The organism is Streptomyces sp. NPDC003248 (genome assembly GCF_055563235.1).
Genome location: NZ_JBVHDT010000002.1, coordinates 510,656 through 566,898, shown reverse-complemented (window position 1 = coordinate 566,898; position 56,243 = coordinate 510,656). Strand labels below are relative to the sequence as shown.

50 protein-coding genes, 1 tRNA gene and 2 pseudogenes (2 of these 53 running past the window's edge) are annotated in these 56,243 nt (G+C 72.1%); 15 read left to right on the top strand and 38 right to left on the bottom strand.

Annotation, left to right across the window (positions count from 1 at the left end; genetic code table 11):
- Positions 1-160, bottom strand: the start of a protein-coding gene (locus tag ACZ3KJ_RS07890) for a serine/threonine-protein kinase (protein WP_467525472.1). Its footprint begins 1,736 nt before the window's first position; only the first 160 of its 1,896 coding nucleotides appear in the window; it begins with the start codon at positions 158-160; its stop codon lies beyond the left edge, outside the window.
- A gap of 338 nt (positions 161-498) precedes the next feature.
- Here ACZ3KJ_RS07890 and ACZ3KJ_RS07885 point away from each other — a divergent pair, with 338 nt between their 5' ends.
- From ACZ3KJ_RS07885 to ACZ3KJ_RS07875, 3 genes are all read left to right on the top strand, one after another.
- Positions 499-1,854 carry an aminotransferase class III-fold pyridoxal phosphate-dependent enzyme gene (locus tag ACZ3KJ_RS07885; protein WP_467525470.1) on the top strand — a complete coding sequence of 452 codons (1,356 nt, stop codon included), beginning with the start codon at positions 499-501 and terminating at the stop codon, positions 1,852-1,854.
- Between the two features lie 250 nt (positions 1,855-2,104).
- Positions 2,105-2,812 (top strand): GntR family transcriptional regulator, encoded by a 708-nt coding sequence (locus ACZ3KJ_RS07880; RefSeq protein WP_467525468.1) that lies wholly within the window; start codon positions 2,105-2,107, stop codon positions 2,810-2,812.
- 214 nt (positions 2,813-3,026) lie between these two features.
- On the top strand, positions 3,027-3,677 hold the full coding sequence (locus tag ACZ3KJ_RS07875; RefSeq protein ID WP_467525466.1) for a hypothetical protein: 651 nt from the start codon (positions 3,027-3,029) through the stop codon (positions 3,675-3,677).
- A 13-nt stretch (positions 3,678-3,690) separates the two neighbouring features.
- Here the strand turns inward: ACZ3KJ_RS07875 and ACZ3KJ_RS07870 are convergent, their stop codons facing one another.
- Positions 3,691-4,413, bottom strand: coding sequence for a hypothetical protein (locus tag ACZ3KJ_RS07870; RefSeq protein ID WP_467525464.1), 723 nt, complete (start codon positions 4,411-4,413; stop codon positions 3,691-3,693).
- Positions 4,414-4,616: 203 nt separating this feature from the next.
- Positions 4,617-5,900: an adenylosuccinate synthase gene (locus tag ACZ3KJ_RS07865; protein WP_389519310.1), complete on the bottom strand. Its 1,284-nt coding sequence runs from the start codon at positions 5,898-5,900 to the stop codon at positions 4,617-4,619.
- 218 nt (positions 5,901-6,118) lie between these two features.
- Here ACZ3KJ_RS07865 and ACZ3KJ_RS07860 point away from each other — a divergent pair, with 218 nt between their 5' ends.
- A complete protein-coding gene (locus ACZ3KJ_RS07860; protein WP_467525462.1) occupies positions 6,119-6,985 on the top strand; it encodes a diacylglycerol kinase family protein in 867 nt (288 codons plus the stop codon).
- A 163-nt stretch (positions 6,986-7,148) separates the two neighbouring features.
- Here ACZ3KJ_RS07860 and ACZ3KJ_RS07855 read toward each other — a convergent pair whose 3' ends face one another.
- From ACZ3KJ_RS07855 to ACZ3KJ_RS07795, 13 genes are all read right to left on the bottom strand, one after another.
- The gene (locus ACZ3KJ_RS07855; protein ID WP_467525461.1) at positions 7,149-8,369 is read right to left on the bottom strand and encodes a cytochrome P450; all 1,221 of its coding nucleotides are present in this window, start codon (positions 8,367-8,369) and stop codon (positions 7,149-7,151) included.
- 192 nt (positions 8,370-8,561) lie between these two features.
- Entirely contained in the window at positions 8,562-9,455 is an 894-nt protein-coding gene (locus ACZ3KJ_RS07850) for an alpha/beta hydrolase (RefSeq protein WP_467525459.1), read from the bottom strand.
- Between the two features lie 761 nt (positions 9,456-10,216).
- Positions 10,217-11,434 (bottom strand): kynureninase, encoded by a 1,218-nt coding sequence (gene kynU / locus ACZ3KJ_RS07845; protein ID WP_467525458.1) that lies wholly within the window; start codon positions 11,432-11,434, stop codon positions 10,217-10,219.
- Complete coding sequence (locus ACZ3KJ_RS07840) at positions 11,427-12,266, bottom strand: tryptophan 2,3-dioxygenase family protein (RefSeq protein WP_467525456.1); 840 nt, start codon at positions 12,264-12,266, stop codon at positions 11,427-11,429. Before ACZ3KJ_RS07840 ends, kynU begins: the two co-directional genes overlap by 8 nt.
- A 184-nt stretch (positions 12,267-12,450) precedes the next feature.
- On the bottom strand, positions 12,451-12,864 hold the full coding sequence (locus tag ACZ3KJ_RS07835; protein WP_467525454.1) for a DUF3151 domain-containing protein: 414 nt from the start codon (positions 12,862-12,864) through the stop codon (positions 12,451-12,453).
- A 22-nt stretch (positions 12,865-12,886) separates the two neighbouring features.
- A complete protein-coding gene (locus ACZ3KJ_RS07830; protein ID WP_467525452.1) occupies positions 12,887-14,335 on the bottom strand; it encodes an MFS transporter in 1,449 nt (482 codons plus the stop codon).
- A gap of 67 nt (positions 14,336-14,402) precedes the next feature.
- Positions 14,403-15,434, bottom strand: coding sequence for a class II fructose-bisphosphate aldolase (gene fbaA / locus ACZ3KJ_RS07825; RefSeq protein WP_389519296.1), 1,032 nt, complete (start codon positions 15,432-15,434; stop codon positions 14,403-14,405).
- Between the two features lie 145 nt (positions 15,435-15,579).
- Positions 15,580-16,128 carry an orotate phosphoribosyltransferase gene (pyrE, locus tag ACZ3KJ_RS07820; protein WP_467525450.1) on the bottom strand — a complete coding sequence of 183 codons (549 nt, stop codon included), beginning with the start codon at positions 16,126-16,128 and terminating at the stop codon, positions 15,580-15,582.
- A 30-nt stretch (positions 16,129-16,158) separates the two neighbouring features.
- Positions 16,159-16,965 (bottom strand): aldose epimerase family protein, encoded by an 807-nt coding sequence (locus tag ACZ3KJ_RS07815; RefSeq protein WP_467525448.1) that lies wholly within the window; start codon positions 16,963-16,965, stop codon positions 16,159-16,161.
- A gap of 38 nt (positions 16,966-17,003) precedes the next feature.
- Entirely contained in the window at positions 17,004-17,954 is a 951-nt protein-coding gene (locus tag ACZ3KJ_RS07810; protein WP_467525447.1) for an SRPBCC domain-containing protein, read from the bottom strand.
- Between the two features lie 149 nt (positions 17,955-18,103).
- Entirely contained in the window at positions 18,104-19,693 is a 1,590-nt protein-coding gene (locus ACZ3KJ_RS07805; RefSeq protein ID WP_467525446.1) for a polyamine aminopropyltransferase, read from the bottom strand.
- 195 nt (positions 19,694-19,888) lie between these two features.
- Positions 19,889-20,446 carry a DUF2617 family protein gene (locus ACZ3KJ_RS07800; protein ID WP_467525444.1) on the bottom strand — a complete coding sequence of 186 codons (558 nt, stop codon included), beginning with the start codon at positions 20,444-20,446 and terminating at the stop codon, positions 19,889-19,891.
- Between the two features lie 374 nt (positions 20,447-20,820).
- On the bottom strand, positions 20,821-21,207 hold the full coding sequence (locus ACZ3KJ_RS07795; RefSeq protein WP_467525442.1) for a hypothetical protein: 387 nt from the start codon (positions 21,205-21,207) through the stop codon (positions 20,821-20,823).
- Between the two features lie 140 nt (positions 21,208-21,347).
- Here ACZ3KJ_RS07795 and ACZ3KJ_RS07790 point away from each other — a divergent pair, with 140 nt between their 5' ends.
- Positions 21,348-22,544 carry a pyridoxal phosphate-dependent aminotransferase gene (locus tag ACZ3KJ_RS07790; protein WP_467525440.1) on the top strand — a complete coding sequence of 399 codons (1,197 nt, stop codon included), beginning with the start codon at positions 21,348-21,350 and terminating at the stop codon, positions 22,542-22,544.
- 218 nt (positions 22,545-22,762) lie between these two features.
- On the top strand, positions 22,763-23,431 hold the full coding sequence (locus tag ACZ3KJ_RS07785) for a DUF4232 domain-containing protein (protein ID WP_467525439.1): 669 nt from the start codon (positions 22,763-22,765) through the stop codon (positions 23,429-23,431).
- 146 nt (positions 23,432-23,577) lie between these two features.
- Here ACZ3KJ_RS07785 and ACZ3KJ_RS07780 read toward each other — a convergent pair whose 3' ends face one another.
- Both ACZ3KJ_RS07780 and clpB read right to left on the bottom strand, forming a co-directional pair.
- A complete protein-coding gene (locus tag ACZ3KJ_RS07780) occupies positions 23,578-24,111 on the bottom strand; it encodes a type III secretion system chaperone family protein (RefSeq protein WP_467525437.1) in 534 nt (177 codons plus the stop codon).
- A 205-nt stretch (positions 24,112-24,316) separates the two neighbouring features.
- Positions 24,317-26,926 (bottom strand): ATP-dependent chaperone ClpB, encoded by a 2,610-nt coding sequence (gene clpB / locus ACZ3KJ_RS07775; RefSeq protein WP_467525436.1) that lies wholly within the window; start codon positions 26,924-26,926, stop codon positions 24,317-24,319.
- Between the two features lie 116 nt (positions 26,927-27,042).
- On the opposite strand from clpB, the gene ACZ3KJ_RS07770 reads away from it, so the two are divergent.
- Complete coding sequence (locus tag ACZ3KJ_RS07770) at positions 27,043-27,456, top strand: pyridoxamine 5'-phosphate oxidase family protein (RefSeq protein ID WP_467525434.1); 414 nt, start codon at positions 27,043-27,045, stop codon at positions 27,454-27,456.
- Positions 27,457-27,713: 257 nt separating this feature from the next.
- Here ACZ3KJ_RS07770 and ACZ3KJ_RS07765 read toward each other — a convergent pair whose 3' ends face one another.
- A complete protein-coding gene (locus ACZ3KJ_RS07765) occupies positions 27,714-28,052 on the bottom strand; it encodes a hypothetical protein (protein ID WP_467525432.1) in 339 nt (112 codons plus the stop codon).
- 5 nt (positions 28,053-28,057) lie between these two features.
- Positions 28,058-28,243 carry a hypothetical protein gene (locus ACZ3KJ_RS07760; protein ID WP_467525430.1) on the bottom strand — a complete coding sequence of 62 codons (186 nt, stop codon included), beginning with the start codon at positions 28,241-28,243 and terminating at the stop codon, positions 28,058-28,060.
- 104 nt (positions 28,244-28,347) lie between these two features.
- On the opposite strand from ACZ3KJ_RS07760, the gene ACZ3KJ_RS07755 reads away from it, so the two are divergent.
- Complete coding sequence (locus ACZ3KJ_RS07755) at positions 28,348-29,361, top strand: helix-turn-helix transcriptional regulator (RefSeq protein WP_467525428.1); 1,014 nt, start codon at positions 28,348-28,350, stop codon at positions 29,359-29,361.
- A 466-nt stretch (positions 29,362-29,827) separates the two neighbouring features.
- Positions 29,828-30,811 carry a helix-turn-helix transcriptional regulator gene (locus ACZ3KJ_RS07750; RefSeq protein WP_467525426.1) on the top strand — a complete coding sequence of 328 codons (984 nt, stop codon included), beginning with the start codon at positions 29,828-29,830 and terminating at the stop codon, positions 30,809-30,811.
- Here the strand turns inward: ACZ3KJ_RS07750 and ACZ3KJ_RS07745 are convergent.
- Together ACZ3KJ_RS07745 and ACZ3KJ_RS07740 are read right to left on the bottom strand one after the other, a co-directional pair.
- Positions 30,774-31,811 (bottom strand): helix-turn-helix transcriptional regulator, encoded by a 1,038-nt coding sequence (locus ACZ3KJ_RS07745; RefSeq protein ID WP_467525424.1) that lies wholly within the window; start codon positions 31,809-31,811, stop codon positions 30,774-30,776. The two genes, ACZ3KJ_RS07750 and ACZ3KJ_RS07745, sit on opposite strands and share 38 nt — an antisense overlap.
- 313 nt (positions 31,812-32,124) lie before the next feature.
- Positions 32,125-33,237 carry a sugar ABC transporter substrate-binding protein gene (locus tag ACZ3KJ_RS07740; protein ID WP_467525422.1) on the bottom strand — a complete coding sequence of 371 codons (1,113 nt, stop codon included), beginning with the start codon at positions 33,235-33,237 and terminating at the stop codon, positions 32,125-32,127.
- A gap of 314 nt (positions 33,238-33,551) precedes the next feature.
- Here ACZ3KJ_RS07740 and ACZ3KJ_RS07735 point away from each other — a divergent pair, with 314 nt between their 5' ends.
- Positions 33,552-35,279, top strand: a complete 1,728-nt coding sequence (locus tag ACZ3KJ_RS07735; RefSeq protein ID WP_467525420.1) for a fibronectin type III domain-containing protein — start codon at positions 33,552-33,554, stop codon at positions 35,277-35,279.
- Positions 35,280-35,470: 191 nt separating this feature from the next.
- Positions 35,471-37,189: a fibronectin type III domain-containing protein gene (locus tag ACZ3KJ_RS07730; protein WP_467525418.1), complete on the top strand. Its 1,719-nt coding sequence runs from the start codon at positions 35,471-35,473 to the stop codon at positions 37,187-37,189.
- Positions 37,190-37,265: 76 nt separating this feature from the next.
- Here ACZ3KJ_RS07730 and ACZ3KJ_RS07725 read toward each other — a convergent pair whose 3' ends face one another.
- The 5 genes from ACZ3KJ_RS07725 to ACZ3KJ_RS07705 form a co-directional block, all read right to left on the bottom strand.
- Positions 37,266-37,712 (bottom strand): heat shock protein transcriptional repressor HspR, encoded by a 447-nt coding sequence (locus ACZ3KJ_RS07725; RefSeq protein WP_401687653.1) that lies wholly within the window; start codon positions 37,710-37,712, stop codon positions 37,266-37,268.
- 5 nt (positions 37,713-37,717) lie between these two features.
- Positions 37,718-38,890, bottom strand: coding sequence for a molecular chaperone DnaJ (dnaJ, locus tag ACZ3KJ_RS07720; RefSeq protein WP_467525416.1), 1,173 nt, complete (start codon positions 38,888-38,890; stop codon positions 37,718-37,720).
- A gap of 33 nt (positions 38,891-38,923) precedes the next feature.
- A complete protein-coding gene (gene grpE / locus ACZ3KJ_RS07715; RefSeq protein WP_467525414.1) occupies positions 38,924-39,577 on the bottom strand; it encodes a nucleotide exchange factor GrpE in 654 nt (217 codons plus the stop codon).
- Positions 39,574-41,421, bottom strand: a complete 1,848-nt coding sequence (gene dnaK, locus ACZ3KJ_RS07710; RefSeq protein ID WP_467525412.1) for a molecular chaperone DnaK — start codon at positions 41,419-41,421, stop codon at positions 39,574-39,576. Before dnaK ends, grpE begins: the two co-directional genes overlap by 4 nt.
- A gap of 95 nt (positions 41,422-41,516) precedes the next feature.
- Positions 41,517-42,821 (bottom strand): MraY family glycosyltransferase, encoded by a 1,305-nt coding sequence (locus ACZ3KJ_RS07705; protein ID WP_467525410.1) that lies wholly within the window; start codon positions 42,819-42,821, stop codon positions 41,517-41,519.
- A 247-nt stretch (positions 42,822-43,068) separates the two neighbouring features.
- Between ACZ3KJ_RS07705 and ACZ3KJ_RS07700 the strand changes: the two genes are divergently transcribed.
- The gene (locus ACZ3KJ_RS07700) at positions 43,069-45,360 is read left to right on the top strand and encodes a heterodisulfide reductase-related iron-sulfur binding cluster (protein ID WP_467525408.1); all 2,292 of its coding nucleotides are present in this window, start codon (positions 43,069-43,071) and stop codon (positions 45,358-45,360) included.
- 187 nt (positions 45,361-45,547) lie between these two features.
- Entirely contained in the window at positions 45,548-46,600 is a 1,053-nt protein-coding gene (locus ACZ3KJ_RS07695) for a Yip1 family protein (protein WP_467525406.1), read from the top strand.
- A gap of 95 nt (positions 46,601-46,695) precedes the next feature.
- Here the strand turns inward: ACZ3KJ_RS07695 and ACZ3KJ_RS07690 are convergent, their stop codons facing one another.
- From ACZ3KJ_RS07690 to dcd, 5 genes are all read right to left on the bottom strand, one after another.
- Positions 46,696-47,580 (bottom strand): YhjD/YihY/BrkB family envelope integrity protein, encoded by an 885-nt coding sequence (locus ACZ3KJ_RS07690; RefSeq protein ID WP_467525405.1) that lies wholly within the window; start codon positions 47,578-47,580, stop codon positions 46,696-46,698.
- Between the two features lie 69 nt (positions 47,581-47,649).
- Positions 47,650-48,063, bottom strand: a complete 414-nt coding sequence (locus ACZ3KJ_RS07685) for a hypothetical protein (protein ID WP_467525403.1) — start codon at positions 48,061-48,063, stop codon at positions 47,650-47,652.
- 14 nt (positions 48,064-48,077) lie between these two features.
- Complete coding sequence (locus ACZ3KJ_RS07680) at positions 48,078-48,740, bottom strand: hypothetical protein (RefSeq protein WP_467525401.1); 663 nt, start codon at positions 48,738-48,740, stop codon at positions 48,078-48,080.
- A 411-nt stretch (positions 48,741-49,151) separates the two neighbouring features.
- Positions 49,152-49,661 carry a phosphoribosyltransferase gene (locus ACZ3KJ_RS07675; RefSeq protein ID WP_467525400.1) on the bottom strand — a complete coding sequence of 170 codons (510 nt, stop codon included), beginning with the start codon at positions 49,659-49,661 and terminating at the stop codon, positions 49,152-49,154.
- The gene (gene dcd, locus ACZ3KJ_RS07670) at positions 49,658-50,233 is read right to left on the bottom strand and encodes a dCTP deaminase (protein ID WP_043502688.1); all 576 of its coding nucleotides are present in this window, start codon (positions 50,231-50,233) and stop codon (positions 49,658-49,660) included. The genes ACZ3KJ_RS07675 and dcd overlap by 4 nt, the downstream gene beginning before the upstream one ends.
- 535 nt (positions 50,234-50,768) lie before the next feature.
- Here dcd and ACZ3KJ_RS07665 point away from each other — a divergent pair.
- Positions 50,769-50,842 (top strand) — tRNA-Gly (locus ACZ3KJ_RS07665).
- Between the two features lie 90 nt (positions 50,843-50,932).
- On the opposite strand, the pseudogene ACZ3KJ_RS07660 reads toward ACZ3KJ_RS07665, so the two are convergent.
- The 5 genes and pseudogenes from ACZ3KJ_RS07660 to ACZ3KJ_RS07640 form a co-directional block, all read right to left on the bottom strand.
- Positions 50,933-51,238, bottom strand: a pseudogene (locus ACZ3KJ_RS07660) (tyrosine-type recombinase/integrase); the annotation flags it as partial.
- A 75-nt stretch (positions 51,239-51,313) separates the two neighbouring features.
- Positions 51,314-51,871, bottom strand: a pseudogene (locus tag ACZ3KJ_RS07655) (transposase); the annotation flags it as partial.
- 10 nt (positions 51,872-51,881) lie between these two features.
- The gene (locus ACZ3KJ_RS07650; RefSeq protein ID WP_467525398.1) at positions 51,882-52,592 is read right to left on the bottom strand and encodes an SDR family oxidoreductase; all 711 of its coding nucleotides are present in this window, start codon (positions 52,590-52,592) and stop codon (positions 51,882-51,884) included.
- Between the two features lie 83 nt (positions 52,593-52,675).
- A complete protein-coding gene (locus ACZ3KJ_RS07645) occupies positions 52,676-53,443 on the bottom strand; it encodes an enoyl-CoA hydratase/isomerase family protein (RefSeq protein WP_467525396.1) in 768 nt (255 codons plus the stop codon).
- A 49-nt stretch (positions 53,444-53,492) separates the two neighbouring features.
- Complete coding sequence (locus ACZ3KJ_RS07640) at positions 53,493-54,323, bottom strand: maleylpyruvate isomerase N-terminal domain-containing protein (protein ID WP_467525394.1); 831 nt, start codon at positions 54,321-54,323, stop codon at positions 53,493-53,495.
- A 213-nt stretch (positions 54,324-54,536) separates the two neighbouring features.
- On the opposite strand from ACZ3KJ_RS07640, the gene ACZ3KJ_RS07635 reads away from it, so the two are divergent.
- Positions 54,537-55,436 (top strand): LysR family transcriptional regulator, encoded by a 900-nt coding sequence (locus tag ACZ3KJ_RS07635; RefSeq protein ID WP_467525392.1) that lies wholly within the window; start codon positions 54,537-54,539, stop codon positions 55,434-55,436.
- A 580-nt stretch (positions 55,437-56,016) separates the two neighbouring features.
- Here the strand turns inward: ACZ3KJ_RS07635 and ACZ3KJ_RS07630 are convergent.
- Positions 56,017-56,243: the 3' portion of a hypothetical protein gene (locus ACZ3KJ_RS07630; protein WP_467525390.1), read on the bottom strand. It continues 97 nt past the right edge of the window; only the last 227 of its 324 coding nucleotides appear in the window; the start codon falls outside the window, past its right edge; its stop codon occupies positions 56,017-56,019.

The window sequence follows — 56,243 nt, the reverse complement described above, 5'->3', positions numbered from 1 at the left end:
CCTCGCGGGCCGCCAGCTCCGGCCGGACCAGCTTCACGGCGACGGTCCGGCCGCGGTCCGAGCGCGCGAGGTAGACCCGCCCCATCCCGCCGGCCCCCAGCCGCGCGAGCAGCCGGTATCCGCCGATGTGCTGCGGATCCCCCGCCCCCAGCTTCTCCATGGCCGCTCCCCCTTCCCCCCGCACGTGTGATCGAGCCGAGAATAATCCGGCCTTTCGGGGAGTCGAGCGGCATGGTGTCTACGGTTCCATAACGGGGGCCGGTGGAAGGCGGCGGACGCCGCGCCGAGCGGGTCGGTCCTCGGTACCGGTCCTCGGTACCGGCAGGGTCGGTCCTCGGTACCGGTCCTCGGTACCGGCAGGGGCGGTCCTCGGTACCGGTCCTCGGTACCGGCAGGTCGGTCCTCGGTACCGGCCGTCGACAACCTGTCGCGGAAAGCGCCCGTCCGCAGACATGACGCCGATATCGCTTCCGCATCGCGGACATCTACGCTCACCGCATGACCCCTCAGACCGACCCCCGGGCCGGCGTCGCCGTGAAGGCCGCCGACCGCGCGCACGTCTTCCACTCCTGGTCCGCCCAGGAGCTCATCGACCCGCTCGCCGTGGCCGGCGCGGAGGGGTCGTACTTCTGGGACTACGACGGCAAGCGCTACCTCGACCTCACCAGCGGGCTCGTCTACACGAACATCGGCTACCAGCACCCGACGGTCGTCGCCGCGATCCAGGAGCAGGCCGCGCACCTGGCCACCTTCGCGCCCGCCTTCGCCGTCGAGGCCCGTTCCGAGGCCGCCCGGCTGATCGCCGGACGCACCCCCGGCGACCTGGACAAGATCTTCTTCACGAACGGCGGCGCCGACGCCGTCGAGCACGCCGTGCGCATGGCGCGGCTGCACACGGGCCGGGCGAAGGTGCTCTCGGCGTACCGCTCGTACCACGGCGGCACCCAGCAGGCCGTGAACATCACCGGCGACCCGCGCCGCTGGGCCTCCGACGGCGCCGCCGCCGGGGTCGTGCACTTCTGGGCGCCGTTCCTCTACCGCTCCCGCTTCTACGCGCAGACCGAGGACGAGGAGTGCGCCCGGGCGCTGGAGCACCTGGAGACGACCATCGCCTTCGAGGGGCCCGGGACGATCGCCGCGATCATCCTGGAGACCATCCCCGGAACCGCCGGGATCATGGTCCCGCCGCCCGGCTACCTGGCCGGCGTGCGGGAGCTCTGCGACCGGTACGGCATCGTCTTCATCCTGGACGAGGTCATGGCCGGCTTCGGCCGCACCGGTGAGTGGTTCGCCGCCGACCTGTTCGACGTCGTGCCCGACCTGCTGACCTTCGCCAAGGGCGTCAACAGCGGATACGTGCCGCTCGGCGGTGTCGCCATCTCGGGCGCCATCGCGGAGACCTTCGCCAGGCGGCCCTACCCGGGCGGTCTGACGTACTCCGGGCACCCGCTGGCCTGCGCGGCCGCCGTCGCGACGATCAACGTCATGGCGGAGGAGGGGATCGTCGAGCACGCGAAGCAACTGGGCGCCACCGTGGCCGGGCCGGGACTGCGCGAGCTCGCGCGGCGCCACCCGAGCGTCGGAGAAGTGCGGGGTGTCGGCATGTTCTGGGCCGTCGAGCTGGTGAAGAACCGCGAGACGCGCGAACCGCTGGTGCCGTACAACGCGACCGGTGAGGCGAACGCGCCGATGGCGGCCTTCGCCGCCGCGGCCAAGCAGGCCGGCGCGTGGCCGTTCGTCAACATGAACCGCACCCACTTCGTGCCGCCGTGCAACGCGAGCGAGTCCGAGGTGAAGGAGGGCCTGGCGGCGCTGGACGCGGCGCTGTCGGTGGCGGACGCGTACACGGAGTAGACCGCGGCCGGCGTGACCGGCGCCGGGCGGCACCCGAACACGGAGAGCGCCCGGCCCCGTCGAACGCGTAAGGTGGCGTGCTCGTAGATGAGTACGAGTGTGTGTGCGAGTACGACCGCCGGCCCGGCCGGCGGGACGACGGCCGGTCGGCCGCCGGTACGCGCATCCGCACCCGTGCGAGCGCGAGTGCCGGCGCGGTCCGCGCACGAGCACGCCACCGAACGTCCGCGACGAGGGAGACGCCCCGACCATGCCCGGCACCAGCGGCAGCGGCGCCGTGACCCGCAGCACCCTGCGGCAGCAGATCGCCGACGCGCTTCGCGACGAGGTGCTGGGGGGTCGGCTCCAGCCGGGCCAGGCGTTCACCGTGAAGGAGATCGCCGAGCAGTACGGCGTCTCCGCGACCCCGGTGCGCGAGGCCCTGGTCGACCTGTCGGCGCAGGGGCTGCTGGAGGCCGACCAGCACCGCGGTTTCCGCGTCCACGAGTACTCCGTCGAGGACTTCCGCGGCATGATCGAGGCGCGCAGCCTGATCACCGAGAGCATGTTCCTCGCCCTCGACCAGGACAGCCGGCGCCTCCGGGACGTGGAGGAGCCGCGGATCGCCGCCGCCGTCGCGGGCGTGCGCCGGCGCGGGGAGGAGGCCCAGCGGGCCGCCACCGCCGGTGACCTCACCGTCCTCATCGGCTACGACCTGCGGTTCTGGCGCGAGCTGAGCGCCCTGTTCGGCAACCCGTACCTCGCGGACTTCCTGCACCGGCTGCGGGTGCAGTCCTGGGTGTGCCTCGTGCAGCACCTGCGGCGGCTGACCGAGCTGCGCGGCCGCCTCTGGTCCGGCCACACCGAACTGGTCGACGCCCTGCACCGGCACGACACCGCCACCGCCCGCTCGATGCTCGAGGCCTACCACGCCCACTCGATCGCGCTGATCGAGCGGCCGGCGGCGGAAGCGGGATGAGCGCCCCTCCGGACGATCCTGGCCGTCCCGGTAGGTGAGCGGGCGGTGGGTGGGTAGGGGACCTGCACCCGGGAACGCACAAGGGGCGCCGTGGCGTGCCGCACCGACTACCCTTCGCAGACCGGGCAATGGCATGGCAGTGGCAATGGCACGGCAATGGCATGGCAGTGGCAATGGCAATGGCACGACGATCGCGCTAGGTGAGGAGCTCTCTTTGGCCTGTGACCTGTGGCTGGTACCGCTCGTCGACGTGTTGTGCCACACCCCCGACAACCCGTTCGCCGAGGAACTCGCGCAGTACAACAAGGTGCTCGCCGAGTCGGGACTCCCGCCCGTGCCGGTGTACCAGTACATGCCGGGCCTGTCCGGCGACGTCGCCCCCGTGGCCGGCTTCGACTACGACGCCCTGCACTTCCTGCGGCGCGCCTACCTGTTGCAGGTGTGCGGCCTCCCGGTCACCCCGGTCGACGAACTCGGCGGCGACTACGAGCAGCTCCTGGAGATGTTCGAGTCGACGGCCCAGCAGTCCCACCTGGTGTGGCACTACGACCACGCGGGCGCGTACGTCCCCGTCGACTTCCCGCATCCGCTCTCCAACGACGACCTCCTCGCCGGCGGCGGCCCGCTGGGCTCCTCGCAGGCCCTGCTGCGGGAGCTGGAGTACGTCGCCCCGTCGATCGGCATCGACCCGGCGAACCCCCCGGCGGCCCCCCAACCCCCCGCCGCCCCGACCGAGTTGGAGGAACCGGCCGGTCCCGCGCCGTACGACCCCAGCCCGTTCGCCCGCGAGCGGCACGTGTGGCTCGGGCTGCACGCCGCCGCGACGCGGAGCCTCGCGCAGGGGTCGATGATCGTGTTCAGCTGAGGCGCGGCGCCGTTCAGGACACGCCCGTCCGCCGGCTGCCCGCCTCCTCCGGCTCCTCCCACCCGTAGACCAGCTTCACGCCCCCCGCGACGAGCAGTACGGCGAGGCCGGGGACGAGCCACCAGGGAGTGCCGGACCACACGCCCAGGAGCCCGACGACGACACAGACGCTCGCGGTGATGATGAGCAGCCGCTTGCCGTAGGGCCGCCAGACGAACCGCTCGTGGCGGCCCGGCCGCAGCAGCCGCGCCGTGCCGAACACCAGCCCCAGGACGGCCAGGAGACCGGCGCCCGTGCCGAGGGCGGCCGCCATCTGGGGTTCGTCGCGCGGCTCGGCGGCGGTGCTCTGCCGGACGCCCCCCTTGCCGATCGTCATGACCGCGCCGCGCCAGACCGTGCCGATGACCCGGTCGCCCGGCCCGAGTTCCGCCAGCACGGGGCCCGGGTCGCCGAAGACCACGACGCCGTCCCAGAAGGGAGTGCCGGACAGGGCCGCCCGGAACTCGGGGTTCCTGCCCTCCTTCACTCTCGTGCCCTCGACGGTGAACGGGACCGTCCGCAGGCAGTCCTCGGAGCGCCGGGTCGCCGCGCGGTCGGGGCACGGCGCGGCCGCGGTGTACTCCCGGTAGAGATCCAGGTCGGTCGGCAGCCAGGTGGCGAACGCGAACCAGCAGGCCGCCGCCGAGACCAGGGACACCGCGATCAGCAGCGCCCCCTGGAACCGAGTCACGATCATCGTCCCGCCACCCCCGTCGCCACGGCTGCCGTTTCCGGCCGTCGCCCACAGGAGACGATCAACGGGGCGCAAGCGGTTTCACCCGGTGCCGGAACGGCCGGGGCCGGTCCGGGATGTCCCGGACCGGCCCCGGCCGGTGTGACGGTGTGCCGACCTGCCCACGTGTGTCGGCGTGCCGACGTGCCCGCGTGCCGGCGTGCGGTCTACAGGAACGAGTTGATCTCGATCGTCTCGTCCCGGCCCGGGCCCACGCCGATCGCGGAGATCGGGGCGCCGGACATCTCCTCCAGCGCCTTGACGTAGTTCTGGGCGTTCTTCGGCAGGTCGGAGAACGACTTCGCCTTGGTGATGTCCTCGGACCAGCCGGGGAGGGTCTCGTAGACCGGCTTCGCGTGGTGGAAGTCGGACTGGGAGTACGGGAGCTCCTCGACGCGCTTGCCGTCGATCTCGTACGCCACGCAGACCGGGATCTCCTCCCAGCCGGTGAGCACGTCCAGCTTGGTGAGGAAGAAGTCGGTGAGGCCGTTGACGCGGGTGGCGTAGCGGGCGATCACCGCGTCGAACCAGCCGCAGCGGCGGTCACGGCCGGTGGTGACACCGCGCTCGCCGCCGATGCGGCGCAGCGCCTCGCCGTCCGCGTCGAACAGCTCGGTCGGGAACGGGCCGGCGCCGACGCGGGTCGTGTACGCCTTGAGGATGCCGATGACGCGGCTGATCTTCGTCGGGCCGACGCCCGCGCCGGTGCAGGCGCCGCCGGCGGTCGGGTTGGAGGAGGTGACGAAGGGGTACGTGCCGTGGTCGATGTCGAGGAGGGTGCCCTGCCCGCCCTCGAAGAGGACGACCTTGTCGTCCTCCAGGGCCTGGTTGAGCACCAGGACCGTGTCGGCGACGTACGGCGCCAGCTTGTCGGCGTAGCCGAGCAGCTCCTCCACGACCTGGTCGACGGCGATCGCCCGGCGGTTGTAGAGCTTGGTGAGCAGCTGGTTCTTGACGTCGAGCGCCGCCTCGACCTTCTGCTGGAGGATCGACTCGTCGTACAGGTCCTGCACGCGGATGCCGACGCGGTTGATCTTGTCGGCGTAGGTCGGTCCGATGCCGCGGCCCGTGGTGCCGATCTTGCGCTTTCCGAGGAAGCGTTCCGTCACCTTGTCGACAGTGACGTTGTACGGCGTGATGATGTGCGCGTTGCCGCTGATCATGAGCTTCGACGTGTCGACGCCGCGCTCGTTCAGACCGCTCAGCTCGGAGAGCAGGACCGACGGGTCGACGACGACGCCGTTTCCGATGACGGGCGTACATCCGGGGGAGAGGATCCCGGAGGGGAGGAGGTGGAGTGCGTACTTCTGGTCGCCCACGACGACCGTGTGGCCGGCGTTGTTGCCGCCCTGGTAGCGCACTACGTAGTCCACCGAGCCACCGAGCAGGTCGGTGGCCTTCCCCTTGCCCTCGTCACCCCACTGAGCACCGAGCAGCACAAGTGCGGGCACGCGCGTACACCCCTTCCGGGTGGGGCATGTCCAGGGTCAGGGGCGTACGCGAAGGCGCTTACCACCGCGTGCACCGCGACCGTCGTTGGCCGCCGTGCGACCGTCACCGGTCGCACACCGTCGGACCCGGATGCCCCGGAATAGACGAAGCCCCTGGCGCAATAGCGCAAGGGGCTCTTGCACAAAGATGCTACCCGAGGAAGCGAGGCAGGACCGAGGTGGCGACTTTCGCGACGCCGGACCAGCTGCTGGTGATCATCGATCCGGTCGCCCGGACGACGGACGGAGAGTCCGTGAGAATCGCGAAAGACGTGCTCAGCGCGGGTGCGGCGGCGAAAGTGTGCCTTCCGGAGGGGCCGGAGGAATTTGCCCGCATGCTGGACCGCCGGGGCTCCCGCAGGCCGGTGGTCATCGGTGACGACCGCGCCCTGAGCCGGGCGGTGGCCCTGCTGCACCGCCGGCGGGAGCTCGCCGACTGCGTGCTGTCGGTGGTGCCGGTGGGCAGCTCCCTGGGCGTCGCGCACGCCCTGGGGGTGCCCACGGGGGCCGTGGCGGCGGCGCGGGCGGTCCTCGAAGGGGCCGAGCGGCGGCTGGACCTGCTGGTCGACGACAGCGACGGGGTGGTGCTGGGGGCGCTGCGGATCCCGCCGGTGCCGCTGGCCCCGCGGGACGCGCCGGACGGTGCGGCCGCCCCGGGCGGGGCGCACGCGCACCCCTGGCTGCGGACCTGCCAGCACCTGGTACGGACCCTGGTGCCGGCGCGGCCCGCCCGGACCGCGTCCGCCGCTCCCCCGCCCGGCCCGGCCCGGCTGCGGGTCGAGGTCGACGGCGTGACCCTGGTCGACCTGGACCAGCCGGTCGAGGAGGTCGCGGTGACCCCCGACGCCACCGGCGCGGCGACGGTCGAGGTGCGCCCGCTGTCCCTGGGCGCCGAGGCGTCGCCGCTGGAGGCCCGGGGGCGGACGGTGACCGTCTCGGGCGCGGACTTCCGCTACCGGGCGGACGCGTCGGTCGTGGGCCCGGTCCGCAGGAGGACGTGGACGGTGCGGGAGGGCGCGCTGGGGCTGGTGCTGCCGGGGCGGTGAGGGGGCGCGGCACGGCCGGAGCGCCGGGCGGTCCTTCACCCAGCCCGGTCCTGGCCCTGACGGGTCTGGCCGCGGGACTGGTGGCGGCCGGCGCCGCCGCGCTGCACCGACGGGACCTGACAACGTGAGGCGGCTCAGCCGAACCCCGACGGCGTGAGGCAGCTCAGCCGACCGTCACGCTCAGCCCCTCCAGCCCCCTGATCACGAAGTTCGGCTTGCGCGACGGCTCCGCCGCCGGGGTCAGCGCCGGGGCCCTCTCCAGGAGGGCCCGCATCGAGGCGGCCAGTTCGATGCGGGCCAGGGGGGCGCCGATGCAGTAGTGGATGCCCGCGCTGAAGGAGATGTGCGGGTTCTCCGCCCGGGTCAGGTCCAGGCGGTCCGGGTCGGCGAAGACCGACGGGTCGTGGTTGGCGGAGCCGAACAGCATCGCGATCTCCGCGCCCCGCGGGATCGTCGTGCCGTCGATCTCGATGTCGTCGAGGACCCAGCGTTCGAAGAGCTGGAGCGGGGTGTCGTAGCGCATCAGCTCCTCCACGGCGGAGGGCACCAGGGAGTGGTCCGCGCGCAGGGCCGCCAGCTGGTCCGGGTTGCGGAACAGCGCCCACCAGCCGTTGACCGTGGCGTTCACGGTCGCCTCGTGGCCGGCGTTCAGCAGGAGCACGGCCGTCGAGATCATCTCCTGCTCGGTGAGCCGGTCGCCCTCGTCGTGGGCGGCGATCAGGCCCGAGATCAGGTCCTCGCCGGGCTCCTTGCGGCGGGCCGCGATCAGCTCCCGCAGGTACGCGGAGAACTCGACCGAGGCCCGCACCGCCCGGCGGGCCGTCTCCTCCGACGGACCCAGCTCGTACATCCCGCAGATCTCCGCCGACCAGGGCCTCAGCGGGGCCCGCTCCGACGCCGGGATCCCCAGCATCTCGGCGATCACCGCCACCGGCAGCGGTTCGGCGACGTCCGTCAGCAGGTCCCCGCCGCCGGCCGCCACCAGCCCGTCCACCAGCTCACCGGCCAGCCGCTCCACGTACGGTTTCAGCCGCTCGACCGTGCGCGGGGTGAACGCCTTCGACACCAGGCGCCGGATGCGGGTGTGGTCCGGCGGCTCCAGGTCGAGCATCCCGTGGTCGTTGAGCGTGTGGAACGGCTCGTGCTCGGCCGGGGGCGCCGTCCGCCCGAAGTCCTCGTGCGTGAACCGGTGCTGGTAGGTCCGCCCCAGCCGCCGGTCGCGCAGCAGCGCCGAGACGTCCGCGTGGTGCGGCACCAGCCACTGGTCGGTGGGCTCGTACCGGATCACCCGGCCCCGCTCCCGCAGCTCGGCGTAGGCCGGGTACGGGTCGGCCACGAACGCCGGGTCCCAGGGATCGAAGCGAAGGTCGTCGACTGCTGCCATGGCCGGACGCTACCCGTCGGCGGCACCGCTGACCAGGGGGGCCAGGGGGCAGGGGGCAGGGGCCAGAGCGCGGGGGCCAGGGGCCAGAGAGCAAGGACCAGGGGGCAGGGGGTCAGGGGCGTCTCCCCCCGGCATCGTCACCAGCCGCGCCGCGTATGCGAACACCGCCCCCGCACACCGCCCCCGCACGCCTCACCACGCCAGCTGCGCGATCTCCTCCGCCACCACCGCGCACGCGTCCGCCACCGGGTCGATCAGCGGGAAGTGCCCGACGTCCTCCAGCAGCGTCACGCCCACCACCTCCCCCGCCCTCGCCGCCGCCTCCGCGTAGGACTCGGCGACCGCCTGCGGGACGACCAGGTCGGTGCGGCCCTGCACCAGGGTGGTGGCGATGCCGGTCGGCAGCAGCAGCGCGGGGTCGGCGTACGGCTGTCGCTCGGCGACGTGCTCGTCCCCGCCCAGGAACTGCCGGCACGCGCCCCCGCAGACGCCCAGCTTCCCGGCGACCTCGAAGTCCGCGATCGGGGCGAGCGCGACGACGCCGCGCAGCGGGGCGGGGCCGCCGGTGCGCCAGGGCGCGTCGGCGGGCAGCACGTGCCGGGCCGCGGCCCACAGGGCGAGGTGGCCGCCCGCGGAGTGGCCGGTGAGCACCGTGCGGCGCGGGTCGGCCTGCGGCAGGGCCCGGCGTACGAGGGCGGGGAGGGCGTCCAGCGCGGCGGCGACGTCGTCGAAGGTGTCGGGCCAGCGGCCCGCGACCGGCGCCTTCGCCCCCGGGGCCTCGCCCGCCGCGCCCCGCCGGTACTCCACGTTGGCCACGGCGAACCCCCGCCGTGCCAGGAAGCCGGCGAACGGCGTGATGTGCCGCCGGTCGTACGGCGCCCGCCACGCGCCGCCGTGCAGGACGACGACCAGCGGGGCGGTGCCGCCGGGGGCGCCCGCCCCGGCCGTGGCCCGCGGCGCGTAGAAGTCGATCACCTGGTCGGGGTGGTCGCCGTAGGCGGCGGTGGTGTCGGGGTCGACCGCCGGGTGCGAGAAGGCCGACTCCTCTTCGGCGGCGGCCCGGGCTGCGACGACGTCGTCCGGCATGCTCCAACCTCTCAGCAACGTAACGTAATTGGACGGGACGGATGTGGCGGACCAGGTGGGGATTCGGCCGTTGGCGGGGACGGTATCAGGCCGGTGACGTGCGCGGACACGGGGATGTCACGCTCGGTGAGGGATCACGGGTTCTGACGTTCCGTCACGCCGATCAGCGGGGCGCGAAGGAGGCCGACATGTCCGGCGAACCCGGCACGGCAGGCCCTGGAGGGCGCACGGCGGGGATCCGTACGGCGGTGCCGCGGGCGGCCGGGAACGTCCCGCGCGGAGAGACGCGGAGACGTGCGGAGGCGCGCGGAGACGTGCGGAGAGGCGTTCGGCCGTCTCCGGGCAGTCCCCGGGTGTACCGGCAGCGCGTACCGGCAGCGCGTACCGGCACCGGGGCCCGTGACGGGCCGGTCGCCGCCCTCCCCGCCGACCTGGCGGAGGACGGAGACAGGACGGCGACGGCGCCGCCGTGCGCGGGGCGGCGGGACCGGTGCCCGGCGCTCCACCGGCCCCCGCCGCGGGCCGGCCCGCGGGGGGCCGCCGGGGCGCCGCGGGGGGGGGCGGGGGGGGGGGGGCCCCCCCCGGGCCCCCCCCCCCCCCGGCCCCCCCCCCCCGGGGGGGGGGCCGGCCCCCCCCCCCCCCCCCCCCCCCCCCCCCCCCCCCCCCCCCCCCCCGGGGCCCCCCCCCCCCCCCGCGGCGGGGTGCGCCGGTGCGGGGCGTCCGCACCCGGTGACCGCCCGCCGCGCGGACCCCCGTCCGCGCTAGCCGGCCCTCACCACCGCCCCGAGCACCCGCGCCGCCCGCTCCACGTCCGCGAAGCCCACGTACAGCGGGGCGAAGCCGAAGCGGAGGACGTCCGGGTGGCGGAAGTCGCCGACGACACCCCGGTCGATCAGGCGCTTCATGACGTCGCCGGCGTCGTCGCAGCGCAGCGCCACCTGGCTGCCGCGTTCCTCGTGGGCGACCGGCGTCACGGACTCCACGCGCCCGGCGGGGAGGTAGGCCGCCACGCACTCCAGGAAGAAGTCCGTCAGCGCGAGGGACTTGGCGCGGACGGCCTCGATCGACACGTCCCGCCAGACGTCGAGCGCCGCCTCCAGCGCGAGCATCGACAGGATGTCGGGCGTCCCGACCCGCCCGCGCGCGGCGCCCGGGGCGGGCTCGTACCCGGAGTGCATGCCGAAGGGCTCCGCGTGGGAGGTCCAGCCCGGCAGCGGGGAGTCGAAGCGGTCCTGGAGACCGCGCCGGACGTAGAGGTACGCCGGTGAACCCGGCCCGCCGTTCAGGTACTTGTAGGTGCAGCCGACCGCGAGGTCCACGCCGTGCTCGTCGAGGCCGACCGGCAGGGCGCCCGCGCTGTGGCACAGGTCCCAGACGGCGATCGCGCCCGCCGCGCGCACGGCGGCGGTCAGCCCCGGCAGGTCGTGCAGCCGGCCGGTGCGGTAGTCGACGTGGTTCAGCAGCACCGCGGCCGTACGGTCCGACAGCGCCGCCGGCACCTCCGCCGGGGTCACCGGCCGCAGGGTGCGTCCGGTGAGCCGGGCCGCCGACCCGGCGATGTACCCGTCGGTCGGGAAGGTCGTCGCGTCGACGAGGATCTCGTCGCGGCGGTCGTCCACGAGACGCACGGCGCCCACGAGCGCCTTGAAGACGTTGACGCTCGTCGAGTCCCCGACCACGATCTGCCCGGCCGCCGCCCCCACCAGCGGGGCGATCCGGTCGCCGATCCGCTCCGGCGCCGTCCACCAGCCGCTCTCCTCCCAGGAGCGGATGCGCAGCTCCCCCCACTGGCGGCGTACGACGTCCTCGACGCGGCCGGGGACGGACACCGGCAGGGCGCCCAGGGAGTTGCCGTCGAGGTAGACGACCGGGTCGCCCGGCTCCGGGCCGGACGCGGGGTCGAGGAGGAACTCGGCGCGCTGGGCGGCCAGCTCGTCACCGGCGTCCAGCTCGCTCGCCCTGAGGGTCAGGTCAGACATGGGACCTCGCCGTCCACAGCTCGGGGAACACGTTCTTGCGCGCGCGCTTCTCCAGCCAGGCCACTCCGGCCGAGCCGCCCGTGCCGGTCTTCGCGCCCATCGCGCGGCGGGTGGCGACGAGGTGGTCGTTGCGCCAGCGCCACACCAGCTCGGCGACATCGGTCAGCGCCTCGCCGAGGCGGGCCAGCTCGTCGCTCTCGTCGCCCGCGTAGAGCGCGGTCCACACCGCCTCCACCTCCGGCGACGGCTCGTACCGCAGCGCGACGTCGCGCCGCAGGACGGAGTCCGGGACCGCGTGCCCGCGGCGGGCCAGCAGCCGCAGCACCTCGTCGTACAGACTCGGCTCGTGCAGCGCCTTCTCCAGTTCGGCGTGGACGCGGGGCGCGCCCCGGTGCGGGACCAGCATCGACGCGGACTTCTCGCCGAGCAGGAACTCCATCCGCCGGTACATCGCCGACTGGAAGCCGGACCCCTCGCCGAGGGCGGAGCGGTACGCGTTGAACTGGGCGGGGGTGAGCTGGGCGAGCGGCCGCCAGGAGGCGTTCAGCGCCTCCAGCTCCCGTACGGAACGTTTCAGCGCGGCGGTCGCCACCGGCACCCGGTCCTGGCGCAGGGCCTGCGCCGCCGTCTCCCACTCGTGGACGATGACGGTGAACCACAGCTCCATCACCTGGGTCGTGACCAGGAAGACCATCTCTCCGGGGTCGTCGGAGAGGGTGTGCTGGAGGTGGGTGAGCACGTCCGCCTTGACGTAGTCCTCGTACGGCGTCGTGCCCTCGAAGTCGAGATGCGGGGTCTCGGGCTCGTGCGGTTCCTGAGCCTCATGGGACATCGCTGTCTCCTGTTGTGTACTCCGGGTAGCGGTCCGCCCCTGCCGTTACCGACACGGGGGCCCCGGTCCCCACGGGCATCCTCCGTATCGTCCCCCGAAAGCGCAAGGCCCGCCCGGTCACACCGGGCGGGCCCTACGACGGCCCGGCCCACGTCAGGTGGGCCGAGCCGTCGGCATCACACGCCTAGCCCAGCGTCTGGGCCGCCGTCGGCGAGGAGTCCTTCAGGAACTGCGAGCAGCGCTCGTACTCCTCCTGCTCGCCGATCGCCTGCGCGGCCCGGGCGAGGGCGTGCAGGGCGCGCAGGAAGCCGCGGTTCGGCTCGTGCTCCCAGGGGACGGGGCCGTGGCCCTTCCAGCCGTTGCGGCGCAGGGCGTCCAGGCCGCGGTGGTAGCCCGTACGGGCGTACGCGTACGACTCGACCACGCTGCCCCGCTCGAACGCGTCGTCGGCGAGCTGGGCCCAGGCGAGGGAGGAGGTGGGGTGCCCGGCGGCGACGTCGGCGGGCGCCGTGCCGGCGGCGAGGAGCTCACGGGGCTCCGGGTCGTCGGGGAGGTGCGTCGGGGGCGGGCCCCCGAGGAGGTTCTCGTGAATGGACATGGGTCCAGTCTGGCCGATCGGCTCACCGCCCCGCCTCCAACGGCGGTGCCGTCACGCTGCCGTGACACCGGCACTCCGGCCGCCGGCAGTCCGGCCCCGGCCGCCGCACCGTCGCGAACGCCACCCCGGCGCCCACCACGAGCACGGCCGCACACACCGCCATCGCCCGCCGGAACGCCCCCTCGAAGGCCTCCGCGGAGCGGTACGCCTCCGGGCCCATCCCCGTGAGCAGGGGCAGCGCGGCCACGGCGACCAGGCCGGCCGCGCGGGCGGCCGCGTTGTTGACGCCGCTGGCCAGACCCGCGCGGCTGTCGTCCACCGAGGCCAGGACGGTCGCCGTGAGCGGGGCGACCAGGGTGACCATGCCGAGGCCGAGGACCAGCACGGCGGGCAGGACGTCCACCGCGTAGGAGGCGCCGGGGCCCACCCGGAGCATCAGCAGCATGCCCGCGGCGCACAGCAGCGGCCCCGCGGTGAGCGGGATGCGCGGGCCGATCCGGTCGGCGAGCGCGCCGGAGCGCGCCGACAGCAGCAGCATCAGCGCGGTCGTCGGCAGCAGTGCCGTACCGGCGCCGACGGCGGAGTAGCCGGCCACGGTCTGGAGCTGGAGCGCGGAGAGGAAGAAGAACCCGCCGAAGGCCGCGTACACGCACAGGGTGACCAGGTTGACCGCCGTGAACCGGCGGGAGGCGAAGACGTCCAGCGGCAGCATCGGGTCCGCGCCGCGCCGTTCGACCCGGACGAAGGCCGCCCCGGCGGCGACCCCGGCCACCGCCGCGACGGCGACGGCCGGCGTCCCCGTGCCCGCCTCGATCAGCGCGTACGTCACCAGCCCGAGCGACAGCGCGGCCAGGACGGCGCCGGGCACGTCGAAACGGCCGTGGGCGCGCCGGCCGCGCGACTCGGGGACGTGGCGCAGGGCCACCGGGACGCACAGCAGGGCCAGGGGGACGTTCAGCCAGAAGACCCACCGCCAGCCGGGCCCGTCCACCAGCCAGCCGCCCAGGAACGGCCCCACGGCCGCCCCGACGCCCCCGAAGCCGGACCACAGGCCGACGGCCCGCCCCCGGTCGTCGGGGTGGAAGGAGGCCTGGATGAGGGCGAGCGAGCCGGGGGTGAGGAGGGCGCCGCCGACGCCCTGCAACGCCCGTGCCGCGACCAGGACGGCCGCGTTCGGCGCGAGACCGCACAGGAGGGAGGCGGCGGCGAACCACACCACGCCGGCCACGAACACCTTCCGGCGGCCGGCGCGGTCGCCGAGCGAGCCGGCCGGCAGGATCAGACCGGCCAGCGTGACCATGTACGCGGTGACCGTCCACTGGAGGGCGGCCAGGTCGGCGTCGAGGTCACGGCCGATGCTCGGCAGGGCGACGTTGACGACGGTCGAGTCCAGCATGGCCATGCTGGAGCCGAGGACCGTGGTGAGCAGGATCCACGTGCCCTGGGGCGAGGCCAGCCGGACGTCGGGCATGGCCCCAGGTATACAGCGAGCCCGGTGCCGGGGCACCGGGCTCGTCCGCCATCAGCCGTACGAGGACCTACTTGATCTTCGTACCGGCCGACCGCAGGTTCTGCGTCGCCTCGACGACCCGGGCGGCCATGCCGGCCTCGGCCAGCTTGCCCCAGGTCCGCGGGTCGTAGGTCTTCTTGGAGCCGACCTCGCCGTCGACCTTGAGGACGCCGTCGTAGTTCTTGAGGATGTGGTCGGCGACCGGACGGGTGAAGGCGTACTGGGTGTCCGTGTCGATGTTCATCTTGACGACGCCGTTCTCCAGCGCGGTCGCGATCTCCTCCTCCGTGGAACCGGAGCCGCCGTGGAAGACGAAGTCGAACGGCTGCGAGCCGGCCGGCTGCCCGAACTTGGCGGCGACGCCCTCGTTCAGCTCCTTCAGCAGGTCGGGACGGAGGACGACGTTGCCCGGCTTGTACACGCCGTGGACGTTGCCGAAGGACGCGGCGAGCAGGTAGCGGCCCTTCTCCCCGAGGCCGAGCGCCTCCGCCGTGCGGATCGCGTCCTCGACCGTGGTGTACAGGGAGTCGTTGATCTCGTGCGAGACGCCGTCCTCCTCGCCACCGGTCGGGGTGATCTCGACCTCGAGGATGATCTTCGCGGCGCGGGCCTTCTCCAGCAGCTCCTGCCCGATGGCCAGGTTGTCGGCCAGGGTCTCGGCGGAGCCGTCCCACATGTGGGACTGGAACAGCGGGCCGAGACCGGCCTCGACGCGCTTGCGGGAGATCTCCAGCAGCGGACGCACGTACCCGTCGAGCTTGTCCTTCGGGCAGTGGTCGGTGTGCAGGGCGACCGTGACCGGGTACTTCTCGGCGACGATGTGCGCGAACTCGGCGAGGGCGACCGCGCCCGTCACCATGTCCTTGCTGTACTGGCCGCCCAGGAACTCGGCGCCGCCGGTCGAGATCTGGATGATGCCGTCGCTCTCCGCCTCCGCGAAGCCGCGCAGAGCCGCGTGCAGGGTCTGGGTCGAGGTGACGTTGATGGCCGGGTAGGCGAACTTGCCTGCCTTCGCCCGGTCGAGCATCTCGGTGTAGACCTCGGGGGTTGCGATGGGCATTCGTCCGCTCCTTGGGTGTGCGGGTTGGCGTTCAGCTGCTTACGGCCCTGACCTAGACCTTGGGTGCGACGTCATCGTCGTGCCCATCTTTCCAGACATGCGCGGTCGGTCCACGCGCCGGTCAAGTCCAGGTCGAAGTCGGTCGTCAGTCCAGACCCAGTTCATCCTTCGAGAAGGCGAACAGGTACGGCACCCCCGCGCCCTCCTGGATCTTCTCGGCGGCACCGGTCGCCCGGTCCACGATGGTCGCGACGGCCACGACCTCGGCACCCGCCTCGCGCACGGCCTCCACGGCGGCCAGCGGCGAACCGCCGGTGGTGGAGGTGTCCTCCACCACCAGGACCCGGCGGCCCTCGATGTCCGGCCCCTCCACGCGCCGCTGGAGCCCGTGCGCCTTGGCCGCCTTGCGCACCACGAAGGCGTCCAGCCGGCGGCCGCGCGCCGCGGCGGCGTGCAGCATGGCCGCGGCGACCGGGTCGGCGCCCATGGTCAGCCCGCCCACGGCGTCGAACTCCAGCTCGGCGGTCAGGTCCAGCAGCACCTCGCCGACCAGCGGGGCGGCCACCCCGTCGAGGGTGATGCGGCGCAGGTCGACGTAGTAGTCGGCCTCCAGGCCCGACGACAGGGTCACCTTGCCGTGCACCACGGCCTTGTCCTTGATCTGCTCCAGCAGCGCGCCACGTACGTCACTCATACGGCCAGCTTAGAGCCGCGTACGGCCGGCTCAGAGACGGGTCCAGCGCCAGGTGGTGGTGGCCTCCAGCGGCTCCAGCGGCGTCACCAGGCGCGGGTGGGTGTTCAGGCCGTCGGGCGGGCCGGTCTGCGGCTCCACGCACACGGCGGCCTCCTGCTCGTCGTAGACGACGACCCACCGCTCCGGGCTGGTCACCTCCAGCCGGAGCCGCTCCGGCCAGGTGAGGGTGACGTGGACGCCGTCCGGCATGCCGAAGCAGTCGTCCCAGGGGCCCGGCTCGGGGTCGATCCGGCGGCCGGTCGGCAGGTGGTCGTCGCCGCGCTCCTCCTGCCAGGCCGGGGCGAAGTCGACCCGCACCCGCTCGCCGTCCGCGCCGTCCGCGCCGTCGAGGGTGCGGTTGAACCAGGGATGCCAGCCGATCTGCGCCGGGAACGACGAGCCGTACGTCTCCACCGCCATGGTCAGCGTCAGCGCGTCCTCGGCGAGCGCGACCACCTGGGTGACCCGCCCGGGGTAGGGCCAGGGCTCCACCAGGTCGTACGTCAGGACCGCCTCGTCGGCCGACCTGCGGGCGACCCGCCAGGCGCCGTCGCGGACGGTGCCGTGGATGGCGTGCGGCGGGGAGTTGAGCGGCATCTGGTGGACGGTCGCGCCGTCCCGGAACCGGCCGTCCCGGATCCGCCCGCACCAGGGCACCATCGGGAAGCAACCGAAGCGCTCCCCCTGCCGCAGCAGTTCCGCACCGCCGACGCGCAGCCCTCCGACCCGTCCGCCGTTGCCGGGCTGCACGGTCACCTCCGCGTCACCCGCGGTCAGCGTGATGTCTTCGTCGCTCACGGGACGACCCTATCGAGACGATCAACCGTGCGTCGGCCTCACCGGCGGCGGCGCAGCGCCCTGCCGACCACGATCGCCGACGCCACCACCAGCGCGGCGGCCGGGCCCGCCCAGCGCAGGGTGCTGTTCGGGGTGACGGTCTGCGCGGCCGGGACGGGCGCGTACCGGCCGCGGGGCGGGGCGTGGTCGACCTCCTCGGCACTGCGCCCGATCATCGTCCGGCGGGCGTGCGCGGCCTCGGCGGGGGGTTCGGAGGAGGGGGGGAGGCCGCCCAGACCGTCCACCTCGTCGGCTTCGTCCACCTCGTCGGCTTCGTCCTCTTCGCCGAGGCCGTCGATGTCGTCGAGTCCGTCGATGTCGTCCAGGTCGCTGATGCCGTCGGTGCCGTCGCTGTCTTCGGTGTCGTCCAGGTCGCCGCCGTCGTCCACGGCATCGGCCCCGCCGTCGATGTCGTCGGCCAGGTCCGATCGGGGGATGCCGGTGTCGGGGACGGCCAGGGACTCGTCGGCGGGGAGCGGCCGCTCGGGCTCGGGCGCGGCCCCGGCGTCCGTAGCCTCGGCTGCGGCTCCGGCACCGGCTCCCAGGTTCTCCGCGAAGCGGTTCAGCAGGCGTACGACCGCGCCGTCCACCGCCTCGCCGGGCTCCTGGGCGATCCGGCCGTCCGCGGAGGCGGTGCCCTGGAAGCCGAGCGTGGTGCCGTCCTCGGACGCCCCGAGCCGCACGGTGAGCGCGAACTCGACCGTGCCCGTGCCGCGCGCCTCGCTCGCGTCGCCCTCCACGGCGTGGGTGCCGTCCTCCCGGGCGGTGACGCGCAGGGTGCCCCGGTAGGTGATCGTGTGGCCGCCGACGCGCACCTTCAGCCGGCCCGCGACGGGCTCGCTCCCGGCGTCCTGCTGGAGTCCGGGGACCGCCCGGGCCACCTGCGCGGGATCGGCGAGGGCCGCCCGCAACCGCTCGACGGGAACCGGAACGAACACCTCATGCTCCATGGAAGCGGAGCCTACCCACGGCGTGCGGAAAAGCACCCGCTGAAACCATGATTCGCACCGCCCCCGCGCCCGCCTCGCGTACCCTCCCGCCCCCGCCGGCGCACCCGCCGCACATACCCTCCCGCTCCCCGCCGTGCCCGCGTCCGCCGTCAGTACCGCGGGTGCACCAGCGTGGAGGCGCGCACGCCCGGTACCGGCCGCCCCGGCGGCCGCTCGTCGTGGTGCGGGCGCAACGGCGGTGGGGCCGCGGTGCCGGCCAGGACGAAGCCCCAGTCGCGGGGGGCGCGGGAGGTGTCCTCGGTGCGGTCGGGGCCGGTGGTGACGCCGGTGTCACGGCTGTCGACCCGGTAGGGGGTGGTGTGCAGGCCCGCCGCGCGCAGGGTCGTCTCGACCGTCCAGAAGACGCGGCGGCGGGAGGCGACCGGCCCGGCGTGGACGACGAGGCGGCCGCCGGGGCGCAGGACGCGGCGGGCCAGGCCGTAGAACTCCTGGGAGTACAGCTTGGTGCTGGCCGTGATGCCGGGGTCGGGGAGGTCGGCGACCACCACGTCGTAGCGGGCGGCCGGGGTGTCGCGCAGGCGGCGGAAGGCGTCGCCGACGGTGACGTGGACGCGCGGGTCGGCGTAGGCGTGGCCGTTGAGGCGGGACAGGGGCGGGTCGGTGCGGGCCAGGCGGATCAGGCCCGGGTCGAGCTCGACGACGTCGACGCGGTGGACGCCGGGGTGGGTGAGCACCTCGCGGGCGGCCAGGCCGTCGCCGCCGCCGAGGATCAGCACGCGGGCGTGCGGGCCGTCCATCGCGGGGTGGACCAGGGACCGGTGGTAGCGGCGCTCGTCCCGGCCGTCGACGCGGAGCCGGCCGTCGAGGTAGAGGCCGAGGGGGCGGCCCCGGGTGCCGCCGGTGAGGACGACCTCCTGGACGCCCGTGTCCACGGCGACGCGGACGTCGTCGCCGTAGAGGGCGTGGCGGGCGGCGTGTTCGAAGTCGTCGACGAGGACGGCGGCGGAGCCGAGGACGCCGAGCACGCCGACGGTGGCGGTCAGCAGCAGCCAGCGGGTCCGGACGGTGAGGTCGCGCCGGAACAGGCCCAGCACCAGGGCGCCGCCGGCGACGACGTTGACCGCCCCGGTCAGCAGGGAGCTGGTCAGCTGGCCGAGGAACGGCAGCAGCAGGAAGGGGAAGGCCAGCCCTCCGACGAGCGCGCCGACGTAGTCCGCGGCGAACAGGTCGGCGACGGCGCCGCCCGCGTCCTGGCGGCGGATGCGCTGGATCAGCTCCATCAGCAGCGGGACCTCGGCGCCGATCAGCAGGCCGATGGCGAGGGAGAAGGCGACCAGCAGGATCCGGGGGCCGTTCTCCCACAGGCCGCCCCAGTCGCCCGTCCAGGCGAACACCGCGTACAGCGCGGGCGCGCTGCATCCGCCGACCAGGGCGAGGGTGACCTCGACGGCGGCGAAACCGGCCGCGGCGAGGGGGCGCAGCCGCTTGGCGGCGAGGGAGCCGATGCCCATCGCGAAGACCATCACGGACAGCACGACGGAGGCCTGGGTGACCGAGTCGCCCATCAAGTAGGAGGCCAGGGCGACCAGTTCGAGTTCGTACACCAGACCGCAGGCCGCGCAGACGAAGACGCACGCGAGGACCAGGAACCGTCCGGTGTCCGGCCGGACGGGGAGCCGCGCGGGGCCGCGCCAGGGGGGTGGGGCTCCGGGCGGGGCGGGGGCGTGCGGCTCGATCACGACTGCGACGTTACGTCACGGGTGCGGTACGCAACGTCACCCACACGTGTGGAACCCGGGATGTCCGGCCCGCCGCGGGTTTAGGGCCGCCACGGTGGTCGCCGGGTCAGGGACCGGCACGGCGGTCGCCGCTCCGCCGGTGGCTCCGGGCCCCGCCGCATCCGCCCCCGCCGTGTCCGCCCGGGCGCCCCGGCCTCACGCTCCCCGGGAGAGGGCCCCCGCGGAGGTCCCGGGCCGGCCGGCCGGCGCCCGGCGGACGCCCACTCTCGTCCTGGTCGCCACCAACTGCCCGTCCTGCGGGTACGCGTGCCACGTGCGCCAGTGCACATGCCCCTCGTGGCGCTGGGCGAGGAGGGCGGTGAAGGCGTGGGGGCTGCCGGGGAAGACACCGGCGAGACCGTGCGGGTGCTCGGCGACGAGGGCCAGCAACTCCTGGGCGCGTGCGGCGAACTGGCCGGGCGTGAGGACCTCGACGCGGGCGGCGAACTCGTACTCCCACTCGCCCAGCCGCTTGGCCACGCCGAGCGGGAGCGGGGTGCTGCTGCCGGGGATGCACGCGACCGTCTCGGAGCACGACCCCCGTTCCTCCTCCAGCAGCACCTGGTGCGACGCGCCGAGCAGCCGCAACTGGAGCTTGGCTCCGGACAGTTCGAGGTCGAGGGTGGCCAGGGCGGGCAGCGGTTCACGCCCCAGGGCCCAGGCGAGGTCGGCCGCGCACGTGTCGGTGTAGGAGGTGTTCAGGGTCGTGAGCATGACTCGGCTCCGCTAGAACGCAAAGGAGAGGGAAGGGTCCCGCGCGCCCCGGCCGACACCGGGGGATCGGCCCCGGTCGGCCCGGTCCGGGGAGGGCGTCCGCGCGGGACGTCCGAGGGGTCCGAGGGGCTGCGTTGGTGACTTAGAGGGAATCATGAACGGTGGCGCCGCCACAGCGTTTTTACCCAACTTCGTGACGTTTCCATCCCTCAGAGGGCTCCTCAGCTCAACTGTTCCACCACGGCGTACGCCGTGCGGCTCACGTGCACCTCCACGCGCCCCGCCGCCGGACCGGACAGGCCGCGGGGCGCCCTGTCCGGGGGCGCCCCGCGGTCCGGATGCGGCTCCCCCGCGGGGAGCTCGGCTGCCCCGTGTCAGCCGCCTCCGCCACCGCATCCGCCGCCCCCGCCTCCGCAGGACGAACCGCCTCCGCAGGACGATCCGCCGCCGCAGGAGTGCCCGCCGCCGTGGCCACCGGAGTGGCCGGAGTGCCCGCCCGAACGCCCGCCGGAGTCACCGGAGTCGCTCCCCGAGGACGAGGACGCTCCGATGTCACCGCCGAGCACCCACCAGCTGCTCGCGCTGTCCGCGCTGTGGTTGCCGCCGGACCCGCGCGAGCCGGCGGAGCCGCGCGAGCGGCCGGCGCGGCCCCTCCGCGCGGACCGCGCGGTGCGGCGGGGGCGCGCGAGGTCGACGATCGCGCACACGCCGGCCACCACGACAGCGATTCCGAGCACCGCCAGGATGATGCCGATGACCATGGCGTCACCCTCCTTCCCTGTCCCCCGAAGCGGCCCCCCGTGGGCGCCTCGCGCACCGGTCGAGCGGTGCGTGATCGGGGGATGCCCGCCCCTCTCACCGGCCAAAGCACACTTGAGGAAGTCCAGAGCTTCGACGCAGGATGACCCTTATGACCTCCACCGCACGCCCCTTCCTCAACCGCCGCCTCGCCGCTTTCGGGACGACGATCTTCGCCGAGATGTCCGCCCTGGCGGTGCGGACCGGAGCCATCAACCTGGGGCAGGGCTTCCCCGACACGGACGGCCCGGAGGAGATCCGGGAGGCCGCCGTACGGGCGCTGCGGGACGGGCGCGGCAACCAGTACCCGCCGGGGCCGGGCGTCCCCGAGCTGCGGACGGCGGTCGCGGAGCACCAGCGCCGCCGCTACGGCCTGACCTTCGACCCGGACACGGAGGTGCTGGTCACCGCGGGTGCCACGGAGGCGATCGCGGCGTCCCTGCTGGCGCTGCTGGAGCCGGGCGACGAGGTGGTCGCCCTGGAGCCGTACTACGACTCCTACGCGGCCTGCATCGCGATGGCGGGCGGGACGCGCGTGCCGGTGACGCTGCGGCCGGACCCCGAGGGGGCCCGGTTCCGGCTCGACCTGGACGGGCTGCGCGACGCGGTCACCGACCGCACCCGGCTGCTGCTGGTCAACACCCCGCACAACCCGACCGGCACGGTCCTCAGCCGCGCGGAGCTGACCGCGATCGCGGACCTGGCGGTGGAGCGGGACCTGCTGGTCGTCACCGACGAGGTGTACGAGCACCTGGTCTTCGACGGGGCGGAGCACGTGCCGCTGGCGTCCCTGCCGGGGATGCGGGAGCGGACGGTCACCATCGGCAGCGCCGGCAAGACCTTCTCGTTCACCGGCTGGAAGGTCGGCTGGGTGACGGGGGCGCCCGCGCTGGTGACGGCGGTGCGGTCGGCCAAGCAGTTCCTGACGTACGTGGCGTCCGGCCCGTTCCAGTACGCGGTCGCCGAGGCGCTCGCCCTGCCCGACGGCTACTTCGATTCCTTCCGCGCGGACCTGCTGGCCAAGCGGGACCTGCTGTCGGCCGGGCTGGCGGACGCGGGCTTCGCGGTGTTCCGGCCGGCCGGCACGTACTTCGTCACCGCGGACATCCGGCCCCTCGGCGAGAGCGACGGCGTCGCGTTCTGCCGGGCGCTGCCGGAGCGGGCGGGCGTGGTGGCCGTCCCGAACGCCGTGTTCTACGACCACCGCGAGGCGGGCGCGCCGTTCGTGCGGTTCGCCTTCTGCAAGCAGACGCACGTGCTGGAGGAGGCGGTGCGGCGCCTGAAGGCGTTGGCGGGCTAGGGCCTGGGCGCGTGTTTCCGGTCACCTTTGGGTCCGGGGTGGCCGGAAGGACGCGCCCCGGCGGTCGGGAGTGTCACAGCCGCGTGACAGCCGTCACTGGTGGACGACGGCGCCGAACCCGCGCCCGTCCCCCCTCGTCGTCCTGATCGGAAGAGAGAAACGAGCAGCCGACCGGGCTGCCGTACGGCAGCGCGCGAGCTGCCCCGAAAGGACCTCCCATGAACAGCCGCCGTCTGCGCACCGCTCTCGTCGTGACCGCCGCCGTCTCGGCCGGTCTGCTGATGACCGCCTGCGAGGGCGACGCCACCGCGACGTCCCCCGCCGCCTCGGCGGAGTCCACCGCGTCCGGGACCGCCGCGTCGGGATCCGCCACGCCGGGTGCCTCGGGCTCGGGAACGAGCGGCAGCGGCTCCTCCGCGACGTCCGGCGGCTCGTCCGGCACCGGCACCGACGCCTCCGACGAGGCCGGGGACAAGACCGGCTACGGCCAGTCCTGCGGCACCAACGACCTGACCTGGAGCGCCACGGAGATGAGCCAGGCGGGCGGCTACTTCCTGATCAGCGTGAAGGCCAAGGAGGGCATCACCTGTGTGCTGCCCGGCGGTCTCCCCGTGGTGGCCTTCGGCTCCGGCGGCACGGAGGCCGCCGCCGCCGAGCAGGTCGCCGGGGACGAGCTCACCCTCTCCGGCGACACGACGGCCTACGCCGGTCTCAGCCCCAAGAGCACCAGCGGGGACGAGGGCGTCGAATACACCACGGTCATCGTCTCCGCGGCGGCCGACGACCCCAACCCGGAGTCCCTGGAGATCGGCACCGTCCTCGTGGACGAGCCGCTCGTCACCAACTGGCACACCGCCCAGCAGGACGCCGTGCCCTTCACCTCCTGACGACCTCCTGACGACGGCGAGAGCCCGGCCCCGCCGCGACCGTGATGGTCGCGGCCCGGGCCGGGCTCTGTCGTGCGGACGGGGCATGTCCGGTCGTACGCGCCGGTACGCCGTCGCCGCCGGGCCTCACGCCGTGTCGCGAGGCGTCACGCGTCGTCGCCCTCGTCGGGCGCGTCCGCGTCGTTGACCTCCTTCTCCAGGCCCAGCTGCTCCACGAGCCACTTGTCGAACTCGATGGCGGCGCGGACCCAGCTCACCGTCGAGGAGACGAAGAGCTCGATGTTGACCCCGGCGCCGATCAGCATCTGCGCCTCGCCGATGAGGCGGACGGTGCCGTCGTCGTGGGTGTGGGTGTAGACCTTGGGCCACAGGGTGCGGCGGTTCCAGTCGTCGACGGACTCCAGCAGCTGCGGCTTGTCGTCGATCTTGTGGGGGCGGTCGTAGAACGTACGCACCGAGTAGACCGCCTGGTCGCCCTCGCCGCGGAACATGAAGTACGTACGGAATTCCTCCCACGGCGCCGCGAGGTCACCCTCGTCGTCGACGACGTACTTCAGCTCCATCTGGTCGAGGAGCTGCTTCACGAGGTCCTGATCCGGAACGACGGGGCCCGCCGGTCCCTGGGGCTGCGGCTCGGGCTGGCCCCCGAAGTTCGGAATCGAGGACGGGTCGATGCTCACCGTGATTTTCCCTTCGTACGGATCCCGCCATCCTCCCCCAGAGGGGGCGGGGGATGGCAACCCCGGCCCGGCGTGTATGCCACGGGCTGACGGGATCCGGCCGCCCGGCCGTCCCCGGGCGGCGGGGCGCACGGGTCCGCCCCGGATACCCGGGGCTCCGCACCGCCGCGGCGGTGCGGAGCCCGTGTCGTGCGCCCGGCCGCCGTCAGAGCGTCTCGGCCGCCGGCTCCGCCGTGGCGGGGCCCACGAGGAGTCCGTCGCCGAAGGCGTCCACCCGGACCGTGTCGCCGTCCTTGACCTCGCCCGCCAGGATCTCCTTGGCGAGGCGGTCGCCGATGGCGGTCTGGACGAGGCGGCGCAGGGGGCGGGCGCCGTAGGCCGGGTCGTTGCCCTCGTCGGCGAGCCAGGCCAGGGCCGCGTCGGTGACCTCCAGGGTGAGGCGCCGCTCGGACAGCCGCCGGGCCAGGCGGTCGATCTGGAGGCGGGCGATCCGGCCCAGCTCGTCCTTGCTCAGGGCGGAGAAGACGACCAGGTCGTCGAGCCGGTTGAGGAACTCCGGCTTGAAGGAGGCCCGGACGACCTCCAGGACCTGCTCCTTCTTCTCCTCCTCCGTCGACACCGGGTCGACCAGGTACTGGCTGCCCAGGTTGGACGTCAGCACCAGGATGGTGTTGCGGAAGTCGACCGTGCGCCCCTGCCCGTCGGTGAGACGGCCGTCGTCGAGCACCTGGAGCAGGACGTCGAAGACCTCGGGGTGCGCCTTCTCCACCTCGTCCAGCAGGACGACGCTGTACGGGCGGCGGCGGACGGCCTCGGTGAGCTGGCCGCCCTCCTCGTAGCCGACGTACCCGGGGGGTGCGCCGACGAGCCGGGCGACGCTGTGCTTCTCGCCGTACTCCGACATGTCGATGCGGACCATCGCCCGCTCGTCGTCGAAGAGGAAGTCGGCGAGCGCCTTGGCGAGCTCGGTCTTGCCGACGCCGGTCGGGCCGAGGAAGAGGAAGGAACCGGTGGGGCGGTCGGGGTCGGCGATGCCGGCGCGGGACCGGCGTACGGCGTCGCTCACCGCGCGGACGGCCTCGCCCTGGCCGATGAGCCGCCGGCCCAGCTCCTCCTCCATGCGCAGCAGCTTCTGCGTCTCGCCCTCCAGGAGCCGGCCGGCCGGGATGCCGGTCCAGGAGGCGACGACGTCGGCGATGTCGTCGGAGCCGACCTCCTCCTTGACCATGGTGTCCTTCGCGGCCTCCTCCTCGGCCTCGGACGCGGCCTCCAGGTCGCGCTCGACGGCCGGGATCTCGCCGTACAGCAGCTTGCTGGCGGAGTCGAAGTCGCCGTCGCGCTGGGCGCGTTCGGCCTGGCCGCGGAGTTCGTCGAGCTTCTCCTTCAGCTCGCCGACCCGGTTGAGGGACTGCTTCTCCTTCTCCCAGCGGGCGGTGAGGCCGCGCAGCTCCTCCTCCTTGTCGGCGAGGTCGCGGCGCAGCTTCTCCAGCCGCTCGCGGGAGGCGGGGTCGGTCTCCCTGCCGAGGGCCAGCTCCTCCATCTTCAGCCGGTCGACGGCGCGCTGGAGTTCGTCGATCTCGACGGGGGACGAGTCGATCTCCATGCGCAGCCGGGAGGCGGCCTCGTCGACGAGGTCGATGGCCTTGTCGGGCAGGAAGCGGGAGGTGATGTACCGGTCGGAGAGGGTCGCGGCGGCGACCAGCGCGCTGTCCGCGATCTGCACCTTGTGGTGGGCCTCGTACCGCCCCTTGAGCCCGCGCAGGATGGCGATGGTGTCCTCGACGGTCGGCTCGGCGACCAGCACCTGCTGGAAGCGCCGCTCCAGGGCGGGGTCCTTCTCGATCCGCTCCCGGTACTCGTCCAGCGTGGTCGCGCCGACCATGCGCAGCTCACCGCGGGCGAGCATGGGCTTGAGCATGTTGCCGGCGTCCATGGCGGAGTCCCCGCCGGCGCCCGCGCCCACGACGGTGTGCAGTTCGTCGATGAAGGTGATGATCTGCCCGTCGGAGTCCTTGATCTCGGCGAGGACGGTCTTCAGCCGCTCCTCGAACTCACCGCGGTACTTCGCGCCGGCGACCATCGCGCCCAGGTCCAGCGCGACGAGCCGCTTGTCCTTGAGGGACTCGGGCACGTCGCCCTTGACGATCCGCTGGGCGAGCCCCTCCACGACGGCGGTCTTGCCGACGCCGGGCTCGCCGATGAGGACGGGGTTGTTCTTGGTGCGCCGGGACAGCACCTGCACGACGCGGCGGATCTCGGTGTCCCGTCCGATGACGGGGTCGAGCTTGCCCTCCCGCGCGGCGGCGGTGAAGTCGGTGCCGAACTTCTCCAGCGCCTTGTACTGCCCCTCCGGGTCGGCGGAGGTCACCCGGCGTCCGCCGCGTGCCTTGCGGAAGGCGTCGAGCAGCTTCTTGGCGGTGGCGCCCTGCCGGGCGAGCACGTCACCGGCCTGCCCGCCCTTGGCGGCGATCCCGATGAGCAGGTGCTCGGTCGACAGGTACTCGTCGCCCAGCTCCCGGGCCCGCGCCTGCGCGTCCGCGATCACGGCGAGCAGCTCGCGGTTGGGCTGCGGGGGCGCGACGGTGGACCCGGTCACGCTGGGCAGCGCGCCGATCACCTTCTCGGCGCCGGCCCGCACGGCCGCCTGGTCGGCGTCGACGGCGGCGAGCAGATCGACGATGTTCTCGTTGTCCTGCCCCTGGAGCAGCGCGAGGAGCAGATGGCCTGGGGTGAGGTCGGGGTGTCCCTCGGACACGGCCCGGTTGCCGGCCGTCTGGATGGCGTCCCGGCTCCGGTTGGTCAGCTCGGCGTCCACGTTCGCTGTCTCCTCCTTGCGTCAGCCGTCACACTGACTCGCACAACGTACACAAAGTTGAGTCTATTCCACTCAAGGCAGTGGTGGGGAGTTCCGCGGCGACTAAGTTCCGCACCATGGCCGCATACCCGCAGAACCCGGGCGCTCCCGACGCCGCGTACCTCGCCTTCTGGCGTGAACGCCATCTGTGCACCCTGACCACACCACGCCCGGACGGTTCCCCGCACGTGGTTCCGGTCGGTGTCACCTACGATCCCGAGGCCCGCGTCGCTCGCGTCATCACCGACGGAGCCAGCACCAAGGCGGCCAACGTCCGGGCCGCCGGCCCCGAGGGGGCCCGGGTCGCGGTCTGCCAGGTGGACGGCCGCCGCTGGGCCACCCTGGAGGGCCGGGCCTCCGTCCACGCGGACCCGGAACGCGTCGCCGAGGCCGAGCGCCGCTACGCCGAGCGCTACGGGCACGCCCCGCGCCCCAATCCCACCCGCGTGGTGATCGAGATCGAACTGAGCGGGGCCATGGGCCGGGGCTGAGGCGGGCGGAGAGGGCCGAGGGGCGGGCGGAGCGGACGGGGAGAGCGGAGAGGCCGGAGCGGACGGAGAAACGGGCCGACCGTCCGGTCGGCACCGGGGGTGACCAGTTCCACACCCACCGCTTTTCGGACACCGCGCGAGGATTCCGCACCCGACATGTCACCGCAAAACTGCAGCGGCGTCACCGTGTTCAGGTCACGGTGACGCCGCTGCGGGGGGAAGCACCTGAGGCGATCTGTTACGACGGGGGAATCGCGTCAGGCACTGCGGGGGGTGGCTGAGATGGTGCTGGGGGCGGCGGGACTCACCGGCTCCGCCAGCTGGTGGTCACGCTGATCGAGGTTCACGAAGATCATTCCGTACCGGATGGCACACCGGACGGGCTGCGGCGCGCCCCGGGGCCGCCGCAGGCACCGGAAGGCCCGTACGTCGTCGTCGTCGTCCCGCGTCACGACCACCGGCTCCCCGAACACGGTCACCATCAACGAGTCGCCGCTGTGGGGGATGGCGGTGACCAGGTCGATGAAGTGCCAGCCGGAGCGGTAGGCGGTGGCCATCTCGCGGCGGAACGAACGATCGTCAGGCGGCGTGGTCATCGTGATCAGTCCCACCTGCTGTCAAGGGGGACGACCTGCGTGTCCTCGCTGGCGACCGCGGCGATCACGGTCTGAGCACCACCCGTCTTGTGCGCGTCGCTCTTCGCTTCGGTGAGGCCGACCAGCGTTCCGACGGCCACAACGGCGGAGAAGGCGGCGACAAGCACCGAGCGAAGCATTCTCTTACGCATAGTCGGCTTCGTCCTCACTTGAAGGTCCCCTCTTCCCCCGTCGAGTAAGACGATGGCTCATTCAGGCACGTCATGGCCACACGATCGGTGCATCATGTTCCTGCATGTTCAGGACCCTGGGGGGTGGAGATTTGGCAACAAATGGGACTAAGGCGGCACATCCCCATGCGGTGACCGAGCTGTGTGAGGAAGGAAGCCGTCTCTACGCGAACGCCCTGCGCACCGGCCGCATCCTCCGTGCCGACGTCGAACCCGCTCCCTGCCTGATGGAGTTCGCCCTCCTCCACCCCGACCCCGACGACGCCAACTGGCTGCGGCCGGTCCCCCCGTCCATCGCCCTGGCCCAGCGGCTGCACCCCCTGGAACGCGAGATCACCGAGAGCCGGCGGCTGTCGATCGCGCTCACCGACGTCTTCGAACCCTTCATGGCCCTCAGCGCCCAGGAGACCGCCCCCACCCACTCGATCACCGTGCTGGAGGGCCTCGACCGGATCAACGCCGCGCTCGACCTCGCCACCTCGCAGTGCCGCACCGAGATGCTCACCGTGCAGCCCAGCGGCCGCCGCAGCCCCGAGAACCGGCTCCTGGAGGCCCTGGAGCGCGACAGGCCGCTGATCGAGCGCGGCGTGCGCATCCGCACCCTCTACCAGCACACGGCCCGCTACAGCCCCGACCGGCTGGCCTACGTCGACCAGTTCACCGACGGCAAGGTCGAGTACCGCACCATCGACGAACTCGTCGAGCGCCTGATCATCTGCGACGAGGCCGTCGCCTTCATCCCCATCCGCGACGACCGGCAGGTCGCCCTCGAACTGCGGCACCCCGGCCTCGTCAGCTACCTCACCAAGGTCTTCGAGTTCATGTGGGGCCGCGCGGTGCCCCTCAGGGCCGGCACACCGTACGAGACCGACCCGGACGGCATCACCGACATCCAGCACTCCATCGCCAAGCTCCTCGTCGAGGGGCACGTCGACGAAGCCATCGCCCGCAGGCTGGGGATGAACGTCCGCACCTGCCGCGCCCACATCGCCAAGCTCGCCACCGCCCTGGGCAGCGGCAGCCGCGCCCAGCTCGGCTTCCTCATCGCCCAGTCGGGCATCCTCGACCGGGAGCACTGACCCACCCCGCCGGGACGCCCGGACCGGCCTGCCCGCCCCACCCCTCCGGGCATCCCGCCCCACCCCTCCGGGCCGTCCCTCACGACCCCTCAGGCCGACCCGCACGACCCCTCCGGCCCGTCCCACCCGCCCCTCTCCGGCCGACCCGCACGACCCCTCCGGGCATCCCGCACGACCCCTCCGGGCATCCCGCACCACCCGCCCGGGCAGCATCGCCCTACCCGTCGCACGGGACCCGCCGGCCCTGGCGGTCCCACCGGCCCCACCAGCCCATCGCCCCCCCCACAGCCCCACCAGCCCCACCAGCCCCCACCACCAGCCCACGGCGCTCCCCACCAACCCCCACCAGCCCACGGTGCTCCCACCAGCCCGACCAGCCCGGCCGGCGCCGGGCCGGCCGCGCCACCCCCGCCACCACCCCGCACGCCGAACCGGGAGCACCGCACACCCGAGGAGAGAGTCACGCGTGACTGCGGCAGCGCACGACCACGGTCCGGACGGGCCCTGCGAGGCGGCCCTGGAGCTCTACGCGCGCGCCCTGCGGTCGGGCGGCGTCCCGGCGCGCGAGGCGGAGCAGTACCCCTGTCTGGTCGACGCCGGGCTCCTGCGGCCCGGCCCCGGCGACCCGCACCGGCTGCACCCGCTGGCCCCGGCCGTCGCCCTGCCCCGCCTGCTGCGCGCCGTCGCCGAGGACATAGCCCGCCGGCGCCGGCAGGAGACCCGGCTCGCCGAGGCGTTCGCACCGCTCCTCGCGCTCGCCGTACCCGGCGCCGACCCGGCGGACTCCGCCGAACTCGTGCTGATCAGCGGGCTCGGCCGGATCAACCAGGTCCTCACGCGCACCATGACGCGCGCCACCGGCGAGGTGCTGGCCATCCAGCCGCACGCGAGCCACGTGGGCCCGCCGCCCGAGGTGCACGCCGAGGCCCTCGACCGCGACCAGGCCTTCCTCGACCGCGGCGGCCGTATCCGCACGCTCTACCAGCACACCACCCGCCACATCCCCACGGTCCAGGCACGCTACGAACGGCTGCGGGGCGACGTGGAGGCCCGCACCCTCGACGAGATCACCGAGCGTCTCCTCATCGTCGACCGCACGGTCGCCTACCTCCCCGCCAGCAGGGACCGCACCCTTGCCCTGGAGGTCCGCCACCCCGCCCTGATCGACTACTTCGCCACCGTCTTCGACCGCCTCTGGCGGCTCGCGACACCGATGTACCCCGAGGCCGTCCGGCAGCCCAGTCTCAACGGCGTCACCCCCCGCCAGCGCGCGATCGCCGCCCTCCTCGTCGAGGGCCACACCGACACCGTCATCGCCGACCGCCTCGGCATGAACGTCCGCACCGCGCGCGTCCACATAGCCAAACTGGCCGCCACCCTCGGCAGTGAGAGCCGCGCCCAGCTCGGCTACCTCATCGGACGGTCGGGGATCCTCGACCGGGAACGATGACCGGCGCGGACACCTCGGGCAGGTGCCCGTCCAGGCCCACCTGCGCGATCCGCACGCCCAGCTGGGTACGGCTCGCCGCGCCCAGCGTCTCCGACAGACGGGCGATGTGCGCCCGGCAGGTGCGGACGCTGATGCCCAGCCGCTCCGCGATCACCGCGTCCTGGTGCCCCTCCGCCAGCAGCGCCGCGATCGACTGCTCCCGGTGCGAGATGCCCTCGATCCGGGTGTCGGGCAGCGGCGCGGTCAGCGGGATCGCCAGCCGCCAGAGGCGTTCGAAGACGGTGACCAGGTAGGCGATCAGGGCCGGGTGGCGCAGCTCCAGCGCCATCGTGCGGTCGGCGTTGGCGGGGATGAAGGCGACCGTCCGGTCGAAGAGCATCAGCCGGTCGACGACCTCGTCCAGGGTCCGCGCCTCGACCGTGTCGCCCATCAGCTCCAGGTAGTTGAGCAGGCCCTGGCCGTGCCGGGCCACATGGTTGTACAGGTCCCGCATCCGCACGCCCCGCCCGCGCAGCGCCAGCGCCCGGTGCAGTCCCTCGGACAGCTCGTGCTCGCGCCGGATGCCGCCGGGCTGGACCGTCAGCACCTCGGTCGTACACGCGTCCGTCGCCTGGTCCAGGGCCGCCTGGATGCGGGAGGCGCCGTCCAGGACGCGGATCGCCGCGCCCTCCCCGGTCACCGGGGCCGGCGCCGGTCCGCCCAGGCCCGCGTACCACTCGAAGGCGGCCACCGCCGAGCCCATCCGCCGCTGGCTCGCGCTGACCTCGTCGTACAGTCCGCGCAGCAGCCGGGTCATGACCTCCTGCGGGGAGGTCGGCACCAGCCAGTCCATGTCGTCGGGGTCCGGGTGGAGCAGGGCGAGCTCCAGCAGACAGGGCACCGGCTCGGCGTCCCGGCGCGGCACACGGCCCCGCCGTACGGCCCGGGAATACACGCGATCCCCGGCCTCGCACAGTCGGTCAGCACCGTGAGGATGCTCCTCCGTCCCGTGCCCGGCCATCGCCCATCCCACCCCCGCTGTCGGCCACTTCCGCAGCGCAACTATGCGCGGCCCGGACCGGCACCGCAACACGGCTCGGACCGCCCGAGCCGATGAAATCAGCCGGTACATGCGGGTATCTCCCGGCCTCCGCCGGTCGCACTGCAACAAGTTGGGGGTGTCAGAAGTTTCGTGCCCGCCCGTTCCGCCCGGGTTTCGGGGCCGGGGGGGCGGGCGGCACACGGGTGGTGAGGGGCGGGCGCCGCCGGCGCGCCGGGGCACGCGGAAGGGGGGCACGCGATGCGCGTGCCCCCCTTCCGCCGTGCCGTCGGCGTCAGTTGAGCTTGATGGCCGCGCAGGCGGCCTCGTACTTGGCGGTGCAGATGTCGGACACCTCGTAGATGCCGTCCGCGACGACCGTGCTCTCGATGTTGGACTTCGTCAGCGCGACCACGGTGACCAGCTGGGCCGGGATGTCCTTGTCGGTGGCGCTGTCGACCGTGTCACGGGTGAGGGAGTCGAACTGGATCTCCCGGCCCCGCACCTTGGCGACGGCCATCTCCGCGGCGGCCTCCGCCATCTCCGGGTAGGGCTTGTACACGCTCATGTACTGCTGGCCGCTGACGATCCGCTGCACCGCCGACAGTTCCGCGTCCTGGCCGGTGATCGGCGGCAGGTCGGAGTCGCTGACGCCCGCGGCCTCGAGGGCCTTGAGGATGCCGCCGGCCATGGCGTCGTTCGCGGAGTAGACGGCCGCGATGTTGCCCGCGCCGATCTTCTCGATCGCCTCGGTCATCTGGGACTGGGCGACCTCCGGGCTCCAGTCCTTGGTGTCGTAGGACTCGGCGATCGTCACCTGGTCCTGGAGCTCCGTCAGCGCGCCGGCCTTGAACTGTTCGGCGTTCGGGTCGGTCGGCGAGCCGTTCATCATGACGATCTTGTCGGAGGTGTCGGCGGTGCCGAGCGCCTCCAGGAGGCTGCGGCCCTGCACCTCGCCGACCAGCTCGTTGTCGAAGGAGACGTACGCGTCGATCGGGCCCTCGGCCAGGCGGTCGTAGGCGATGACCGGGATGCCCGCGTCCTTGGCCTTCTGCACGGTGTCCGCGATGGACTCCGAGTCGACGGCGTCCAGCAGGATGAGGTCGACCTTCTCGTCGATCATCCGCTGCATCTGGGTCACCTGGGTGTCCGCGTCGGCGGCCGCGTTGGCGTACTCGACCTTGCCCTTGTCGTTGGTGAGGGAGGCGACCTTCTCCTTGAGGATGGGGTAGTCGAACTGCTCGTAGCGGGTGTTCGTCTTCTCCGGCATCAGCATGCCGATGACCATGTCGTCACCCTTGGTCGGCGTCGCGTCGGCGGCGTCCTCTGTGGCGCTCAGCATCCCGCATCCGGCGAGCGAGAGGGACAGCGTGGAGGCGGCCACGGCCATGGCGATACGACGGCGCATTAGGGGGCTCACTTCAGGTGCGTTTTCCGGACATGGGTTCGGCATGTTGACCCAGGTGCTTCAAAAGCCAACGCGTCGGCGACCACCGACGTCAAGCGGTACTACTTAACGAAGTAGCAACATCACCCTCCGCTTAGCGCGTGAAGACACATGGAGAGGAGGCGAACTCCCCTCCAAACACCCTTTACGGGCCCTTCACTCGACGGCGCCTCAGGAAACCCCGAGGAACCGCACAACCAGGGCGGTCCCTCGCGAGTCGATCACTGGACGGCCGACCCGCCGTCCCCGGTCGAACAGAGGACCCGACGCATCGCATGAACCGCATGAACCGCACCGCCCGCGCGGCCTTAACCAGGCGCGCGACCGCCATCGTGCTCGCCCTGACCGGCGGCCTCGTCACCACCGCCACCGCCACCCCCGCCGCCGCGGCGACGAGCTGCGCCTCCCCCGTCTACAAGCGGCAGATCTTCGCGAACACCACCTTCTCCGGCACCGCGAAGAAGACCGCCTGCGACGCCGCGATCAACGAGAACTGGGGCACCAGGGCCCCGGCCTCCGGCGTCCCGTCCAACAACTTCGGCGTCCGCTGGACGGTGACGCGGGACTTCGGCTCCGGCGGCCCGTTCACCTTCACCGCCGCCGCCCAGGACGGCATCCGGGTGTACGTCGACGGCGTCCGCAAGATCAGCCTGTGGAAGAACGTCTCGTCGACGGTCTCCAAGACCCTGAACATCGCCATCCCGCACGGCAAGCACACCCTGCGCGTCGACTACGTCAACTGGACGGGCAAGGCGAACGTCACGTTCGCCTACGCGCCGCGCACTTCGGCCTCGGTGGACAAGGTGAGGCCCCTGGTCGTGACCGGCTTCTCGTCGGCCTACGACAGGACGACCGGCAGGATGAAGCTCACCTGGGCGAAGAACAAGGAGATGGACCTCGCCGGGTACCGGGTCTACCGCACCATGGAGTACGGCGGCTGGACTCGGCTGACGTCGACGACGGCGACCTCGTACACCGACACCCCGCCGACGGACGGCCGTCTCTACCACTACGAGATCCGCGCCTACGACAAGGCGGGCAACGAGTCGGGCGGCAGCCTCGACCAGTCGGTCGTGACCGCCGACTGGACGGCACCGGCCGCGATCACGCGGATCGGCGGCTCCCTCTTGGCGGAAGGTGCCTACATCGGCTGGGGCGTGGTCGAGGACGCGGCCTCGTACCGGGTGTACCGGGCGTCGGAACCGGACGGCGCGTTCACCCTCGTGGGCACCACGAAGGGCAGTTACTACGTGGACAGGACGATCGCCGAGCGGGCCTCCTTCTACTACCGCGTGTCGGCGCTGGACTCGGCCGGCAATGAATCCGCGCAGTCCGCAGCGGTCAAGGCATCGCGCGGTGACCTCACCCCGCCGCCCGCCCTGACCGGACTGACCGCCACCGCCACCGAGTACGGCTTCCAGCTGACCTGGGACCCCAGCCCGGCGACCGACGTGGACCACTACACGGTCTACCGGGGGAAACTCCAGGCCGACGGGGACGGTGAGTCCTGCACCTCCTACGAGGCGGTCGCCTGGGTGGACGACCAGCCCGACGCCACCTCCTTCGCCTACACCACCGTCCCGGACGGCGAGACGGCCTGCCTGGTCGTGGACGTCGTCGACGACTTCCTCAACTCCGTCTTCCGCGCGAACGGCGAGGCCGCCGGCCAGATCGCGACCGAACTCGACCTCACGCCGAGCGTTCCCACGCCCGACGGCTCGCCCCTGGCACTGACCGTGGACGAGGCCTGGAGTGGCGGGATCCGGCTGGACTGGACCGGCCTCGACGCCTCCTCCCCCGAGGCGGCCGGCGGTTACCGCGTCTACCGCTGGAACCCGGAGACCTCCGCGTACGAGAAGCTCGCCGACACAGCGACCGCCGACAATTACTACGACGATCTCACCGCAGAACGCGGCACCACCCACCACTACTGGGTGACCGCCCTCGCCGCCGACGGCACCGAGTCCCTCCCGGCGGCCGGGGCCGTGGCGACCGCGCCGTAGCCCACGGGCATCACGGGGCCCGCGCCCGGCGCTCACGCCGGTGTCGCGGGCCCCAGTTCGAACCACACGCCTTTCGCGTACCGCCCCCCTCGCCGCCCTCCTCCAGCCGCCGTACAACCTTGCACCCTCCTGAACAGTCCGTTCCGGCGACGGCCGATCACCGCCGTCGCCGGAACGGATCGAAGGACTGCATGAACCGAGCAAGACGCACGACCGCCGCCGCCGCGGCCACGGTCGTGCTCGTCACCGCGGGCGGCCTGCTCGCCGTCACCACCGCGCCCGCCTCCGCCGCCACGACGTGCACCGCACCCGTCTACAAGCGGCAGATCTTCGCGAACACCACCTTCTCCGGGACGCCGAAGCAGACCGGATGCGACGCCGCGATCAGCGAGAACTGGGGTGCCAAGGCCCCGGCTTCCGGCGTCCCGACGAACAACTTCGGCGTCCGCTGGACGGTCACCCGCGACTTCGGCTCCGGCGGGCCCTTCGTCTTCACCGTCGCCGTCCAGGACGGTCTCCGCGTCTATGTCGACGGTGTCCGCAAGGCCGACGTCTGGAAGAACGGGTCGACGACGGTGAAGAAGACCGTCAACCTGACCCTGTCCGCCGGGAAGCACACCCTCCGCGTCGACTACGTGAACTGGACGGGCAACGCCAACGTCGCCTTCACGTACGCGCCCCGCACCACCGCCACCGTCGACAAGGTCAAGCCGCTGACCCCGACGGGTCTCGCCGCCGCCTACGACACCGCGACCGGCCGGGCGAAGCTCACCTGGGCGGCGAACAAGGAGATGGACCTCGCGGGGTACCGGGTCTACCGGCGGCCCGTCGAGAGCGCGACCTGGACCAGGCTGGCGGCCACCGCCTCCGCCACGTACACCGACACCACCCTCCCGGTGACCGGCGCGGCCTACGCCTATGAGCTGCGCGCCTACGACAAGGCGGGCAACGAGTCGGCGGGCACGGCGGACAAGACCGTCACGACCGTGGACCGGACCGCCCCGGGCGTGCCCGCCGGGCTGTCGGTCAGCAGCGAGTCCGGGGGGCTGCGGCTCCTGTGGAGCCAGGTCACGGGAGCCGCGTCGTACGGCGTGTACCGGGCGGCGAGCGCCGACGGCACGTACACCCGGATCGGCACCGACACGGGCCAGGTCTCGTACCTGGACACCACCGCCGCCGAGGACGGCACCTACTACTACCGCGTGACCGCCCTGGACGCGGCTGGCAACGAGTCCGCGCGGTCCGCCGCCGTGAGCGGCAAGCGCCGGGACCTCACGCCCCCGTCCGCCGTCACCGGGGTGACCGTCACCCCGACCGAGTACGGCTTCCTGGTGGGCTGGGACGCCAACCCGACGGCGGACCTGGCGAGTTACACGGTCCGCCGTGGCGAGCTCCTGGGCGACGAGGGTGACGAGCGGGTGTGCTCCCTCTCCGCGGGCTACTCCGTACCGGCCGGCACCACCTCGTACGCGTACACCGTCCTTCCCGACGGTGAGGAGTCCTGCTTCATCGTGGACGCCGTCGACGACGCCGGGAACTCCGCGTTCCGCTGGACCGGCGAGGCGCAGATCGTGACCGCGACCGAGCTGGACATGACACCGAGCGTCCCGACTCCCGACGGCTCGCCCCTGTCCCTCACCGTGTCGGCCGCCGAGGGCGACGAGGGCAACCTGCTGACCTGGCAGGGGCTCGCCGACTCGGCCCCCGAGCAGGCGGGCGGCTACCGCGTCCACCGCTGGAACCCGGAGACCTCCGCCTACGAGACGATCGCCGCACTCCCGAGCGGCACCACCGAGTACGCCGACACCGGCGTGCAGCGCGGAACCACCACCTACTACTGGGTCACCGCGGTGGCGGAGGACGGCACCGAGTCCCTGCCGGCCGGCGACTGGACCGTGACCGCGCCGTAGCGCGTCACGCGGGAACAGCGCGAAGGGGCCCGGAGGTTGGTCCTCCGGGCCCCTTCACACGGGTCGACGCGTCGCGTCAGTCCTTGGCCTTCTTCGGCCGCCACACCACCAGCGCGCTGGTCTGCTGCACCTCCTGGTACGGCACCAGGTCGCGCCGGTAGGAGGCGTGGACCGCCGCCTCCCGCTGCTGCATGGCCGCCGCCGCGCCGTCCAGCGCGGACTGGAGTTCGGCCACCCGGGCCTGGAGGGCGGCGACCTGGTTCTCCAGTTCGATGATCCGCTTGATGCCGGCCAGGTTGATGCCCTCGTCCTGCGACAACTGCTGCACGGTGCGCAGCAGTTCGATGTCGCGGGCCGAGTAGCGGCGGCCCCGCCCGGCCGTACGGTCCGGGGAGACCAGGCCGAGGCGGTCGTACTGGCGCAGTGTCTGCGGATGGAGTCCGGAGAGCTGGGCCGCCACCGAGATGACGTAGACCGGGGTCTCCTCGGTCAGTTCATACGGGTTACGTCGACGGCCGTCCATCACCCTCAAGCTCCCTTCGCGGCCTCGAACAGCTCCGCCCGCGGGTCCTCACCCGCGGTGGCCTCGCGATACGCCTCCAGCGCGTCACGAGCCTTCCCCGACAGGTCCTTGGGAACACTCACCTCGACGGTGACCAGCAGGTCGCCGCGGGTTCCGTCCTTGCGGACCGCGCCCTTGCCCCGGGCGCGCATGGTGCGTCCGTTGGGTGTGCCGGGCGGCAGCTTCAGCGTCAGGGCCGGGCCGCCGAGCGTGGGCACCCTGACCTCGCCGCCCAGGGCCGCCTCCGTGAAGGTGACGGGCACGGTGACGGTGAGGTGGTCGTCCTTGCGGCCGAAGACCGGGTGCGGGTCGACGTGGACGACGACGTACAGGTCGCCGGCCGGGCCGCCGCGCTCACCGGGGGCGCCCTTGCCGCGCAGCCGGATCCGCTGCCCGTCGGTGACGCCCGCGGGGATGCGGACCTGCATGGTGCGGGAGGACTTGGCCCGCCCGCTGCCGCTGCACTCCGCGCAGGGGTGCTCGGCGATCAGGCCGCGTCCCTTGCAGTCGGGGCAGGGGTCGGTGAGGGAGAAGCCCCCGCCCGAGCCGCGCGCCACCTGCCCGGTGCCGACGCAGGTCGGGCACACCCGGGGGGTGCCGTTCTTGTCGCCGGTGCCGGAACAGGCCTTGCACGGTGACTGGGAGGTCATGCGCAGCGGGACCGTCGCGCCCTCGATCGCCTCGGTGAAGCTGAGGGTGACCTCGGTGTCGATGTCCTGGCCGCGCCGGGGCTGGGTACGGGCGCCCGTGGCGCCGCCGCGGTTGAACAGGCCCCCGAAGACGTCACCGATCCCACCGCCGAAACCGCCGGCGTTCCCGCCCTGGGCGCCCCCGAAGAGGTCGCCCAGGTCGAAGTTGAAGGAGCCGCCGCCCGCGCCCGGGCCGGGGCGGAAGCCGCCGCTGCCGAAGAGGGCGCGCGCCTCGTCGTACTCCTTGCGCTTCTTGGGGTCGCCGAGGACGTCGTTCGCCTCGGAGATCTCCTTGAAGCGCTCCTCGGCCTTGACGTTCCCCTTGTTGGCGTCCGGGTGGTACTCGCGGGCGAGCTTCCGGTACGCCTTCTTGATCTCGGCCTCGGTGGCGTCCTTGGGGACGCCGAGGACCTTGTAGTAGTCCTTCTCGATGAAGTCCTTGGTGCTCATCCTCGACGTCCCTCCTCTCGCGTCGGTTCAAGCTCAGCCCTCGTCCGGGCCACCGCTCTCCTTGTCGTCGGCCGCCGTGTCGCTCTCCTCGGCCGGCTTGACCGTCTGGGCCCCCGGCTGGGGTTCGGCCACGGCCACCCGGGCGGGACGGATGGTGCGCTCGCCGAACCGGTACCCGGGCTGGAGGATCGCCACGCACGTCGTCTCGGTGACGTCCGGCGCGTAGCTGTGCATCAGGGCCTCGTGGATCGTCGGGTCGAAGGGCTCGCCCTCCTTGCCGAACTGCTGGAGGCCCATCTTCGCGGCGACGGTCTCCAGGGACTCGCCGACGGACTTGAATCCGCCGACCAGTTCGCCGTGTTCGCGTGCGCGGCCGATGTCGTCGAGCACGGGCAGGAGCTCGGTCAGGAGGTTCGCGACGGCGATCTCCTTGACCGCGATCCGGTCGCGCTCGACCCGGCGGCGGTAGTTCTGGTACTCGGCCTGGAGCCGCTGGAGGTCCGCGGTGCGCTCGCCGAGCGCGGTGCGCACCTGGTCCAGCTGGGCGACCAGCCCGGCCGTCTGGTTCGCGTCCCCGGCCGGGGCCGCCCCCTCGTCGGAGGGAGCGGCCTTCGGCTCGGCGTCGTCGGAGGTGGCGCCGGAGGGGACGTCGGGCTTCTCCTCGAAGCCCGGGGTCTCCTCCGTCACGCGGCACCGTCCTTGCGCTCGTCGTCCACGATCTCGGCGTCGACGACGTCGTCGTCGGCCTTGGCACCGCCGGCGGTGGCGCCCTCCGGGCCGCCCGCGGCCTGGGCGGCCTGGGCGTCGGCGTACATGGCCTGGCCGAGCTTCTGCGAGACGGCCGCGACCTTCTCGGTGGCGGTGCGGATCTCGGCGGTGTCCTCGCCCTTGAGCTTGTCCTTCAGCTCGGAGAGGGCTTCCTCGACCTCGGTCTTGATCTCGCCGGGTACCTTGTCCTCGTTGTCCTTGAGGAACTTCTCGGTCTGGTAGACGAGCTGCTCGCCCTGGTTGCGGGCCTCGGCGGCCTCGCGGCGGCGGTGGTCCTCCTCCGCGTACTGCTCGGCCTCCTGGCGCATGCGGTCGACCTCGTCCTTCGGCAGCGAGGAGCCGCCGGTGACGGTCATCTTCTGCTCCTTGCCCGTGCCCAGGTCCTTCGCGGTCACGTGCATGATGCCGTTGGCGTCGATGTCGAAGGAGACCTCGATCTGCGGGACGCCGCGCGGCGCCGGCGGCAGACCGGTCAGCTCGAACATGCCGAGCTTCTTGTTGTACGCCGCGATCTCGCGCTCGCCCTGGTAGACCTGGATCTGCACGGACGGCTGGTTGTCCTCGGCCGTGGTGAAGATCTCGGACCGCTTGGTCGGGATCGTGGTGTTGCGCTCGATGAGCTTGGTCATGATGCCGCCCTTGGTCTCGATACCGAGGGACAGCGGGGTCACGTCGAGGAGCAGGACGTCCTTGACCTCACCCTTGAGGACACCGGCCTGGAGCGAGGCGCCGATGGCGACGACCTCGTCCGGGTTCACGCCCTTGTTGGCCTCCTTGCCGCCGGTCAGCTCCTTGACGAGCTCGGCGACGGCGGGCATACGGGTGGAGCCACCGACGAGGACGACGTGGTCGATCTCGTTGATGGAGACGCCGGCGTCCTTCATGACGTTGAAGAACGGGGTCTTGCAGCGCTCGAGGAGGTCCGCGGTCAGCTGCTGGAACTGGGCGCGGGTGAGCTTCTCGTCCAGGTGCAGCGGGCCCTCGGCGGACGCCGTGATGTACGGCAGGTTGATCGAGGTCTCGGTGGACGAGGACAGCTCGATCTTCGCCTTCTCGGCGGCCTCGCGCAGACGCTGGAGCGCCATCTTGTCCTTGGACAGGTCCACGCCGTGGCCGGACTGGAACTGCTTGACCAGGTAGTCGACGACGCGCTGGTCCCAGTCGTCACCACCGAGGTGGTTGTCACCGTTGGTGGCCTTCACCTCGACGACGCCGTCGCCGATCTCCAGGAGGGACACGTCGAAGGTGCCGCCACCGAGGTCGAAGACGAGGATCGTCTGGTCGTCCTTGTCGAGGCCGTAGGCGAGCGCGGCCGCGGTGGGCTCGTTGACGATGCGCAGGACGTTGAGACCGGCGATCTCACCGGCTTCCTTCGTCGCCTGGCGCTCGGAGTCGTTGAAGTACGCCGGGACGGTGATGACCGCGTCGGCCACCTTCTCGCCCAGGTACGCCTCGGCGTCGCGCTTCAGCTTCTGCAGGATGAAGGCGCTCATCTGCTGCGGGTTGAAGCTCTTGCCGTCGAGCTCGATCTTCCAGTCCGTGCCCATGTGGCGCTTCACGGAACGGATGGTCCGGTCCACGTTGGTGACCGCCTGGCGCTTGGCGACCTCGCCGACCAGCACCTCGCCGTTCTTGGCGAAGGCGACGACGGACGGCGTGGTCCGGGCACCCTCGGCGTTGGTGATGACGGTGGGCTCGCCGCCCTCCAGAACGCTGACGACGGAGTTAGTCGTGCCCAGGTCGATGCCGACCGCACGTGCCATGGTGATCTTCCTCCAGCTGACTTGAGTGGAACGGACTCAAGTGTGCACGACACCCGGCGCCCGGTCAACAGACCTGAGTCCCACCGACTCAACTCTTATCCGTTCCTTACGCGCAACACCTCGCTGACCTGCGGCGACACCGTACGGCGGGATACTCGCGCGAGTGATCGCGCGGGTGACTCGGCCGACCGCCGAGGGGGCTGCACCGCGGAGACGGACGGCTGCCGGGCCCGGGCGCGGGCCCGCACGGCACCCTCCTCCGGACGCCGCCCCGCACTCTCCCCAAACCGCCGCGCGCCCGCTTCCCCAGTGCGCCGCACCGCGCCCGCTTCCCCAGGGCGCCGCACCCCGCCGCCTTCGCCGGCGCGCCGCACCACGCTCCCCTCCCCCGGCCGCCGCGCCGCGCCGCCGCCCTCTCCCGGCGGCCGGGTGTACACCGGCACCCGCCACAGTCCGAGGACGACGACCAGAACGCCGCCCGCCACCCACAGCACGGCCTGCGCGTCCGCCCAGCCGGCGTGCACCAGGGTCCCGACGAGCACCCCCGCGAAGGCCGCGACGCCGAGCAGGACCGTCACGCCCTGCGGGGTGAGGCCGAGCCGCCGCAGCCGGTGGGCCAGGTGGTCGGGCCCGCGCCGCAGCAGCGGGCGCCCGGCCGTGCGCCGGGCCAGCAGGACGAGGACGACGTCGGCGGCGGCGACCGCGGTGAGCGCGAACAGCACGCCCGCGCCGGCCACGGCGTCCTGGCCCGCGCGCGCGGAGACGGCCGCCGCCGCGAGCAGGAAGCCGGTGAAGAGCGCGCCGCAGCCGCCGAGCGCCACGCGCGCGGGAGGCCAGTTGTGCATCAGGAACCCGGTCAGAGCGGCGGCGAGCACGCTCAGCAGCACGGCGAGACCGTCCATCATCTCGGCCGCCGCGCACGCCCCCACGCCGAAGGCGGTGACGACCCCCACGGTCCCGGCGACCCCGTCGGCGTGGTCCAGGGCCCGGAAGGCGAGCGCGACGCAGGCGATCCAGCCGACGGCCGCCACTCCGGCGACGACGCCGGTGTCGCCGTACGGCACCACGAAGGCCGCCGCCACCGCCGTACCGGCCACCACGAACCGGGCCTTCAGCCGCCACAGGTCCACGACCAGCCCGAGCGCCGCGACCCCGCCGCCCGCGACGAGCAGAGCCCCCATGCCCTCGCCGAGCGGGGCGGCCCCCGTCCAGTCCCCGGCGGTCGCGACGAGGCACGTCGTCAGCACGACGGCCACGCCGCCCGACAGCGCCACCCGCCGCCGCCGCTGCCGCTGCCGCCGGTCGACCAGTCCGACGCGCAGGGCGGGCCCGCGCAGCAGCGCGGCGAGGAAGGCGGTGAGGAGCAGGGCGGCGGTGGCGGCGGCGATCCCGTAGAGCACGGATATAAATTAGTCATGAATGTACCAATTTGGCATGAATAACACGGTCTGATTCTGAGGTGACCCTCAGCGACCCAGATCACCCGCCGCCCGACTACAGTGCGACGGGAGATGGGGGTAGTCTCAGACGGACTACATAAGTTACCGCTTAGTAATTTCGGGTACCTGTTCCGAGGCGCCGCGCACCCCGCGCACGCGCCGCACGACACGTCCCGCCGTATCCCCCTCGCAGGCCCGAGGAGCCCCCATGCAACTCGCCGCGATCATCGTGTCGCTGGCCCTGACCGTGGTCGGCGTCGCCCTGCTCGCCCGAGCCATCGGCCAGTTCGTCCGGTACTTCAAGCTGGGCCAGCCGGTCCCGGCGGGCGCCCGGACCGACAACCCCTACCAGCGCAGCGTGACACTGGTCCGCGAGTTCCTCGGCCACACGCGCATGAACCGGTGGGGCATCGTCGGCGTCGCCCACTGGTTCGTGGCCGTCGGCTTCCTGACGCTGCCGCCGACCCTGGCGCAGGCCTTCGGCCAGCTCTTCCAGGCCGACTGGACGCTGCCGGTCATCGGCGGCTTCCTGCCGTTCGAGCTCTACATCGAGTTCATCGGCGTGATGACGGTCCTCGGCATCGCCGTGCTCATCGCCATCCGCCTGCTGAACCTGCCCTCCCGCCCGGGCCGCAAGTCCCGCTTCGCGGGCTCCAAGGCCGGCCAGGCGTACTTCGTCGAGTACGTCATCCTGACCATCGGCCTCGCCATCTACGTGCTGCGCGGCCTGGAGGGCGCCATCCACCACGTGGAGCACTACGAGGCCGCGTACTTCGCCTCGTACCCGCTGGTCCTGGCCTTCAAGTCGCTGAGCGTCACCACCCTCCAGAACCTGGTCTACTTCACCGCGATGGTGAAGATCGGCACCTCGTTCATCTGGATGATCGTGGTCTCGCTCAACACCAACATGGGCGTGGCCTGGCACCGCTTCCTGGCGTTCCCGAACATCTGGTTCAAGCGCAACGCCACCGGTGAGACCTCGCTGGGCGCGCTGCTGCCGATGACGTCCGGCGGCAAGCCGATCGACTTCACCGACCCCGGCGACGACGACGTCTTCGGCGTCTCCCAGATCGAGCAGTTCTCGTGGAAGGGCCTGCTGGACTTCTCCACCTGCACCGAGTGCGGCCGCTGCCAGTCGCAGTGCCCCGCCTGGAACACCGGCAAGCCGCTCTCCCCCAAGCTCCTGATCATGTCCCTGCGCGACCACGCGCACGCCAAGGCCCCCTACCTGCTGGCCGGCGGCGGCAAGACCATGGAGGGCGAGGAGAAGGCCTCCGAGGAGCAGCTCGAGGACGTTCCCGCCGCCGCCCTCGCCGAGGCCGAGCGCCCGCTGATCGGCACCGCCGACGACAACGGCGTCATCGACCCGGACGTCCTGTGGTCCTGCACCACCTGCGGCGCCTGCGTCGAGCAGTGCCCGGTGGACATCGAGCACGTCGACCACATCGTCGACATGCGCCGCTACCAGGTCATGATCGAGTCGTCGTTCCCGTCCGAGGCGGGCACGATGCTCAAGAACCTGGAGAAGAAGGGCAACCCCTGGGGCCTGGCGAAGAAGCAGCGCCTGGAGTGGACCAAGGAGGTCGACTTCGAGGTCCCGGTCGTCGGCAAGGACATCGAGGACCTCTCCGAGGTCGAGTACCTGTACTGGGTCGGCTGCGCCGGCGCCCTGGAGGACCGCGCCAAGAAGACCACGAAGGCGTTCGCCGAGCTCCTCCACATCGCGGGCGTCAAGTTCGCGATCATGGGCGGCGACGAGAAGTGCACCGGTGACTCCGCCCGCCGCCTCGGCAACGAGCCCCTCTTCCAGGAGCTCGGCATGGAGAACGTCATGGCGCTGAACATGGCGTTCGGCGAGGAGACGGACGACGAGGGCAAGGTCACCGAGGAGTCGCGGAAGCCGAAGTCGGCGAAGAAGATCGTCGCCACCTGCCCGCACTGCCTCAACACCCTCGGCAACGAGTACCCGCAGCTCGGCGGCGACTACGAGGTCATCCACCACACCCAGCTGCTCCAGCACCTCGTGGACGAGGGCAAGCTGATCCCGGTGACCCCGGTCGAGGGCATCATCACCTACCACGACCCCTGCTACCTGGGCCGCCACAACAAGATCTACACGCCTCCGCGCGAGATCATGACGGCTGTCCCAGGCCTGCGTCAGCAGGAGATGCACCGCCACAAGGAGCGCGGCTTCTGCTGCGGCGCCGGCGGCGCGCGGATGTGGATGGAGGAGCGGATCGGCAAGCGCATCAACAACGAGCGCGTCGACGAGGCCCTCTCCCTCGACCCCGACATCGTCTCCACCGCCTGCCCCTTCTGCCTCGTCATGCTGACCGACTCGGTCAACGGCAAGAAGAACGAGGGCAAGGCCAAGGAGTCCGTCCAGGTCGTGGACGTCGCCCAGCTCCTGCTGGAGTCCGTCAAGACGCCCGTCGACGACGAGCCCCCCGCGGGTACGTCCGAGACGGAGAGCGAGCCGGAGCCCCAGCCGGTCAAGTGACCACCACGGGCACCCGGCACCTCCGCACCGAGCCGAGCCCGCCGAGCCCCACCGACGCCCCCTGTTCCGCCGGACGCGGACAGGGGGCGTCGGCGTGTGCGGCTCCGGGCTTCGGGTCCCCCTGGGGGAGGCTCCGGGCTTCGGGTCCCCCTGGGGGAGGCTCCGGGCTCCGGGTCTCCCTCAGGGGATGTCACAGGTCGGCCGCAAAGCCGCCTCCGGCGGGCCGGGCCCGGCACGTCACTCTCCGGGACCAGGTACGTTCGTTGACGTGGCTGGATTCAGGATCGGACGTGGCGGCCGGGACGGCCGCGCCCCGCAAGCGCGACCCCAAGACCCTCCGTACGGGCAGCAGGCGCCCCAGGGGCCGTCGTACGGCTACCCTCCGGCGCAGCAGCCGTACCCGCAGCAGCGGCCGCAGTACCGCGGCGGCCAGCAGCCCCCGTACGGCTCCACCGGCGGCGGGGCGGGCGGCCAGTGGCCCCCCGCGAACGGCGGCGGCTACGGCGGCCAGGGCGGCGAGCCGGAGTACTTCGGCGGCGACGACCCGTCGTCGTACGGCGCCGGGCCGGGCACGCCGGACCCCTACGCCGCGAACAACCCCGGGCACACCCAGGCGTTCTCGATCGACGACCACCAGCAGTACAGCAGGGGCGAGACGTACCACGCCGGCTCCGCGGCGGCCCCGTCCGGCCCGGTCGGCCCGCGCCTGCCCTGGAAGGAACTGCTGAAGGGCGTCGTCCTGTCGCCCAGCCAGACGTTCCTCCGGATGCGGGACTACACGCTGTGGGGCCCCGCCCTCATCGTGACGTTCCTCTACGGCCTGCTCGCCGTCTTCGGCTTCGACACCGCGCGCGAGGACGCGATCAACGCGACGCTCTCCAACGCGATCCCGATAGTCCTGACGACGGCCGTCGCGATGGTGCTGAGCTCCTTCGTCCTCGGCGTCGTCACCCACACCCTGGCCCGCCAGCTCGGCGGCGACGGCGCCTGGCAGCCCACGGTCGGCCTCTCCATGCTGATCATGTCGCTCACCGACGCCCCGCGGCTGATCGTCGCCATGTTCCTCGGCGGCGACGCGTCGTTCGTCCAGATCCTCGGCTGGGCGACCTGGGTGGCGGCCGGAGCCCTGCTGACCATCATGGTCAGCCGCTCCCACGACCTGCCGTGGCCGAAGGCGCTGGGCGCGTCCGCGATCCAGCTGGTCGCCCTGCTGTCGATCGTGAAGCTGGGCACGTTCTAGGGCCGCCCGCGGACCCGCTCACCGAACGGCCGGGGCCTCCCGATCCACCGAGGATCGGGAGGCCCCGGGTCTGTCCGCAGGTCCGGAAGCAGGCGTCAAGGGTGTGGTGACCCGCGCGGCCCACGCGGCGCGCGCGGCCCACTCCGCCCGGAACGGTGCTCCAGGTACAGGCAGCCGATCACGGCGCCGAGGTGGATGACCACCCCCACCGCGATCACCCACGACAGGATCACCATGACGACCCCGATGGGGCCGTACCTCTGGCTGTTCTCCACGATCAGCCCGGAGAAGTAGCGCGCGGAGAACACGCCCAGGCCCGTCCAGCACAGGGCGGTGGCGACGGCCGACGGCAGGAGCGTGCGCGGGCGGACCGTCCCCGCGAGGAGGACGTACATGCTGCCCCACCAGAAGCAGGTGGCCGTCGCGAAGCCGACCAGTGCCTGGAGGACCGGCTCGCTCCCGCCGAGCGCACGGCCGGCCAGGGCCTGCGCGGCGCTGTAGAGGAGGAGCGCGGCGAGCCAGCCGATCCGCGCCGCGACGTCCCGCCACCCACCGGGGGCGATGTCGAAGAGCTTGCGGTACCAGCTCTGCAAGGTGCCGGCGACGGCGACGGCGCCGACGACCAGCAGACAGGCACTCGCCGCGGTGACGCCGCCCGAGGCCTCGCCCGCCGGGAAGAGGGAGGCCACGGCCTGCGCCGCCTGCCCGTGCAGCCCGAGCCAGCCGACGAGGGCGGTGGCGGCGTCCCGGCCGGTCGCGGCCGTCACGACGATGAGGAACGGGAAGAAACACAGCAGGGAGAGCGCGGCGAGCTGGAAGGAGTTCCCGAGGAAGTCCACCGTGGAGAGCCGGCTCCACAGCGTGCCCGCCTGACTGCCCCGGACACGACGGACGGTGCCCCGCCGCCACTCGCCCCAGCGGGCGCCCCGGCGGAGGTCACCCCGTCTGCCGTGCGGCTGCGGGCCGCTGCGGCCGGTCATACGACCAGTCAACCCGTTCCGGGGCGGGGCCGCACACGTCGAAGCCTCTCGGCGCGGCCGCGATACCGGTCACACGGCGTGATCGAGAAACTGCTGCATCAATGCGACGTCCTCCATGTCCATCTTCCTCCCCAGGGAAGTCTTCCACTCTATCGTTCTGGCGAGTGAAAGAAACCTGAACCCGTCTATGGACTCCCCGCCCTCGATCAGCGAGTCGACAGAATATTCAAACCAACCATCGAGGATTTCAATATCCCCTCCGAAGAGCACGATGCGCTGCGCCGCACCCAGAGGAGCCCTGGAGGCCCGGCCCAATCCTAGAGCGATCTTCCAGGCTTCCCCCCGAGCCACGATGTCGATGTCGCCGATATTCCTCTTGATTCCGTATGCCAGCATGGGCGCACTGCCGGCGATCACATAATCTCCGCCGGGAAGGCGCAGAGAGGCCAGTTCTTGAAAGAACGGGTGATCGCGCAGCGACATGATGCTCCTCCTGTCTACAGGGGCGGCATCCCCAGTGCCATCCTGGTCACACTGGACGCCACGAGAGCTATTGCAACGCTGGTGAGCGTTCCTACCAGATAGTAGTCGCCGACCAGCTTCTCCGCCTGCTGAATCTCCGGGAAGCGCGCAAGCGATTTTGCCGTCACCACCAATGCAGCAGCCGCGGAGTTTCCCGAGACCAAAAATGTGAAGAGGATGAACCTCTCGATCCACCCTACGTGGGGTCCCGCCTTGATGAAGTCCCCGACACTCGCCTCGAATTCCTTGGAGTTGATCTTCTCCAGGATTTTCTCGACGAGGGGCCGAACAACTCTGCCGATGACTTTTTGGCAACCGAAGACGGCGATCAGCATTCCCGAGAAAATGGTGACCGCCTGATCGCTGTCGATGACTCTCCGACGGGCGAATTGGACCCCCGCATCGAATCCCAGGAAAAACGGCAACAGAACCGCAATGACTCCAACGGCCGCGACAGCATACTCGGCCCCCGACAGACGTGAGCCCGCCGCACCCTTCAGGAGAAGCTTTTTCCAGGTCGATTCAAGACTCGGAAGTCTCCAATTCGAAGGCTTGCTCAGGAGTGCGAGACAGGCCGCAGCCAAAGTGAGGGAGATTAATGCGACACGCTCCTTGGAGCTGACCCCCGAGGGCGCCACAGCAAGAGCTCCATAAGCCAGAGTGAATGCAATCGCACGCCACGGCCTTCTTGAATGCCAATCAAATGCCGTCGGCACCGTGAAGGCGGCTACAAGCCCAATCGAGGTACGAGCTAATTCCATGGCGCTTCCCCCATCTGGCGACCGGTGCCGAGCCAGGGGCCCGAACTCCTCGTGCTGCTACTGCCGCTATGAGTCGGCAGGCTATCCGGCTTCCATCCCCAGTGAACCCCATGGAGACGGACGGAGGACACGCCAGCAGCGTGCTGCCGTCCTCTCCCGAAAGCGGAGCTCCGGATCGTGGAGACGTGCCACGCCCGGAGTCAGCCATCTGCATACATGACGAGAGGCCTTGGCATCACCAAGGCCTCTCGTCATACAGGCTGTGCTGGCTCAGCGAGACGCCGCAGCTCAGAGCGCTTCCTTCGACGGGGTGACCGGCTCCCCCGACTTACGTACCACCGGCAGAACACTCCACGGGAAGTTGATCCAGTCGTCGGTCCGCTTCCACACGTACTCGCACTTCACGAGCGAGTGCGACTTCTCGTAGATCACGGCGGTGCGCACCTCGGCGACGGCGTCGAGGCAGAAGTCGCGCACCAGCTTGAGCGTCTTGCCGGTGTCGGCGACGTCGTCGGTGATCAGGACCTTCTTGTCGGAGAAGTCGATGACGTTGGGGACGGGCGCGAGCATGACGGGCATCTCGAGCGTGGTCCCGACGCCGGTGTAGAACTCGACGTTCACCAGATGGATGTTCTTGCAGTCGAGGGCGTAGGCGAGCCCGCCGGCGACGAAGACACCGCCGCGGGCGATGGAGAGCACGATGTCGGGCTCGTACCCGTCGTCGGCGATGGTCTGGGCGAGCTCGCGGACGGCGGTGCCGAACTGCTCGTAGCTCAGGTTCTCGCGTGCGTCGCTCATACCTGGGTCCGGTGGAAGTTCAGGAAGGACCGGGAGGCGGTCGGCCCGCGCTGGCCCTGGTACCGGGAGCCGTAGCGCTCGCTGCCGTACGGGTGCTCGGCCGGCGAGCTGAGCCGGAACATGCACAGCTGCCCGATCTTCATACCGGGCCAGAGCTTGATGGGCAGGGTCGCGAGGTTGGACAGCTCCAGCGTCACGTGCCCGGAGAAGCCGGGGTCGATGAACCCGGCGGTGGAGTGGGTGACGAGCCCGAGCCGCCCGAGCGAGGACTTGCCCTCCAGGCGGGAGGCGAGATCGTCGGGAAGCGTGATCACCTCGTACGTCGAGGCGAGGACGAACTCACCGGGGTGGAGGATGAACGGTTCGTCGCCCTCCGGCTCCACGAGCCGCGTCAGGTCGGCCTGCTCCACGGACGGGTCGATGTGGGGGTACCGGTGGTTCTCGAACACCCGGAAGAAACGGTCGAGACGTACGTCGATGCTCGACGGCTGCACCATGGATTCGTCGTAGGGATCGATCCGCACCCGCCCGGCGTCGATCTCGGCCCGGATGTCCTTGTCTGAGAGAAGCACGCCCCGAGGATACGCAAGGCGCGCGGACCCGCCACAATCAGGACGACTCCGCGCGCCGGGCTGTGTGCCTCGCTGTGCCCTACCGCTTCTCGAGAGTCACCGGCACCGCGCTGCGCAACCGCGCACAGCGAGGACACCGGACGAGCCGCCCGGGGCCGAGTCGCTCGGCCTTCTGCATCGGGAACGAAGCGGTGCTGAACACGTGCCCATCGGCACAACGGACGACGGTGCGCTCCATCAAGTCCTAGAGTCCCTTCCCCAAGAGCCGGCGTCACATCTGGCGGGATGCCGTGACGACAAACGCCACATTACGGGACGTTCGGGATAGCCCTCCAGGCGGCACTCCGACCTCACCCGGACCCTCTCCAACGCCCCCACCGTACGCCCCAACTCCGGCCACCCGCAGCCGGATCCCTCCCCTGAAACAGACTCAGGCCCCACGGCTTCAGCGCCGGGGGCCTGGCATGAGGTACAGTGACGGGGCGATCAGACACCGGCTCGGCACAATTGATGAATCGGCCGGCTGGCGTCTTGCGCGGGTGTAGTTTAATGGTAGAACATCAGCTTCCCAAGCTGAGAGCGCGAGTTCGATTCTCGTCACCCGCTCCATGACAAACCCCCAGGTCATCGACCCGGGGGTTGTTTGTTGTCCAGACCAGTGGGCGGGGAGCTCACCACATCCGCACCATAACGGCGCTGCTAGCTGCCGGTCGCCTTCTGCTCGTGGTGCGCACGGTCGTCGGTGTGGTGCTTCGCACGCTCGGCCCGGACCATGTCGTCGAGCCCGGCCGCCACGTCCCGCTGCCGCTCGTCGTCCGAGTGCTGATAGATCAGCGCGGCCTTCTCGGAGGACTGGCCGGCGCGCACCATCGTGTCCTTGAGAGTGGCGCCGGACCGGGTCCAGAGCGTGTGGCCGGTGTGACGAAGGTCGTAGAAGCGGAAGCCGTCCGGGAGGCCGACGGCCACGCGGGCCCGGCGCCATTTCCGGCCGGAGGAGGTGCGCCGGAGGCCGGTTGGCCAGGGTGGTGCGGCGCAAGACGGACCGAACCAAGGCCAAAGCGAGCATGCTAGGACGGTGTCCTACGTGGTGAGGCGGACGAGGCGCTTGTAGCCGCACAGGGTGGCGACGAGTCCGGGGAGGGCCAGGTAGTTAGTTGCGGGGGCTGAGGCGGCGGTAACCGGACGGCCAGGACAGGGTCTGCTCGATCACCCAGCGGCGACGTCCCAATCGTTCGCTGGACTCCGTACCTTTGCGGGCGATGCGCACGCCGATGTGCTTGCCCCCCAGCCGTCCACGCAGGTGGCGGACGTCGTATGCCTTGTCCGCATGCAGCCGCTGTGGCTTGAAGTACCGCCCGCGGTAGGGGTCGTGTTGCGTTTGGTGGCTCTCGACCATGGGCTTCAGCCCCTCGCTGTCGTGGACGTTGCCGGCCGAGATCCCGACGAGTAGGGGCAGTCCGTTCGCGTCCGACAGGATGTGCATCTTGGTACCCGGCTTGCCGGTCCACGGGCGCGGGCCTGTGTGTTCGCCCCCTTTTTCTGCCCGGACGTGGGCGGTGTCCAGGACGACGCGGGTGACGTGGACCAGATCTGGAAGCGGCGGTGCGCGGTGGACTCCGAGACGCCGAAGCACGGAGGCGACACCGTCTTAGGCGCCGGCCCCCGCCCCGCCGTCCACCCGGAGGATCTGCCCCGTGATGAAGGACGCCTCCTCGGAGAGGAGGAAGGCGATCGCCGCGGCCGGTTCGGAGGGGCGGGCCGGGCGGCCGGCCGGGATGGCGGACAGATAGCGGGCCTCGGCGGGGGAGCCCGGTGGGTTGTTCGCGCGGAAGAGACCGGTCTCGGTGGGGCCGGGGGCGACGGAGTTCACCGTGATGCCCGTGACGGCGAGTTCCCGGGCCCAGGCGCGGGTGCAGAAGTCGAGCGCCGCCTTTGCCGCGCCGTAGGCCGTGCGGTCGGGCAGGCCGACCGTGACCAGGCTGGAGACGTTGACGATTCGGCCCCAGCGGCGTTCCGTCATGCCGGGCAGGACGGCCTGGGCGAGCTGGACGGCGGTCCGTACGGTGAGGTCGTACACGGCCGCGAGATCGTCCAGGTGTACGTCGGCCAGTGCCGCCGGGCGGACGAGGCCGACGTTGTTGACGACCGCGTCGACCGGGCCCTCGGCGAGGAGGTCGGCCAGGACGCGACCGGTGGCGGCCCGGTCGGCGAGGTCCGCCGTGCGGAACTCGCCGGGGAATCGGTCGGGGCGGGACCGAGCGATGCCGACGGGCCGGTGGCCGGTCGCCGCGAGCCGTTCGGCCACCGCGCGTCCGATGCCTTGGGACGCTCCGGTGATCAGAACGCGTCTGGGGACCATGAGTCGTTCTCCGAGTCGTATCAGGGGCAGGGGGGCGCACCCTTGCTGTCGGGCGCGCCCCCTCGTGGGGAGCGTGGCGGGGATCAGCCCTGGTACGCGAGGTCTGCCGCGGTCAGGCCCTCCAGGGCCATGCCGACCTGGACGCCCTCGGCCATGCGGCGGCTCACGCGCTGGCGCAGGGTCACCGCCAGGTAGCGGGTGAGGAGTTGCGGCTTGGCGGCGAGGGTCTCGGCGAGTTCCGCTGCGCGGGGCAGCACCTTGTCCAGCGGGTGGACCTCGGCGACAGCGCCCCAGCGTTCGGCCTCCTCCGCGGTGAAGGAACCCTGGGTGAGGGTGAGGTAGCGGGCCCGGTTGAGGCCGAGGACCTCCTCCCACACGATGTGGATGCCGTCGCCGGGCACGATGCCGAAGGTCAGGTGGGGGAAGTCGGAGAAGACCGTGGTGTCGGCGGCGACGACGATGTCGGCGAGCAGCGCGTACTCGCTGTGCACGCTCGCCGGTCCGTTGACGGCCGCGACGATCGGCATCTCCAGGTCGGCCAGGCGCTGCATGACCCGGCGGCCCTCGGCGATCGTGCGGTCCCACTGGGCGGGCTTGGTGATGTCGCCGAGGCTCGCACCGTCGATGTCGGTCATGAAGCGGTCGCCGGTGCCGGTGAGGATCAGCACCTTGTTGTCGCGGTCCTCGCCGATCTCGTACAGGGCGCGGGGAAAGTCCGTGTGCAGCCGACCGGTGAAGGTGGCCGGTCCGTCCTCGGTGTGGAAACGGACGGTGAGGACGCCTGACTCGGTGCGTGTCATGGCGATGTTCTCGAAGGCGGTGAAGTAGGCGGGGGAGGTGGTGTGCGACATGGTCGTTCTCGTCCTGTTCTCGCTGGGGAGTCGGTCGTGCGGGGGGTGGTCAGAAGCCCGGGAAGAGGGCGTGCAGGTCGGCCAGGGTCAGGGCGCCGGTCACGGTGACGTCGTCGGCGGGGCGGCCACGGCCGTAGACCAGGCGCAGGGCGGCCTCCGCCGGGCCGGTCAGCGTGGCGGCCGGGTCGGCCGGTTCGCAGGGGTAGAGGTGGAGCTCGCCGCCCAGGTCCAGCAGCAGACTCCGGTCGGGGTCGGTCAGGCGTACGGACAGTTGGCGCGGCGCCAGTCGCCGGAGGGTCCCGGCGTCGCGGAACCGGGTGGCCACCAGGTCCAGGCGGTTCCAGAGGAGGCGTACCTCGGCGGTCGGGATCACCGCTGCCGGGTCCAGGGCGGCCTCGATGTCCCAGGCGTGCACCGACTGCTCCGACAGGCGGTAACCGGCGTACGTCGTGACGTCCAGCAGTCCGGCGAAGTACGGCACCCGCACCTCGGCCCGCGCCCGCTCGTCAAGCGCGTCCAGCAGCGCGAGGTGGTGGGCGTCGGCCCTGGCCCACGCCTCGCGCTGGGCCGGTGCGGACAGCGCGTCCCAGCGTTCCCACACCGGTGCCAGGTCCTCCCGTCGCGGCCCGGCGGTGTCGCCGGCCAGTCCGTGCTCCAGCAGTCCGGCGCTGATCTCCGCGGCGCTGCCGAGGTGGGACAGCACCTGTGCGACGCTCCAGCCGTCCGCGAAGGACGGCCGGGACAGGTCCGCCTCCGACAGCCCGCCGGCCAGCGCGGCGAGCCGGGCGGAGCTGGAGTGCAGCGCCTCCAGCCAGGGCGTGAGACCGGTTGACGCGACGGCGGTGGGCGCGGCGGCGGTGGTGACGGTGGGGGAGGGCATGCGGGGCTCCTGGAGGTCCGGTGCGGGAGGCGGTCGCGGTGGTCGCCGGCGCCTCTTCAGCCAACCTCGTCCGCGTCGCGAACGGCAGTCCCTCGCCAGACGGCCCTCCGAGGGCCGCCATAAGCGACGCCTATCGCCGTGCGCGGACCGCGAATGGCGCAGGTCACGACGGCCGTGATGCGATGCGTCCAGGAGAACGGAGGAGACGCGGACATGGACCTGAGGGAGATGCGCGCCTTCGTCGCGGTCGTCGAGGAGGGCGGGCTGTCCGCCGGAGCGCGCAGGCTGCACATCAGCCAGCCCGCGCTGTCCCAGACCGTGAGCGGACTGGAACGGGAGTTCGGCGTGCAGTTGCTGGTGCGCAGCAGCACCGGCGTACGGCCCACCGAGGCAGGACTCACCCTGCTGACCGAGGCACGCGCCGTACTGGCCCGGCACGAACGCGCGCTCGCCGCGATGGCCGCCCACACCGTGTCCGGCGGCGGCGTGCTGCGCATCGGCATCCCGCTGGAACTCCCCGCCGACCTGCTCTCCCGGGCCCTGGCCGAGCTGGGCGACGCCTACCCGGCGACCCGCGTCCAGGCCCTGCACCTGTCCACCACCGCGCAGCTCGCCGCGCTGCGCGAGTCCACGCTCGACCTCGGTCTGCTGCGTGAGCGCCCCGCCGGGGAGGACCTGGACGCCATGCTGGTCGTCGAGGAGCACCTCGGTGTCCTGCTCGCCACCGACCTCGCCGCGCGGCTCGCCGGACCCGACGGCATCCGCCTGGACGCGCTCACCGGGCTGGACTGGATCGGCTTCTCCCGCTCGGGCAGTCCCGCCTGGTACGACGCGCTCACCGCGACCCTGCGGGGGCACGGCATCGACGTGGGGCCCGAACCGCCCGCCGGGCAGGAGCTGATCGCCGAGGTGAAACTCGCCGCGGTCGGCACCGGTCGCGCCTTCACCCTGGCGCCGCCGCACTGGTCACAGCCCCTCCCGGACACCGTCACCTGGTCCCCGCTGGTGGGCCACCCCCTCGTCCGCCGCACCTGGGCGGTCTGGCCCGCCGGCTCCCACCGCCGCGACCTGGGCCACCTCGTCGCCGCCCTGGAACAGCCACCCGCCTCCTGACGCGGGTCGGGCAGGCCCCAGGCAGCCCGGGTCCATAGCGTGCCCGTACGGACGGGCAGTCACGGTCGACCAAGGTGCGATCCCGCGTCCCCGAGCGCCGCGCACAAAGGTATTAGCGCAGGCCACAAGCGCTCTGGCTATCGAAGCGCCGTCGCTTCCCAAGCCGAGAGCGCGAGTTCGATTCTCGTCAGCCGCTCTTCTTGAAGCCCCAGGTCGACAGCCACCAGCTGTCGAAATCTTTTACAGAGGCGGGCACTTGACCGCGAAGGAGCCTGCATCAGAGCGGAAGGTCGCCAGGGAGTACCCGAGCGGCCTCCTGCCTGCCGCGGAATCGGCCTCATGGCGCCTGCATCTACGCCGCTGACGTCCCCACGCGGTGTGCGCAGCCGTGACCGAGCTTGCCGACGTCACCTGCGATGCCGTACGTGCGGACGACGACCACGTCGGACGCGGGCGGCCACGTCACGGACGGCGGGGCGGAGCACATTCTGGGCAGAGCAGGGCTCAGCAATGTGCAAGGGCCTGGCCACCTCCCCTGGGCCAGGCCGGTCCGTTGAAGCCTCAGCACAGGAGGTGATGGTCAGGTCCGTCCCTGCCGTAGACGGCGGGAAGCGGCGAGGCAGGAGGACAGCCATGTCGCCTCCTCGCGGTTGATGATCAGGTTGGCAACGGTGATCATCCCGTCCAGCGGGCCGTCGAGCCGGATGGAGTGGTCACCGACGTGGTGCATCTCCCAGTCCGCGTCGCTGTGCCAGAGCCGGGCGGTCTTCTCGCCCCGACGCTGGGCAAACACGAGTTCCTCTCCAC

Excerpts from the sequence above, each read along its gene's own strand:
- ACZ3KJ_RS07885 (WP_467525470.1), top strand. The coding sequence starts at position 499 with ATGACCCCTCAGACCGACCCCCGGGCCGGCGTCGCCGTGAAGGCCGCC.
- ACZ3KJ_RS07880 (WP_467525468.1), top strand. The coding sequence starts at position 2,105 with ATGCCCGGCACCAGCGGCAGCGGCGCCGTGACCCGCAGCACCCTGCGG.
- ACZ3KJ_RS07870 (WP_467525464.1), bottom strand. The coding sequence starts at position 4,413 with ATGATCGTGACTCGGTTCCAGGGGGCGCTGCTGATCGCGGTGTCCCTG.
- ACZ3KJ_RS07855 (WP_467525461.1), bottom strand. The coding sequence starts at position 8,369 with ATGGCAGCAGTCGACGACCTTCGCTTCGATCCCTGGGACCCGGCGTTC.
- ACZ3KJ_RS07850 (WP_467525459.1), bottom strand. The coding sequence starts at position 9,455 with ATGCCGGACGACGTCGTCGCAGCCCGGGCCGCCGCCGAAGAGGAGTCG.
- kynU (WP_467525458.1), bottom strand. The coding sequence starts at position 11,434 with ATGTCTGACCTGACCCTCAGGGCGAGCGAGCTGGACGCCGGTGACGAG.
- ACZ3KJ_RS07840 (WP_467525456.1), bottom strand. The coding sequence starts at position 12,266 with ATGTCCCATGAGGCTCAGGAACCGCACGAGCCCGAGACCCCGCATCTC.
- ACZ3KJ_RS07835 (WP_467525454.1), bottom strand. The coding sequence starts at position 12,864 with ATGTCCATTCACGAGAACCTCCTCGGGGGCCCGCCCCCGACGCACCTC.
- ACZ3KJ_RS07830 (WP_467525452.1), bottom strand. The coding sequence starts at position 14,335 with ATGCCCGACGTCCGGCTGGCCTCGCCCCAGGGCACGTGGATCCTGCTC.
- fbaA (WP_389519296.1), bottom strand. The coding sequence starts at position 15,434 with ATGCCCATCGCAACCCCCGAGGTCTACACCGAGATGCTCGACCGGGCG.
- pyrE (WP_467525450.1), bottom strand. The coding sequence starts at position 16,128 with ATGAGTGACGTACGTGGCGCGCTGCTGGAGCAGATCAAGGACAAGGCC.
- ACZ3KJ_RS07810 (WP_467525447.1), bottom strand. The coding sequence starts at position 17,954 with ATGGAGCATGAGGTGTTCGTTCCGGTTCCCGTCGAGCGGTTGCGGGCG.
- ACZ3KJ_RS07800 (WP_467525444.1), bottom strand. The coding sequence starts at position 20,446 with ATGCTCACGACCCTGAACACCTCCTACACCGACACGTGCGCGGCCGAC.
- ACZ3KJ_RS07795 (WP_467525442.1), bottom strand. The coding sequence starts at position 21,207 with ATGGTCATCGGCATCATCCTGGCGGTGCTCGGAATCGCTGTCGTGGTG.
- ACZ3KJ_RS07790 (WP_467525440.1), top strand. The coding sequence starts at position 21,348 with ATGACCCTTATGACCTCCACCGCACGCCCCTTCCTCAACCGCCGCCTC.
- ACZ3KJ_RS07785 (WP_467525439.1), top strand. The coding sequence starts at position 22,763 with ATGAACAGCCGCCGTCTGCGCACCGCTCTCGTCGTGACCGCCGCCGTC.
- ACZ3KJ_RS07770 (WP_467525434.1), top strand. The coding sequence starts at position 27,043 with ATGGCCGCATACCCGCAGAACCCGGGCGCTCCCGACGCCGCGTACCTC.
- ACZ3KJ_RS07765 (WP_467525432.1), bottom strand. The coding sequence starts at position 28,052 with ATGACCACGCCGCCTGACGATCGTTCGTTCCGCCGCGAGATGGCCACC.
- ACZ3KJ_RS07760 (WP_467525430.1), bottom strand. The coding sequence starts at position 28,243 with ATGCGTAAGAGAATGCTTCGCTCGGTGCTTGTCGCCGCCTTCTCCGCC.
- ACZ3KJ_RS07755 (WP_467525428.1), top strand. The coding sequence starts at position 28,348 with ATGTTCAGGACCCTGGGGGGTGGAGATTTGGCAACAAATGGGACTAAG.
- ACZ3KJ_RS07745 (WP_467525424.1), bottom strand. The coding sequence starts at position 31,811 with ATGGCCGGGCACGGGACGGAGGAGCATCCTCACGGTGCTGACCGACTG.
- ACZ3KJ_RS07740 (WP_467525422.1), bottom strand. The coding sequence starts at position 33,237 with ATGCGCCGTCGTATCGCCATGGCCGTGGCCGCCTCCACGCTGTCCCTC.
- ACZ3KJ_RS07735 (WP_467525420.1), top strand. The coding sequence starts at position 33,552 with ATGAACCGCATGAACCGCACCGCCCGCGCGGCCTTAACCAGGCGCGCG.
- ACZ3KJ_RS07730 (WP_467525418.1), top strand. The coding sequence starts at position 35,471 with ATGAACCGAGCAAGACGCACGACCGCCGCCGCCGCGGCCACGGTCGTG.
- ACZ3KJ_RS07725 (WP_401687653.1), bottom strand. The coding sequence starts at position 37,712 with ATGGACGGCCGTCGACGTAACCCGTATGAACTGACCGAGGAGACCCCG.
- dnaJ (WP_467525416.1), bottom strand. The coding sequence starts at position 38,890 with ATGAGCACCAAGGACTTCATCGAGAAGGACTACTACAAGGTCCTCGGC.
- dnaK (WP_467525412.1), bottom strand. The coding sequence starts at position 41,421 with ATGGCACGTGCGGTCGGCATCGACCTGGGCACGACTAACTCCGTCGTC.
- ACZ3KJ_RS07700 (WP_467525408.1), top strand. The coding sequence starts at position 43,069 with ATGCAACTCGCCGCGATCATCGTGTCGCTGGCCCTGACCGTGGTCGGC.
- ACZ3KJ_RS07695 (WP_467525406.1), top strand. The coding sequence starts at position 45,548 with ATGTCACAGGTCGGCCGCAAAGCCGCCTCCGGCGGGCCGGGCCCGGCA.
- ACZ3KJ_RS07690 (WP_467525405.1), bottom strand. The coding sequence starts at position 47,580 with ATGACCGGCCGCAGCGGCCCGCAGCCGCACGGCAGACGGGGTGACCTC.
- ACZ3KJ_RS07685 (WP_467525403.1), bottom strand. The coding sequence starts at position 48,063 with ATGTCGCTGCGCGATCACCCGTTCTTTCAAGAACTGGCCTCTCTGCGC.
- ACZ3KJ_RS07675 (WP_467525400.1), bottom strand. The coding sequence starts at position 49,661 with ATGAGCGACGCACGCGAGAACCTGAGCTACGAGCAGTTCGGCACCGCC.
- ACZ3KJ_RS07650 (WP_467525398.1), bottom strand. The coding sequence starts at position 52,592 with ATGGTCCCCAGACGCGTTCTGATCACCGGAGCGTCCCAAGGCATCGGA.
- ACZ3KJ_RS07645 (WP_467525396.1), bottom strand. The coding sequence starts at position 53,443 with ATGTCGCACACCACCTCCCCCGCCTACTTCACCGCCTTCGAGAACATC.
- ACZ3KJ_RS07640 (WP_467525394.1), bottom strand. The coding sequence starts at position 54,323 with ATGCCCTCCCCCACCGTCACCACCGCCGCCGCGCCCACCGCCGTCGCG.
- ACZ3KJ_RS07635 (WP_467525392.1), top strand. The coding sequence starts at position 54,537 with ATGGACCTGAGGGAGATGCGCGCCTTCGTCGCGGTCGTCGAGGAGGGC.